55 protein-coding genes and 1 tRNA gene (1 of these 56 only partly in view) are annotated in these 56627 nt (G+C 60.6%); 12 read left to right on the top strand and 44 right to left on the bottom strand.

The window, feature by feature from the left end:
• Positions 1–265: 265 nt before the first annotated feature.
• Positions 266–985, top strand: a complete 720-nt coding sequence (locus tag ACTNDJ_RS03080) for a GntR family transcriptional regulator (protein ID WP_154515044.1) — start codon at positions 266–268, stop codon at positions 983–985.
• A 72-nt stretch (positions 986–1057) separates the two neighbouring features.
• The gene (gene manA, locus ACTNDJ_RS03085) at positions 1058–1990 is read left to right on the top strand and encodes a mannose-6-phosphate isomerase, class I (protein WP_441083291.1); all 933 of its coding nucleotides are present in this window, start codon (positions 1058–1060) and stop codon (positions 1988–1990) included.
• Between the two features lie 206 nt (positions 1991–2196).
• On the opposite strand, the gene ACTNDJ_RS03090 is transcribed toward manA, so the two are convergent.
• The 4 genes from ACTNDJ_RS03090 to ACTNDJ_RS03105 form a co-directional block, all read right to left on the bottom strand.
• The gene (locus ACTNDJ_RS03090; RefSeq protein ID WP_441083292.1) at positions 2197–2964 is read right to left on the bottom strand and encodes a hypothetical protein; all 768 of its coding nucleotides are present in this window, start codon (positions 2962–2964) and stop codon (positions 2197–2199) included.
• Complete coding sequence (locus ACTNDJ_RS03095) at positions 2952–3974, bottom strand: hypothetical protein (protein ID WP_441083293.1); 1023 nt, start codon at positions 3972–3974, stop codon at positions 2952–2954. The genes ACTNDJ_RS03090 and ACTNDJ_RS03095 overlap by 13 nt, the downstream gene beginning before the upstream one ends.
• Before the next feature lie 372 nt (positions 3975–4346).
• Positions 4347–7223 carry an ATP-dependent helicase gene (locus ACTNDJ_RS03100; protein ID WP_441083294.1) on the bottom strand — a complete coding sequence of 959 codons (2877 nt, stop codon included), beginning with the start codon at positions 7221–7223 and terminating at the stop codon, positions 4347–4349.
• A 146-nt stretch (positions 7224–7369) separates the two neighbouring features.
• Positions 7370–8350: an undecaprenyl-diphosphate phosphatase gene (locus ACTNDJ_RS03105; protein WP_441016070.1), complete on the bottom strand. Its 981-nt coding sequence runs from the start codon at positions 8348–8350 to the stop codon at positions 7370–7372.
• Between the two features lie 243 nt (positions 8351–8593).
• Here ACTNDJ_RS03105 and ACTNDJ_RS03110 point away from each other — a divergent pair, with 243 nt between their 5' ends.
• Positions 8594–9031, top strand: coding sequence for a universal stress protein (locus ACTNDJ_RS03110; protein ID WP_154515052.1), 438 nt, complete (start codon positions 8594–8596; stop codon positions 9029–9031).
• 253 nt (positions 9032–9284) lie between these two features.
• Here the strand turns inward: ACTNDJ_RS03110 and ACTNDJ_RS03115 are convergent, their stop codons facing one another.
• The 4 genes from ACTNDJ_RS03115 to purH all read right to left on the bottom strand — a co-directional run bounded on the left by ACTNDJ_RS03115 (position 9285) and on the right by purH (position 13780).
• Entirely contained in the window at positions 9285–10328 is a 1044-nt protein-coding gene (locus ACTNDJ_RS03115; RefSeq protein WP_441016067.1) for a sensor histidine kinase, read from the bottom strand.
• A 9-nt stretch (positions 10329–10337) separates the two neighbouring features.
• Positions 10338–11009 carry a response regulator transcription factor gene (locus ACTNDJ_RS03120; protein WP_154515056.1) on the bottom strand — a complete coding sequence of 224 codons (672 nt, stop codon included), beginning with the start codon at positions 11007–11009 and terminating at the stop codon, positions 10338–10340.
• 177 nt (positions 11010–11186) lie between these two features.
• Positions 11187–11894: a hypothetical protein gene (locus tag ACTNDJ_RS03125; protein ID WP_427718908.1), complete on the bottom strand. Its 708-nt coding sequence runs from the start codon at positions 11892–11894 to the stop codon at positions 11187–11189.
• A gap of 278 nt (positions 11895–12172) precedes the next feature.
• The gene (gene purH / locus ACTNDJ_RS03130) at positions 12173–13780 is read right to left on the bottom strand and encodes a bifunctional phosphoribosylaminoimidazolecarboxamide formyltransferase/IMP cyclohydrolase (protein WP_427794233.1); all 1608 of its coding nucleotides are present in this window, start codon (positions 13778–13780) and stop codon (positions 12173–12175) included.
• A gap of 277 nt (positions 13781–14057) precedes the next feature.
• Between purH and ACTNDJ_RS03135 the strand changes: the two genes are divergently transcribed.
• The gene (locus tag ACTNDJ_RS03135) at positions 14058–14699 is read left to right on the top strand and encodes a GNAT family N-acetyltransferase (protein ID WP_427728515.1); all 642 of its coding nucleotides are present in this window, start codon (positions 14058–14060) and stop codon (positions 14697–14699) included.
• A 273-nt stretch (positions 14700–14972) separates the two neighbouring features.
• On the opposite strand, the gene ACTNDJ_RS03140 is transcribed toward ACTNDJ_RS03135, so the two are convergent.
• Positions 14973–16913 (bottom strand): DUF2207 family protein, encoded by a 1941-nt coding sequence (locus ACTNDJ_RS03140; RefSeq protein ID WP_441083295.1) that lies wholly within the window; start codon positions 16911–16913, stop codon positions 14973–14975.
• A gap of 525 nt (positions 16914–17438) precedes the next feature.
• Here ACTNDJ_RS03140 and gluQRS point away from each other — a divergent pair.
• Positions 17439–18449, top strand: a complete 1011-nt coding sequence (gene gluQRS / locus ACTNDJ_RS03145) for a tRNA glutamyl-Q(34) synthetase GluQRS (protein ID WP_441083296.1) — start codon at positions 17439–17441, stop codon at positions 18447–18449.
• A 15-nt stretch (positions 18450–18464) separates the two neighbouring features.
• Here gluQRS and ACTNDJ_RS03150 read toward each other — a convergent pair whose 3' ends face one another.
• Positions 18465–19190 carry a metallophosphoesterase gene (locus tag ACTNDJ_RS03150; protein WP_441083297.1) on the bottom strand — a complete coding sequence of 242 codons (726 nt, stop codon included), beginning with the start codon at positions 19188–19190 and terminating at the stop codon, positions 18465–18467.
• An 85-nt stretch (positions 19191–19275) separates the two neighbouring features.
• On the bottom strand, positions 19276–19515 hold the full coding sequence (locus tag ACTNDJ_RS03155) for a hypothetical protein (RefSeq protein WP_441083298.1): 240 nt from the start codon (positions 19513–19515) through the stop codon (positions 19276–19278).
• Positions 19516–19727: 212 nt separating this feature from the next.
• On the opposite strand from ACTNDJ_RS03155, the gene ACTNDJ_RS03160 reads away from it, so the two are divergent.
• Positions 19728–22604 carry a DUF3427 domain-containing protein gene (locus ACTNDJ_RS03160; RefSeq protein WP_441083299.1) on the top strand — a complete coding sequence of 959 codons (2877 nt, stop codon included), beginning with the start codon at positions 19728–19730 and terminating at the stop codon, positions 22602–22604.
• Positions 22605–22640: 36 nt separating this feature from the next.
• On the opposite strand, the gene ACTNDJ_RS03165 is transcribed toward ACTNDJ_RS03160, so the two are convergent.
• Positions 22641–23036: a (deoxy)nucleoside triphosphate pyrophosphohydrolase gene (locus tag ACTNDJ_RS03165; RefSeq protein ID WP_441048718.1), complete on the bottom strand. Its 396-nt coding sequence runs from the start codon at positions 23034–23036 to the stop codon at positions 22641–22643.
• Between the two features lie 529 nt (positions 23037–23565).
• Between ACTNDJ_RS03165 and ACTNDJ_RS03170 the strand changes: the two genes are divergently transcribed.
• Genes ACTNDJ_RS03170 through ACTNDJ_RS03180 form a run of 3 tightly spaced genes read left to right on the top strand, consistent with a single transcriptional unit; the run spans position 23566 to position 26188 of the window.
• Positions 23566–24108 carry a DUF4342 domain-containing protein gene (locus tag ACTNDJ_RS03170; RefSeq protein WP_441083300.1) on the top strand — a complete coding sequence of 181 codons (543 nt, stop codon included), beginning with the start codon at positions 23566–23568 and terminating at the stop codon, positions 24106–24108.
• Positions 24109–24126: 18 nt separating this feature from the next.
• Positions 24127–24912 carry a response regulator transcription factor gene (locus ACTNDJ_RS03175; RefSeq protein ID WP_441083301.1) on the top strand — a complete coding sequence of 262 codons (786 nt, stop codon included), beginning with the start codon at positions 24127–24129 and terminating at the stop codon, positions 24910–24912.
• Positions 24896–26188 carry a sensor histidine kinase gene (locus ACTNDJ_RS03180; protein ID WP_441083302.1) on the top strand — a complete coding sequence of 431 codons (1293 nt, stop codon included), beginning with the start codon at positions 24896–24898 and terminating at the stop codon, positions 26186–26188. Before ACTNDJ_RS03175 ends, ACTNDJ_RS03180 begins: the two co-directional genes overlap by 17 nt.
• A 295-nt stretch (positions 26189–26483) precedes the next feature.
• Here the strand turns inward: ACTNDJ_RS03180 and ACTNDJ_RS03185 are convergent, their stop codons facing one another.
• Together ACTNDJ_RS03185 and ACTNDJ_RS03190 are read right to left on the bottom strand one after the other, a co-directional pair.
• Complete coding sequence (locus ACTNDJ_RS03185; protein ID WP_427718886.1) at positions 26484–26858, bottom strand: VOC family protein; 375 nt, start codon at positions 26856–26858, stop codon at positions 26484–26486.
• Positions 26859–26869: 11 nt separating this feature from the next.
• Positions 26870–27157: a PTS sugar transporter subunit IIB gene (locus tag ACTNDJ_RS03190; RefSeq protein ID WP_441083303.1), complete on the bottom strand. Its 288-nt coding sequence runs from the start codon at positions 27155–27157 to the stop codon at positions 26870–26872.
• A 163-nt stretch (positions 27158–27320) separates the two neighbouring features.
• Here ACTNDJ_RS03190 and ACTNDJ_RS03195 point away from each other — a divergent pair, with 163 nt between their 5' ends.
• Positions 27321–27944, top strand: coding sequence for a hypothetical protein (locus ACTNDJ_RS03195; protein ID WP_154515083.1), 624 nt, complete (start codon positions 27321–27323; stop codon positions 27942–27944).
• 31 nt (positions 27945–27975) lie between these two features.
• A tRNA-Leu gene (locus ACTNDJ_RS03200) sits at positions 27976–28060 on the top strand.
• 279 nt (positions 28061–28339) lie between these two features.
• On the opposite strand, the gene ACTNDJ_RS03205 is transcribed toward ACTNDJ_RS03200, so the two are convergent.
• The 13 genes from ACTNDJ_RS03205 to larC all read right to left on the bottom strand — a co-directional run bounded on the left by ACTNDJ_RS03205 (position 28340) and on the right by larC (position 39619).
• Positions 28340–28624: a hypothetical protein gene (locus tag ACTNDJ_RS03205; protein WP_441015998.1), complete on the bottom strand. Its 285-nt coding sequence runs from the start codon at positions 28622–28624 to the stop codon at positions 28340–28342.
• A 159-nt stretch (positions 28625–28783) separates the two neighbouring features.
• Positions 28784–30469, bottom strand: a complete 1686-nt coding sequence (locus tag ACTNDJ_RS03210) for an ABC transporter ATP-binding protein (RefSeq protein WP_441083304.1) — start codon at positions 30467–30469, stop codon at positions 28784–28786.
• A 162-nt stretch (positions 30470–30631) separates the two neighbouring features.
• Complete coding sequence (locus tag ACTNDJ_RS03215) at positions 30632–30898, bottom strand: PqqD family protein (RefSeq protein ID WP_349117025.1); 267 nt, start codon at positions 30896–30898, stop codon at positions 30632–30634.
• Between the two features lie 25 nt (positions 30899–30923).
• Entirely contained in the window at positions 30924–31694 is a 771-nt protein-coding gene (locus ACTNDJ_RS03220; RefSeq protein ID WP_441083305.1) for a hypothetical protein, read from the bottom strand.
• On the bottom strand, positions 31691–32212 hold the full coding sequence (locus tag ACTNDJ_RS03225; protein ID WP_441083306.1) for a S24/S26 family peptidase: 522 nt from the start codon (positions 32210–32212) through the stop codon (positions 31691–31693). Before ACTNDJ_RS03225 ends, ACTNDJ_RS03220 begins: the two co-directional genes overlap by 4 nt.
• Positions 32202–33383: a nucleotidyltransferase family protein gene (locus tag ACTNDJ_RS03230; protein WP_441083307.1), complete on the bottom strand. Its 1182-nt coding sequence runs from the start codon at positions 33381–33383 to the stop codon at positions 32202–32204. Before ACTNDJ_RS03230 ends, ACTNDJ_RS03225 begins: the two co-directional genes overlap by 11 nt.
• A 536-nt stretch (positions 33384–33919) precedes the next feature.
• Entirely contained in the window at positions 33920–34075 is a 156-nt protein-coding gene (locus ACTNDJ_RS03235) for an IS3 family transposase (protein WP_441083308.1), read from the bottom strand.
• Between the two features lie 114 nt (positions 34076–34189).
• On the bottom strand, positions 34190–35197 hold the full coding sequence (locus ACTNDJ_RS03240; protein ID WP_441083309.1) for a Ppx/GppA phosphatase family protein: 1008 nt from the start codon (positions 35195–35197) through the stop codon (positions 34190–34192).
• A 20-nt stretch (positions 35198–35217) separates the two neighbouring features.
• Positions 35218–35988, bottom strand: a complete 771-nt coding sequence (locus ACTNDJ_RS03245) for a hypothetical protein (RefSeq protein ID WP_441083310.1) — start codon at positions 35986–35988, stop codon at positions 35218–35220.
• Between the two features lie 195 nt (positions 35989–36183).
• The gene (eno, locus tag ACTNDJ_RS03250; protein WP_441083311.1) at positions 36184–37473 is read right to left on the bottom strand and encodes a phosphopyruvate hydratase; all 1290 of its coding nucleotides are present in this window, start codon (positions 37471–37473) and stop codon (positions 36184–36186) included.
• A gap of 189 nt (positions 37474–37662) precedes the next feature.
• The gene (mazG, locus tag ACTNDJ_RS03255; RefSeq protein ID WP_441083312.1) at positions 37663–38523 is read right to left on the bottom strand and encodes a nucleoside triphosphate pyrophosphohydrolase; all 861 of its coding nucleotides are present in this window, start codon (positions 38521–38523) and stop codon (positions 37663–37665) included.
• A gap of 2 nt (positions 38524–38525) precedes the next feature.
• Positions 38526–39074: a phosphodiesterase gene (yfcE, locus tag ACTNDJ_RS03260; RefSeq protein ID WP_427748071.1), complete on the bottom strand. Its 549-nt coding sequence runs from the start codon at positions 39072–39074 to the stop codon at positions 38526–38528.
• Between the two features lie 59 nt (positions 39075–39133).
• Positions 39134–39619, bottom strand: a complete 486-nt coding sequence (gene larC, locus ACTNDJ_RS03265; protein WP_427718872.1) for a nickel insertion protein — start codon at positions 39617–39619, stop codon at positions 39134–39136.
• Between the two features lie 338 nt (positions 39620–39957).
• On the opposite strand from larC, the gene ACTNDJ_RS03270 reads away from it, so the two are divergent.
• The gene (locus ACTNDJ_RS03270; RefSeq protein WP_441083313.1) at positions 39958–40869 is read left to right on the top strand and encodes a PHP domain-containing protein; all 912 of its coding nucleotides are present in this window, start codon (positions 39958–39960) and stop codon (positions 40867–40869) included.
• 110 nt (positions 40870–40979) lie between these two features.
• Here ACTNDJ_RS03270 and hisE read toward each other — a convergent pair whose 3' ends face one another.
• From hisE to ACTNDJ_RS03355, 17 genes are all read right to left on the bottom strand, one after another.
• Positions 40980–41297, bottom strand: coding sequence for a phosphoribosyl-ATP diphosphatase (gene hisE, locus ACTNDJ_RS03275; RefSeq protein ID WP_006235893.1), 318 nt, complete (start codon positions 41295–41297; stop codon positions 40980–40982).
• Positions 41298–41343: 46 nt separating this feature from the next.
• The gene (hisI, locus tag ACTNDJ_RS03280; protein ID WP_154515095.1) at positions 41344–41673 is read right to left on the bottom strand and encodes a phosphoribosyl-AMP cyclohydrolase; all 330 of its coding nucleotides are present in this window, start codon (positions 41671–41673) and stop codon (positions 41344–41346) included.
• A 142-nt stretch (positions 41674–41815) separates the two neighbouring features.
• Positions 41816–42598, bottom strand: a complete 783-nt coding sequence (gene hisF, locus ACTNDJ_RS03285) for an imidazole glycerol phosphate synthase subunit HisF (RefSeq protein WP_441083314.1) — start codon at positions 42596–42598, stop codon at positions 41816–41818.
• A 3-nt stretch (positions 42599–42601) separates the two neighbouring features.
• Positions 42602–43345, bottom strand: coding sequence for a HisA/HisF-related TIM barrel protein (locus ACTNDJ_RS03290; protein WP_441083315.1), 744 nt, complete (start codon positions 43343–43345; stop codon positions 42602–42604).
• Positions 43342–44043 carry an imidazole glycerol phosphate synthase subunit HisH gene (locus ACTNDJ_RS03295; protein WP_441062950.1) on the bottom strand — a complete coding sequence of 234 codons (702 nt, stop codon included), beginning with the start codon at positions 44041–44043 and terminating at the stop codon, positions 43342–43344. Before ACTNDJ_RS03295 ends, ACTNDJ_RS03290 begins: the two co-directional genes overlap by 4 nt.
• Before the next feature lie 137 nt (positions 44044–44180).
• A complete protein-coding gene (gene hisB / locus ACTNDJ_RS03300) occupies positions 44181–44768 on the bottom strand; it encodes an imidazoleglycerol-phosphate dehydratase HisB (RefSeq protein WP_427795451.1) in 588 nt (195 codons plus the stop codon).
• Positions 44769–45884 (bottom strand): histidinol-phosphate transaminase, encoded by a 1116-nt coding sequence (gene hisC / locus ACTNDJ_RS03305; RefSeq protein ID WP_441083316.1) that lies wholly within the window; start codon positions 45882–45884, stop codon positions 44769–44771.
• Position 45885: 1 nt separating this feature from the next.
• Positions 45886–47322, bottom strand: a complete 1437-nt coding sequence (gene hisD, locus ACTNDJ_RS03310) for a histidinol dehydrogenase (RefSeq protein WP_441083317.1) — start codon at positions 47320–47322, stop codon at positions 45886–45888.
• A gap of 105 nt (positions 47323–47427) precedes the next feature.
• On the bottom strand, positions 47428–49143 hold the full coding sequence (gene hisG / locus ACTNDJ_RS03315; protein ID WP_441083318.1) for an ATP phosphoribosyltransferase: 1716 nt from the start codon (positions 49141–49143) through the stop codon (positions 47428–47430).
• Positions 49144–49545: 402 nt separating this feature from the next.
• Positions 49546–50382 carry a sugar phosphate isomerase/epimerase family protein gene (locus tag ACTNDJ_RS03320; protein WP_441062947.1) on the bottom strand — a complete coding sequence of 279 codons (837 nt, stop codon included), beginning with the start codon at positions 50380–50382 and terminating at the stop codon, positions 49546–49548.
• Positions 50383–50455: 73 nt separating this feature from the next.
• On the bottom strand, positions 50456–51517 hold the full coding sequence (locus ACTNDJ_RS03325; RefSeq protein WP_441062946.1) for an SIS domain-containing protein: 1062 nt from the start codon (positions 51515–51517) through the stop codon (positions 50456–50458).
• 170 nt (positions 51518–51687) lie between these two features.
• Positions 51688–52902: an MFS transporter gene (locus ACTNDJ_RS03330; protein ID WP_441055343.1), complete on the bottom strand. Its 1215-nt coding sequence runs from the start codon at positions 52900–52902 to the stop codon at positions 51688–51690.
• Between the two features lie 91 nt (positions 52903–52993).
• On the bottom strand, positions 52994–53827 hold the full coding sequence (locus ACTNDJ_RS03335) for a PTS system mannose/fructose/sorbose family transporter subunit IID (protein ID WP_427794524.1): 834 nt from the start codon (positions 53825–53827) through the stop codon (positions 52994–52996).
• Positions 53808–54581, bottom strand: coding sequence for a PTS mannose/fructose/sorbose/N-acetylgalactosamine transporter subunit IIC (locus ACTNDJ_RS03340; RefSeq protein WP_035137735.1), 774 nt, complete (start codon positions 54579–54581; stop codon positions 53808–53810). Before ACTNDJ_RS03340 ends, ACTNDJ_RS03335 begins: the two co-directional genes overlap by 20 nt.
• Before the next feature lie 225 nt (positions 54582–54806).
• Positions 54807–55697 (bottom strand): DMT family transporter, encoded by an 891-nt coding sequence (locus ACTNDJ_RS03345; RefSeq protein WP_441083319.1) that lies wholly within the window; start codon positions 55695–55697, stop codon positions 54807–54809.
• 88 nt (positions 55698–55785) lie between these two features.
• A complete protein-coding gene (locus tag ACTNDJ_RS03350; protein WP_427794524.1) occupies positions 55786–56619 on the bottom strand; it encodes a PTS system mannose/fructose/sorbose family transporter subunit IID in 834 nt (277 codons plus the stop codon).
• Positions 56600–56627: the 3' portion of a PTS mannose/fructose/sorbose/N-acetylgalactosamine transporter subunit IIC gene (locus ACTNDJ_RS03355; RefSeq protein ID WP_441062944.1), read on the bottom strand. The gene runs 746 nt beyond the window's last position; the window shows 28 of its 774 coding nt (coding positions 747–774); its start codon lies off the right edge, out of view — the gene reads right to left on this strand; the stop codon is at positions 56600–56602. The genes ACTNDJ_RS03350 and ACTNDJ_RS03355 overlap by 20 nt, the downstream gene beginning before the upstream one ends.

Genomic DNA, 56627 nt, shown 5'->3' on the forward strand with positions numbered 1-56627 from the left:
GGTTTGTTTTGGTAGGTTTTATCTTGGGAAATGCAGAATACAGGATTCGGTTCGCTGGGCGCTAAATCGGTTCGGCCCCGTCCTCGGACCGATTAGATTTCTCAACACGACATTATTCGAATGTATATTTATTTAGAGCGCTTTTATTTTTAGCGCAAAGCGACTTTTAGTAATATATCTATCGAACTTTTCAATGACTCAATAGGGATACTTAGGTGTTGAGTATACTTTCTTTTATACTCGATCAAGTTGGAAAGGAGGTTCCATGATTCCCAAATACGAGGCGATAGCTGCAGATATTCGTCGAAGTATTGAGGATGGCGCTCTTAAACCAGGCGACAAGCTTCCCACCGTCGTTGAGTTCTGCGAACTCTATAGCGTTTCCAAAATCACCGTCAAACGAGCTATCGAGCAAATCACCGAGGAAGGTCTTGTTACCAGCCGTCGTGGATCGGGTACCTACGTTAAGGACACGGCGGGGCTTCCCGGCCAAGCGTTTTTCCAGGGCAAAAACGACCGTGCCCAGGGCTTTTCGTATGAGCACCGCGGGGAGAAGGTGACCTCGGTGGTCTACGATTTCTCGATTGTTAATCCACCAGCGGACATCGCAGCCCAGCTGGGAATTGCCGAGGATGACTTTGCCTATCACATCGTGCGCGTGCGTCAGGCCGATGAGAAGCCCATCGTTATCGAGTACACCTACATGCCCCTCGAGCTGATTCCGGGCCTTAAAAAGAAGGACCTGTACGGATCGGTCTACCGCTTTGTCCGCGAGCAATGTGGGCTGAAGATCTCGAGCTTCCACCGTACCATTCGCGCCGTGGCAGCAACCGAGGAAGAAGCCGAGCGCCTGGACACCAAACCTGGCTCTCCCCTGCTCGAGCTCAACCAGATTGGCTTTTTGGACAGCGGCGCGGCCTTTGAGTATTCGGTCTCGCGCAACGTTGGCGACCGCTTTGAGTTGCACAACGTAACGTTGGCATAGGTTTTTGTAGTCATGCGGGCGCTCGTTTTGAGTTGTTTGTGCAACGCCCGCGCAACACAATGGGGTATGAATATGTCCGATTTGATTAAACTGACGCCGATCTTCCACGAGAAGATCTGGGGCGGCCGCCAGCTCGAAACCGTATTTGGCTACGACATTCCCGATGGACCCATCGGTGAGTGTTGGGCCATCTCGGCCCACCCCAACGGCGACTGCCAGATTGCGGAGGGCCCGTATGCCGGCCACACGCTGTCGTGGCTGTGGGCCGAGCACCGCGAGCTCTTTGGCAGGTGCGAGGGCAAGGAGTTCCCGCTGCTCGTTAAGATTCTGGACGCCAAGGACGACCTTTCGATCCAGATTCATCCCAACGACGAGTACGCCGCCAAGCACGAGAACGGCAGCCTGGGCAAAACCGAGTGCTGGTATGTGCTGGACTGCGAGCCCGGCGCCACGATCATCGTCGGCCAGCGCGCGCATGACCGCGCCGAGGCCGCGCAGATGATCGAGGACGGCCGTTGGGACGACATGCTCAACGTGCTGCCGATCCACAAGGGCGACTTTTTCCAGATTGATTCCGGTACCGTACACGCCATCAAGACCGGCACGCTCATTTTGGAGACGCAGCAGTCAAGCGACGTGACATATCGCCTGTACGACTACGACCGTCCCGGCACCGACGGCAAGCTGCGTCCGCTGCACATTGAGCAGAGCCTCGACTGCATCGACTTTGATGCTCAGGCTCCGACCGACGGCACGGTGGCCGCACCCGAGGTGAACGGCGTAACCGAGCTCGAGTCTAACTCCTGCTACACCGTCGATCGCGTACGCGTCGACGGCAGCAAGACCTTGGAGCAGCGCTGGCCCTTCATGTGCCTGTCGGTCATCGACGGCGAAGGCACCATCTGCGGCGACCCCGTCCACAAGGGAAGCCATCTGCTGGCACCCAGCACCGTCAGCTCCATCGACCTCGAAGGCCAGATGGAACTGATCGTCTCGCACCTGTAAGTTACCGGTCCCCGAGCGCTCGCCGGGATGGGGCGCGGGGTTTGGTCGCCTGCTCGGACAGTCCTGCTCGCACGGAACTCGCGATCGACCAAACCCCGCGCCCCATCCCGGCGAGCCTCTGGCTAGTAACGACAATCAAAAAGCAACAAGGGGCTCCCCCGTTCATCAACGGAGGAGCCCCTGCTATACATAACGGCTCAAGGTGCCTATAGGTAGACCTTTTCGAGAAACGATAGCGTGTCCTGAAGCCGCACTCTTTCCTTACGGTTGGTCTGCCGATTTACATACGAAGCAAAGTCCGTAAGAAAATCCTCCGCATCAACCCTCATTTGCCCCGTTAGCTCCAAACGCGCCGAAGGCGACAACAAGTCAGCAAGTCGAGCAACATCCGAACGGTGCTTCCGCCGATCAATGTTGTTGCAACGACGTCCCTCTTCATAACTTCTGTTGATATCAATGTGCGCACGCATCTTGAGGGGAATGATATGGAGTGCATCGAGCAACGTAATGCCCTCTACGTTCGTTGCGTTGTCGCGAATAAATTCGTAGTAGCCATCGTCGAGGATAATTGCCGAGAGACTTGATACGGCCCCGTCAAAGGAAAGAGGTGCCACTTCGCTCGTTTCGTCTTCGAGCACAAAATCAGGATGTCGGGCAAATAGCTCAATTTGACCGGGATAGTCTAGGGCCCGCTTTGATCCTTTGGGCAAGCAGAGCCGATAGTAAGTGCACTTTCCATCGCCGACCTTTCCAATCTCGTATCCAGCTGCTTTGATAAACGCCCACAACGCAGTGGCAAATTCAACGCCTTCCCCATCAACAATTACGACGACATCCAAATCTTCGGTAGCCCTGAATGAATCACCTTCGCTGTCAAATAGAACGCTGCAGGCCCCTCCACCAATAAGGACGTAACCACCTTTGCAGCTGCTCATGGCGTCGGCAAATCGCTCTATCCCCCTCACTTTTGGCATATCGTCCTCCTGAGCTGTTCGACCGCATCGAGCAGACGGTCATCTTTGTAATCCTCTTTTGCGAAGGCAACGTATAAGGAGAACGGGTCGACACATTGCAAACCTGTCGTGTCAAAACTAACATCGGACGGCTCGTCCACGGGATACGACCAGACCTCAATCTCGACAGCAGCCGGTTCGTACCACTGGGCCTCCAGCCATCTGTCACCCATGTGCTCTTTTAGGTCCTCTAGCTGATTCTTTTCGAGAGCAATGGTTGGAGCAGAGCCTTCATGAGCAAGGTCAGACATATAGCTAAGGGCAGACATACCGGAAAGCAGCGCGTCAACGGCACGTAGCTCTGTTCTCTCGATAACCTTCTTGAGCCGGATTCGCTCTAAAACTGGCGTGCGAAGATAGTCCTCAAACCCATCCAGCAGCGTCTCGGTCGACAACCCGGCATCGCACAATATACGCTTTTTGCCGTCCCGCATAATCAACCCAGGAGCAATAGCGGCGATTTCCGAAAGATAGCCGCTGACGCTTGCCGCGCTTTTGCCACACAGACGCGCTAGGTCGCCGGCGGAGCAGTCAACCCATCGTCCCGCGATGAGATTTAGGACGATTCGTTGAGATTGGGGCGAAAGCGGAGCAGCGGGAGAAGCACCCAGCACCTCACCGGAAATAACGGCTCCGATAAACGGCAAAAACGCATTTCGCTCATCTCGGATATATGCGATCCCCTCCGAAGAAAGCGCGTGCATAAAGCCTAAATCCATAGCATCCCAGCAAATTGCCACCGGGCGAGCATCTATCTTGCGCACTGCATTGACGAGATTTCGCGCCGAAATGACACTGGGCGGTTCTTTTGGTTCCGCAACAATAAAACGGCCCTGCTCAGACATGCCAAGCCGTGCCAAGCGAAGCGAATACCGCTCAAGATACATGCGAGGAATCTGCATCTCAACTGGCTCCGGGTCGATGGCGAGCTCTAAAGAGAAGAGCCTTTTTGGGAGACAATTTAGCAGCATGTCCACTCACCATTTTCATTTCAGTTACATTTTAGTATCTATCTAAAATTATACTGAATCGTATAAAACGCTCAATCCCCAAAGTCATAAGAAACAATCCGAAACGTAATAAGGGGCTCTCCCGACCATGTACGGAAGAGCCCCTACTCGTATCTATCTATCAGCCCACCCGGTTCTCCAGATCAAAAAACGAACGAGCAGAGCAACGTTCGCAAGCTACAAGCTAAAACGCCACAAGGAAGAGGGCGCGCCGGGGGCTTTGGTCGATCGCGAGTTCCGCACGAGCCGGAGAGCACTTAATGTGCTCTCCGTGCGAGCAGGACTGTCCGAGCAGGCGACCAAAGCCCCCGGCGCGCCCGGTCAACCTCGCAGTTAGGCATTTAGCTTGACGATTGGAGCAAAGCCCTTCATAAGCTTTTTGGTCTGGCCGGTCTTTTCGAATTGGACCTCGATCATGTCTCCAGCGACCGAGATCACGGTACCCGTGCCAAAGGTCTTATGACTCACGGTATCGCCCGCGGCAAAGTCCTGCGACGCGCTGGCGCGATCGACCTTGCGCTCCACTGTCGGGGACACCTTAGACGACGGCTTTTTGGCTCGCGGTGCGCCCGAGCCAAAGGTCGAGGCAACGCGACCGGCGTCGGGCGAGACCCCACGATGGCGCTCGGTCCCGTAGCTGCTGCCGCCAAAGAAATCGTCGAAGCTCGATCCGCCGCGCGAACCGGAACCGCCGGTCGAGCGCGTATGCGAACCGAACACCTTGCCGCCATACATATCCGAACCCATGCCCGAGCCAAAGGTGCCGCGACGGTCGCCGCGTTTCTCCCAGCCCGTGCCCTCAAAACCGGCAGAACCGATACCGCTAAACTCGATATCCTCAAACGGAATCTCGTTGAGAAAGCGCGAACGCGGGTTGGCGGAGGTCGAACCGTAAGTGCGACGCGTGGCCGCATAGGTCAAGAACAGGCGCTTACGGGCACGCGTGATGGCGACGTAGGCCAGGCGACGCTCCTCCTCGAGCTTGCCCGGATCATCGCTGCCGCCAAAGTCGTGCACGTGCGGAAAGATACCCTCCTCCATGCCGGCCACGAACACCGCCGGAAACTCCAGGCCCTTGGCGGAGTGGATGGTCATCATGGTAATGGCATGCGTCTCGCCGGCCAGGGAATCCAAGTCGGAGCGCAAGGCCAGCCACTCCATGAGTGCCGGCAGCGCCTTACAGGTGAGCGGACCGTAGGTACGCTCGATCTCGCCGGCATGCACGGCACCCGCCGACAGCTCCGTCGGCGCGGCATACGCGTTGCCTGCGATGGCGGCGGCCAGGGCATCCTGCGGAGACAGCGCCGGAGCGGCCAAGCCATCGAGCGGATTGGAACCTGCGGCATCGCGTGCGCCGACGAGTGCCTCAAACGAGGATGCCGGGACAGATGGCCCCGGTTCGGGCGCAGACACGCTCACCACGACGGGCTCGGCGCCGGCAGGCACGTCGGCAACACCGGCTGCGCGCAGCTCTTCTAGGCTCTCGAGCGTACCCTCGATATCCTCGTGCGTCTCCTCAAATTCCGCCGCAACGCCCAGAAATTCCTGGATGTTCTCGGCGCGGCTCTCAGATTCCATGGTGCCCTCGGCGCGAAACGCCTGCAGCAGGCCCGTCTTATCGACGATCATCTCGACAACGTCCTTGAGCTCGCCGTCCATGCGGCGGCCCTCGCGCACCAGTGAGACAAAGCTCGACAGGCCGTTGCGCACCTTGGCGCTAAACATGCCGGTTTCGGCGCACGCAATCTCGCAAGCCTGGAAGAACGAGCAACGGTTGTCGCGTGCCAGCTGCTCGATCTTTTGGATTGAGGTGGAGCCAATGCCGCGGCGCGGTGTGTTGATGACGCGCTTGACGCTCATCTCGTCGGCCGGGTTCACGATCATCTTGAGGTAGGCCATGACGTCGCGAATCTCGGCACGGTCGAAGAATCGAGTGCCGCCCACGATCTTGTAGGGCACGCCCGCGCGCAGAAACATATCTTCGAGAATACGCGACTGGGCGTTGGTGCGATAAAACACGGCGATGTCGTCGTAGCTCGTGCCTTTGGCATGCAGTTTCTCGATCTCACCGGCAATCCAGCGACCCTCGTCGCGCTCGTCGCTCGCCTGGAAGGCCTGAATCTTCTCGCCATCGCCCTCAGCCGTAAACAGGCGCTTGTCCTTGCGCTGCGAGTTGTGGCGCACCACGGCGTTGGCGGCATTTAGGATATGGCCCGTAGAGCGGTAGTTCTGCTCGAGCTTAACGGTCTTGCAGTTTTTAAAGTCCTGCTCAAAGTCCAAGATGTTGGTGATGTCGGCGCCACGCCAGCTGTAAATGGACTGGTCATCGTCGCCCACAACCATGAGGTTTTGGTACTTGGCGGCCAGAAGGTTGGCGATTTCGTACTGGACGTGGTTGGTGTCCTGATACTCGTCGACGCTAATGTAGCGGAAGCGCTCCTGGTACTTGTCGAGCACCTCGGGGCGGGTGCGCAGCAGTTCGAGTGTGCGCACGAGCAAATCGTCGAAGTCCATCGCGTTGGCGGCGCGCAGGCGGCGCTCCAGCTCCAGGTAGACCTGCGCGGCCTTTTTGTCGTTGGGGCTATCGGCGGATTTGAGCATGTCCTCGGGGCCGATTATGGCGTTTTTGGCCGAACTGATCTTGCTGCGAATCATGTTGATGGGGAACTGCTTTTGCTCGATGCCGAGCGCCTGCATAATGTCACGCACCATGCGCTTTGAGTCATCGTCATCGTAGATGGTAAACTGACCGGTGTAACCCAGCAGGTCGGCGTCCTCGCGCAGCATGCGCACGCACATGGCGTGGAAGGTGCACACCCACATGCCGCGGGTACCGCTGGGAATGAGCGCCGTCAGACGCTCGCGCATCTCGGCCGCGGCTTTGTTGGTAAACGTGATGGCAAGAACCTGCCAAGGCTTAACACCCAGGTCGCCGAGCATATGCGCGATGCGGAAGGTCAGGACGCGAGTCTTGCCCGAGCCTGCGCCGGCGAGGACCAGCAACGGGCCCTCGGTGGTCAGGACGGCCTCGCGCTGGGCGGGATTAAGGCTGTCGATGTCGACGAGCGGCTTGACGGGCTTGGGTGCCGACGCGGGAGCGTCGTAGATGTCGAGCGGAACGAGCTCGGGCTCCGGCGCAGCGGGGGCGGTGTATGCATCGAGCGGCACGGGTACTGCGGCGTTCTTTTCCCAGGGCAAGGGCTGGGTCATGGGCGACTCCTCATCTGACGGACGGCGCGCCTGCGGGCGGCGCCATAGTTTGAGCCGTACCAGTATACCGAGCCGCGCGGACACCGATGCAAATCACACCACGACTCCGTGCGCCGCGCTCTGGCCGCCGCGCAGCGTCAACCAAGTTACAGGCCGAGCATAGGCTCCAGAACAAAGAAGTACGCGAGCACCACGATGCCCAGAATAATGCGGTAGACGCCAAAGCACTTAAAGTCGTGACGGCGAACGAAGCCCATGAGCCACTTGATGGCAATAAGCGAAACCACAAAGGCCACGACGCAGCCCACGCCCAGAATGGCAATCTCGTTGGTGCCAAACGTACCACCCTTAACGAAGTACTTGACCAGCTTGAGCGCGCTCGCGCCAAACATAACGGGAATGGCCAGGAAAAACGTGAACTTGGACGCCACCGAGCGCGTGCAGCCCAGCAGCAGGCCGCCGATGATGGTGGAGCCGGAACGTGATGTGCCCGGAATCAACGAAAGCACCTGGAAGCAACCGATACCCAATGCGGTCTTCCAGCTCAGGTCCTCGAGCGTGGCGATGGATCCAAAATCCAAATCCTCGTCATTGTCATTGTCTTCGGCAATATCCGCCGCAGGCGCCGCGAAGTGTGCACCGGCGGGACGCCCGCCCGCCACCACAGCACGCGAACCAAACGAATCGGCAAGAGCGGCGTTCTCGCGCTTACTCGCACGCCAGTTCTCAATCACGATAAACAACACGCCGTACACGATGAGCGCCAGCGCCACGACGGGAGCGTTATAGAAATGCTCCTCCATCCAGTCGTTGAGCGGCAGACCGATCGCCGCGGCGGGAATACAGCCAAGCACAATCTTGCCCCACAGCACCCAGGTGTCGCGACGACCCTCCTTGCCCTTGCTGGGCGAGAACGGATTTAAGTCGTAGAAGAACAGAACGCAAACGGCCAAAATGGCGCCAAGCTGAATCACGACCAGGAACATATTCCAGAATGTCTCGCTCACATTCATCTTGACGAACTCGTCCACCAAGATCATGTGGCCCGTCGACGAAACGGGCAGCCATTCGGTGATGCCCTCGACCAGGCCCATGAAGGCAGATTTTAGAAGCTCGATGATATCCAAAGGGACCCCCCTCGTTTGTCACCCGCCGATAGTTGTTCTGCGGACGGTTGCGGGCGATGTCCCATTATCAACCGTTCGGCCGCGGCCGCGCCCACCCTTACCAAAAATCTCGCCCGTTCACAGAATTGCGAGCGGTCAAACCGAAATCCTTGGGTATAACTGCAACAAGCTAAAGTGTCCGGCGGCCAACACGTCGTCCGATGCACGAGCCCCGCGCCCGTGCGATAGACCAAGGAGGAAACCATGAACGAGGGCTATACCAAGGTATTTGTTTCACTCGACGGTACTGAGCAGCAGGATTTTGTGCTCACACGCGCTATCAAGGTCGCCGCAAACAATGGCGCCAAGCTGATCATCGGTCACGTCATCGATTCCACGGCGCTCGAGAGCGCCGGTTCCTATCCGGTCGATCTGGTCAACGGCCTGGAGGAGGCCTTTAAGAACTCCATCGCCAAGCAGCTCGAAGAGGCCAAGGCTAATCCCAACATTCCCGAGGTCGAAGTCATGATTCGCGCCGGCCGTATTCGCGAGACGCTCAAGGACGAGATGCTCGACGTGGTCAAGCCCGATCTGGTGCTCTGCGGCGCTCGTGGCCTTTCCTCGATCAAGTATGCGCTCCTGGGTTCGATTTCGACATTCCTGCTGCGCAACACCGACTGCGACATCTTGGTCGTGAAGTAGCGTTGCTCCCACCGGCCGCGGGGCCTGCGGGGTTTCCACGGGCACGTCCTCGCCGCGTTGCGGCTGCGGGATGTGCCCTTAGGAAACCCCTCCCGGCCCCGCGGCCTTCGCAGCCTTACTTCAACGAGTTGGCTGATAAAAAATGGCGTGCCGCCCCAAACGGGGCGGCACATTTTTTTGGGTGATTTTTTTAGAGCCTCATAGCTATGTTCACGTTCGGGAACATAGCCATCCGCACCACAAGACGGCCCGACTACTCGAAGTATTGGAACTTGTTGGTCGAGAAAGCGAATGTTACGACAAAGCCTTCGCCGGAGTCGGATGCCGCGGTGACGTCGATGCCCATCTTGGAGCACAGGCGCGCCACCAGGTAGAGGCCGATGCCCGTTGCGCGCTTGGTGGTGCGGCCGTTATCGCCGGTAAAGCCCTTCTCGAACACGCGTGGCAGGTCAGCCGCGCTCACGCCGCAGCCGTTGTCCGCGACGGTAAGCTCGATGCGCTCGTTTGCCAGGCCCTCGTCCAGCAACGCACCCGAAAACACAATCTTCGCGCCGTCCTCACGCGCATATTTAATGCTGTTCTGAATGAGCTGGCCCAGAATAAACTCGAGCCATTTCTCGTCGGTGAACACCTCAAAGTCGAGGTTCTCGCACACCGGAGCCACGTGCGCCGCAATGAGCTCGCGCGCGTTGGCTTTAATCGCGCCCGTCACCAAGCTCTTGAGACCCCAGCGGCGAATTAGGTAGTCGCGCTCTACGACTTCCGAGCGCGCATAGTACAGCGCCTGATCGATATAGCGCTCCACGCGAGCCAGCTCGCGACCCAGGTCATCCACGCGCGACAGGTCGTCTTCGCTGCCGTCCAGGTTTTCTAAAATCAGATGAGCCGCCGCCAGGGGCAGCTTGGCCTCGTGGACCCAGCTCTCGATATAGTCGCGGTAGTCATCGGTCTGGCGCCGGCCTTCCGCCACCTCGTCGCAAGCGGCTTTGCCCACCCGGCGCAAGACCTCATATTCGAGCTCGCCCTCGGCATAGGTCGGGCATTGCACCATCTCCTGCACCCAAGCGGGGCTCCCCAGCTCCTCTGCCGCGCGCTCCAGCTGGCACAGAAAACGACGACGGCGCACGTACTCGATCACGATGCCCAGCATGCCAAAGATAAAGGACACACCGACCGCCACGACCACGATGGATGCCGGGGCGCCGGCGACCGTCAGTACAAAACAGCTCAGCAGCACGCCGCAGGTCCACACGGCAATGGGAAGCAGTGCATCTTTAAAGAACTTGGCAAACGACATAACCGGCTCCTAGACCGAATAGCCTTGGCCGCGATGCGTCGTCAAATACCCCTTGATGCCGATTTTTTCGAGCGTGGTGCGCAGGCGGTTGATATTGACGGTGAGCGTATTGTCGTCCACGAAGGCGTCGGAGTCCCACAGGTCCTGCATGATAGCCGAGCGCGAGACAATCTTGCCCGCGCGGCCCAAGAGCAGCGAGAGGATACGCAGCTCGTTTTTGGTGAGCTCGGTACTGTCGCCGGTTGCCGTATTGGTGACCATGGAGCGGGCGAGGTCGAGCTCCAGCCCCTTGTGGACGAGCGTGCTGCGATCGCCCGCCGCCGCGGTGCGGCGCAGCAACGCATTGATGTGCGCCACGAGCACACGGGCGCTGTAAGGCTTGGGAACAAAGTCGTCCGCGCCAAGCGTCATGGCCATGACCTCGTCGATCTCGGTCGTGCGCGACGTGAGGACGATGATAGGAACCTCGGATTCGTGGCGAACCTCGTGGCAGATATGTTGGCCGTCCTTGACGGGAAGCGTGAGGTCGAGCAACACCAGGTCGGGCGCGGCGGCAAGGATATCGCGCGAGACATGCTCAAACGATTCGCAGGCCTCGATTTCAAACCCGGCGCGGGCAAGGATGTCGACAAGCTCACGACGAATGCGCTCGTCGTCCTCAACGACATAGATCAGCGCCATGGATTCCGCTCCCCTCTTGGTTGTCTTGCCCCATTATGACCGCGGAGCCGCAGGTGCGTGCCTCGCGAGGCACCAAGGTGACAGAACTGTTCGCGAACGAAAGCGTTTGGCTCGCCCCTCGCTCGCAACGGGAGCGAGGATCAAATGATTATTAAATCCCCGTCCCAGGAAAATCATTTAGCGGCGGGCACGGAGCTTTTCGTAGCCTTCGGCAAAGAAGGCAACCGTAGCGGCGTCGGACTCGACGGCGTCCGTCTCGGCGGCAGGGACCACGCCGTGCTCGTCACTCACCAGGAACAGCGCGCCCTTGAGCTGCGCGGGAATGTCCACGCGCGTGACCGGGATGCCCTTGGTCTGGGCCAGCTGCTCGATAAGCGTTGCCGTGCCACACAGGCACTCGTCCGCCGGTGCCACAAAGACCAGCTCGCCGTTGTTGACGGCGGCGAGCAGCTCGGGCGCCACGCCGGTTTCGTCGGCCTCGGAGCGGGCCTCGGCGGAGCGGGCACGCAGCGCCTTGGCCGATGTATCGGCCAGCGGCTCGTACTCCCCCACCGTCATGGCGGCATTGCCGTTAACGTCGATCACCAGCATGAGCACGCCGTCGCGCGCGGTGTAATCGCCCTCGGCAAGCGACCACTCAACGTGCTGCTTGGCCCAGCTGAGCATGTTATGGGTAAGCGGCTCGCCCTGCACCAGGCGCTCGGACAGCGCACGAATGTGACGGTTGAGCATGGGCACCTTTTTGTTGGACATGCGCCAACGGCAGACAAGCGCGGGCTTGTCGAGCGTAAACTTCTCGACCGCCTCCTGATTGGCGCAAAAGTCCTCGTACGCACGCTGGTCCTCGGCATTGCCAAACAGCTCGGCATCATCCACAACGGCCATATCCAACCTTTCTCAAAAACATACACCGCACCGTTATACCCAAAAAAGCCGCCTGCACCAACCGGCACAGGCGGCAATAGATAGCTTTAGTTCGGGGCGAGCCAATACCGCTGGTGGAGCATAAGCCAGCGAGCCGGACCCAAGTGCCTCAGGTCGCCGCGAAAGAGGAGCGACGCGTACTTCTGTACGCGAGCGACGGTTTGAGCGGCGAGATGAGGTGCTTGGGGCCGGCACAGCGTCGAGCAGTTACGCGGTTTGGTAAAACCGCGTAACGATCATTAGTGGCGGAAGTGGCGGGCGCCCGTGAAGACCATTGCGATGCCATGCTCGTTGCAGGCCTGGATGCTCTCATCGTCGCGCTTGGAGCCGCCGGGCTGGATGATGCAGGTCACGCCGTGCTCAGCAAGCACGTCGACGTTGTCGCGGAACGGGAAGAACGCGTCGCTTGCGCAGGCAAAGCCGCCCTTCTCCACGCCCTCGCGCTCGCAGAAGTCCTCGGCGCGCTCGCAGGCAAGCAGTGCGGAGTCAACGCGGTTGGGCTGGCCCGGGCCCATGCCAATGCCGGCCTTACCCTTGGAGACCAGGATGGCGTTGGACTTGACGCCCTTGCAGACCTTCCAGGCAAACTCAAGCTCGGCCATCTCGGCATCGGTGGGCTTGCGGTCGGTGGGGAACGTAAAGGTCGCGGGATCCTCGATCACGTGGTCGACCTCCTGCACCAGCATGCCGCCGTCGATGGAGCGCAGCTCCACCTTGGCGCCGTGGTCCACGCCGCCGGTAGCCAGCACGCGCAGGTTGGGGCGCTTGGCCATGCGCTCGAGCGCCTCGGCGGTGTAGCTCGGGGCGATGATGACCTCGACGAACTGCTTGTTCTGATCGGCAAAGTGCTCAACCAGCTCAAAGGGAACCTCGCGGTTGCAGGCGATGATGCCGCCGAAAGCGCTCTTGGGATCGCAGGCAAAGGCGCGGTCGTAGGCAGCCGTGATGTCCTCGGCAACGGCGGAGCCGCAGGGGTTCTGATGCTTGAGGATCACGCAGGCAGGCTCGTCGAACTCGCGAACCAGGTTCCAAGCGGCATCGGCGTCCAAATAGTTGTTGTAGCTGAGCGGCTTGCCCTGAATCTGCTCGGAGCCCACGAGCGGGAACTGCGAGCTCGCGGAGTTCTCGCAGCCATCGGCAAAGCGGTAGACCGTAGCCTTCTGCTGAGGATTCTCGCCATAGCGCAGGTCGTCAACCTTCTCCAGCGAGACCTCGAGTTTGGCAGAGGTGTCCGCCACGTCGCTTGCCTGGGCAGCAAGCCAACGGGAGATAGCCGTGTCGTAGGCGGCGGTGGTCTGGTAGACCTTCACCTGCAGGCGACGACGGGTGGAAAGCGTGGTGCAGCCACCGGTCTCGCGCATCTCGGCCAGGACGGCATCATAGTCGGCCGGGTCGGAGATGACGGTAACGCTCGCGGCGTTCTTGGCGGCAGAGCGAAGCATGGAGGGGCCACCGATATCGATGTGCTCGATGGCATCCGCGAAGGTGACCTCGGGGTTGGCGACGGTCTTCTCGAACTCGTACAGGTTGACGACGACCAGGTCGATCAGCTTAATGCCGTGCTGAGCTGCCTCCTGCATGTGCTGCTCGGAATCGCGGCGAGCCAGCAGCGCGCCGTGAACCTTGGGGTGCAGCGTCTTGACGCGGCCGTCCATCATCTCGGGATAGCCCGTGAACTCCTCGATGGGGGTTACGGGAACGCCCGCGTCCTCGATGGCACGAGCCGTGCCGCCCGTAGAGATGATCTCGACGCCAAAGTCGTCAACCAGCGTCCGTGCGAAATCGACGACGCCCGTCTTATCGGTAACCGAGATCAACGCGCGTGCGATCTTCACATCAGATCCCATGCAGTCCTCCTGTCTGGTACGCCGCCGTGCTCTGTGAGTCGGTGATACGTCGATCTGCAGCGCTCGCGCAGCGGCATTGAAAATACTGATTCAATGTAGCGCATCGAGCGCATCGATGCACCCCGTAACGGGCGCATGTGCAGAAAAAGCTTGCGAGCGGGGGTTGCAGGAGCGCCACTAGGCACGGTGAGTTGATGGAACACAGGGGCACCATAATTAGATGCCAATGGCATGGTAGAACTGTGCTCGATATGCATCCGCAATAGAAAGAGGCACTATGGTCTCGCGGGTTCTCTACCGACCGTTTGATACCGAAGACTTCGACGCCATCGCGCTGATCTTGCAGCAGCTTTGGCATAACAATTCGGATAACGAAGAGTACAACCGCCTTGAGGCCGCGTGCGATCTTGCCTATTGCCTTTCTTCCTCGACGTTTTCGCAGGTCGCCGTAATCGACGGCCAGGCGCGCGGCATTGCACTCGCACGTGCGGGGCAAAGCAGCGGCGCCACCGTTAAGGAGCATTGGATGGATACCGAACGCGCATTGCTGTCGCAGATGCGTGAGCTGGAGCCCGATGCCTGTGCCGAGTATCTCTCGTTTGTGCGCGCCACCATCCGGACCAACAACCGCCTGCTCGAGAGCAGCCCGCTGCCGCATGACAACGAGGTCACGCTGCTTGCCGTGGATCGCGATGTCCACGGCCTGGGCGTTGGCTCGGTTCTGCTCGATGCCGCGGTCTCGCACCTGTCCTCGCGCGGAGCGTCGAGAGCGCACCTGTATACCGACTCCAACTGCTCGTGGAAGTTCTACGAGCTGCACGGCTTTAAGCGCACGGCCACGCACCGCGCCAACCGCGAAGAGCGCCGCCACGACATGCCGCGCGAAAGCTTCCTCTACGAACTCGACCTGACAGCCTAAAACCGGCAGTTAGGGACGTCCCCTTTGTGCCGGCGCCCCGGGACACTCCTTGGCAGCAACCACACCTAGTCGTTGGGGACGTTCTTAAATGACTAGTCGCCGGGGACAGTCTTGAACAAAAGAGTCACCAAAACCCTCGCTGGCATCACCCTATAGAGGATTCTGCAAATAGCGGTGGGCAAAAGTAAAAGATCGGCGCATTTTGGCGCATAAAAAGGGGACGGGCTTTCCCCGACGGCTGCCGAGAAAAGCCCATCCCATATTTTAGGACCGTTAGAACGTTCCGCCGCCGCCTCCGCCGACGCCGCCGCCCCCGCCGCCCGAGAAGCCACCACCGCCGCCGCTCGAGCTATCGGAACTCGAAGCCAGCTCACGGATGCTCTCGTGATACACGCCATCGAACGAATCGAGCGGAGACTGGTTTCCGTAGTGATGGTAGTACCACCAGTAGCAGGGGTAATTGTCGTAGAAGCCGTCGGCCTCGCGCACCTCGGGCGGCACGGCCTCGGCAAGCTGACGCAGAACTTCCTTGGAAACGCCCAGCGCCGCACCCATCACCAGAAGTTTATTCCACAGCACCAGATCGCCGGGGACGGCTTCCTTTAGACGCGTGAAGTCCTCGAGCCAATGCTTGAGCGCCTTGCAGCGAGCCGCCACCTCGGCGCCCTCCGGCGTAAGGCGGCGGAACGTAAGGCCCACGCCAATACCCACCAGCACAATCGGCACCGAGATAACCGCGGCGACAATGTTCACCTGTGCGCCGTCGGTAAAGAAGATGGATCCCACGGGAACAAAGGCGATCAGAGTACCAAGAACCAGGCAAAACACCATTGCGACAATGCCGTCCGAGGCAACGTACTCGCTATCGGCCAGTTTGCCCTTAACGGTGCTCTGATAGTCCTTGAGCTTGTCGCCCACGGGCGTAGCGTGCTGCTTAACATAGTGTTGCAGCTCGTCAAACGTGCGCGAGCGATCGCCGTTCTCGTCGGGCTTAGCACCGGCAAAGAAGACCTTGAGCACCATGCGGTCAATGCCCTTGGCCGACTTCCAGCCCGCATCGCTCACCGTCACACGATACGTCTGCTCCTCTTTTTCGCGATGGAGCAGGCCCTTCTTGCCCTTGGTCGCGATTGCCTCCTCTAACTTGATCACGCGATCGTCGGTGAGCTTCATGAGCGTGGCGATATATGCCTGATCGGGCACCTCGTTCCAGCTCATGAGGGCCGAAAGCACGGCGGGATGGTCGGCCGAGGGCACGTCGCGGAAGTATTCGTCCTGGAACAGCGGTTTGGGCTTGCGCTTGCGCAACTTGAGCACGACGATTGTGCCGGTAAAGGCCACCGCCGCGACAACGCTAACCACGGCAAGTGCATTGGCGATCATGCGGGCGTGAGCGCGGCGGGCGTTGGCCTCCTCGGCCCACGCCTTCTCCTCGCTCAGAATTGTCGACATGCGTTCCTTGCCCGAGGCGGCGAGCTGCGGCACCCAATCGCTGGGGAAGGCGATGCGCGCCTCGGCGAATTCGCCCTGATGCACGCAGGGTATGGTATAGGTAACCATGGGCTCGTCCGCGTCGAGCGACACGTCGCCCGTGAGCGGACCGTGGCCCCACGCACGGAAGTTATCGCCCTTGACGGCCGCCGTTCCGGCAGCGGCATTTGCGAAGTAAACTTCCATCTCGACGTCATCGGAGTCCGCAGACCAGCCGTCGCCCACAAACTTCCAGTAGAGCTCGGCGGTATCGGACCAGTTCATAACCGCACCGGTCATGGTGTAGCTCACGTAATAGATCGCGCTGTCGCCGCTCTCGTGGGGGCTGAACACCTTGATCTTTACGCCGCCGTCGGACTGCTCAACCGTATAGACGCCGTTGTCGCCTTTGTTTGCATAGTCAACCCTGCTAAACGCGGCATCATCTTCCTCGACGCTCAGCACATCGACACCCGCCGTACCACCCTGCTGGTTGGTGCCCGTATTGATATCCCAATACACGCCGTTGATGTCGTCGTCGAAGTCAAACTGGCGCCCCTCGACAACGGTCAGCGATCCATCGGCCTCAACCGTGGCACCGATATAGGTTTGGGTCATGGAATACCCGTCGGCACGTGCAACGGCGGGCAACAGCAGCAGCACGCACGCGACGAGTGCGCAAATGGAAGCAAATCGCGCAAACGGGCAGCGCTGCCGACAAGCATTGGCAACGGGGGCGTTCATAGGCACATCCTTTGTCTGTAAAACCAACAGCGCCATTGTCCCACGTTTGCGGGTACACATGACGAACATCTAGGCGACCGGAGCGCCAAACGGGATGAAAGTCATGCCTGCCGCCAGCAGCTAATCATTGGGTAGTCATTGGGGACGTTCTTAAATGACTAGTCATGAGGGACACCCTTGGCATGGCCCGCGCCAGCAATAGATACCACTTCACAGCTCCGTCACAGGTGTAGCAGCTTTGTGTGGGCGCGGCACGCGCTGATTGAGCCGCCAGCCGAGGGGCATAAAGCAGTTGAGCGAAACCGGTTTGCCCCTTTGCCGTTCGCTCGAGGATCATGTCCCCCTTTTCCGCGGAAACCCCGGCAGTTGCGAAGAGCTGCCGGGGTTTCTGTTGTCTAAGGTACTGAGTTGATCGACAGGAATCAAAGCACCGAGCCTGCGGCCCACCATACGCAATGCGGGGCCTCGACAACTTGCGGACCACAGTGACGCCTCCCCATCGCGCCCCGCGCTATACTCGTCCGCATGGATATCAACGCACGCAACATAGCAACGCCCGCCGCGAACGCGCCAACAACGCCGCCCGCCTCCGTTCCCGTACCTGTCGTAGGCCGTTTTGCCCCGTCGCCCTCGGGCCGCATGCACCTGGGCAACGTGTTCAGCTGCCTGTGCTCGTGGCTTTCGGCCCGCAGCCAAGGCGGCAGCATCGTGTTGCGCATCGAGGACCTGGACGATCGCTGCAAGCGCCCGGAACTTGCCGCTCAATTGATTGACGACCTGGCCTGGCTAGGGCTTGAATGGGACGAAGGCCCCTACTACCAGCACGATCGTCTGGACCTGTACGAGAGCGCCTTGCGCCGGCTGAATGACGCCGACCTCACCTATCCCTGCTTTTGTACGCGTGCCGAGCTCCACGCCGCGAGCGCGCCGCATGCCAGCGACGGCACGCCCATCTACCGCGGCGCCTGTCGAAACCTTTCTGTCGAAGAGATCGCCCGCCGCAGCGTTCTGCGCGCCCCGGCCACGCGTCTGCGCGTGCCCGCCGTCGACGACCTCGCCGGCGACGTGATCGAATTCGTTGACCGCACGTACGGCGCCCAATGCGAGGCACTCGCCACCGAGTGCGGCGACTTTTTGGTGCGCCGCAGCGACGGCGTTTTTGCCTACCAGCTAGCCGTGGTGGTCGACGACGCTGCCATGGGCGTCACCGAGGTCGTGCGCGGATGCGACCTGCTGGGCTCTACGCCCCGCCAAATCTATCTGCAGCATCTGCTGGGGCTTCCCACGCCGCACTACGCGCACATTCCGCTGCTCATGTCGCCGGACGGCCGCCGCCTTTCCAAGCGCGACCGCGATCTGGACCTGGGCGAGCTACGCGCACGCTTTGGCACGCCCGAGGCACTGCTGGGATGGCTCGCCGGGCAAACGGGCATCGCGCCGGACACCACGTCGCGCTCTGCCGAGCAGCTGGTCGAGCACTTTAGCTGGAATGTCATCCGCGCGCACCGCGAGAACATCGCTGTAACGGCCGAGTAGCCAAATACCTCGCCCCTACGCAACGTCCCAGGGCTGGAGTTCGTCGCCCAAGCGAACGATGCAGTCGTAGAGCACGGTATGGCGCTCGGCAGGGTTGGCATCCCGATGAAAATGCCCGTAGTACCAACGCTTGTAGTCCAAGCGGTCTTCCAGCTCATCGAAAAATGCCGTAAGCCGATCAACGGCGGGGTAATTCCAGCCAGGCCCCGGATAGAGCGTGGGCGAAAGCATGCGCGTAGAGCAGGTGTGGGTAACCACGTAGTCAACCTTCCAGCCCACGCTGTCGAGCTTTGTCCGCGCCTCCTCAAAGCTGCGCTCGTCCGGCAGCTCCTGTGGCCACCAGCTGGAATAGGGAATGCGGTATTCCTTATCCACGCTCGTGGCGCCGCCCATGGTAAAGATCGTTGAGCCGTCGAGCTCAAAAACCTCGCCGCGCGTCAGGCGCCGTATGGGAGAGGTAGCCGACAGGCATTGCGTTAGCCCACCGTGCCACAGCTCCATGGGACGCTCCGCCCAGTGATCGAAACGCTCGTGATTGCCGTCGACGAACAGCACAGTATAGGGACGCGATTCCAGCCAGGCGATATCGATACATTCCTCGGCAGAGAAATCCCACGGAAAGCCAAAGTCGCCCGCGACAAGCAGATGGTCGTCGCTCGTCAGACTATCCCCAAGATCCCAGTCGCGCAGCTTTTGCATGTCGAGGCCGCCGTGAATATCGCCCGTCACATAGACCGTCATCGGATCACCGCTTCCCTGCAAGTCGCTAGCCCACATTCTGCACGATCACTAAGCCAACCGTTCCACCCCTTCCATCCCTTAGGGCTTACCCCTCGTTCTTCCATCCAAACGGATCAAGCACCCAAAAAATCAGATCGAGCACGCCGCCGGTCATCATAGCGCCGGCAAGGGCCATGCAAACGTGCAGAGAACCGGCACTTCGGAGCACGTCGAATGGTCCCAGAACAGCCAACAGCGCGACCGCTGCGCCGACCACGCACAGCGCGAGGCACGGCCCCACGTCCTTAACGCACTTCTTTGCGAGATGCTTGGTGTTATCACTCATCAATATCGGACTCCTTAGAGGGCCGTTGTTTGGGTACATGCCGCCGCGGCAGAGCAGGGCGGCAGGGTAAGTGTCACATGTCGTGCGGACATCAATGGAGAAACCGCGCCCCTCAGACCAAAGCCGGCAATCAATACCGTCATATGCCCAAAACACGAACGATCGATCTGTTATCCTGGCGCCAACATAGTCTTTCGAAAGGTTTGGCCGGGATGACTACGCAGCAGCAGATTGATATTGAATTCGACTCGCTTGCACGCGAGAACGATTCACCCAAGCTCATCGCCAACTCGAAGGCGACAGGCGGAACACTACTATCCGTTATCAAAGAGCAGCTCTCAACCTGCAGCTCCTTTGACTTTTGCGTAGCGTTTGTTGCAGACGGCGGTCTTCAAATCCTGGTCGAGGCGTTCCAGGAGCTCAAACAGCGTGGCATTAAGGGCAGGCTGCTCACGTCCACCTATCTCAACTTCAACTCACCCGATGCATTTCGCAAACTCCTGGAATACGACAACATGGAAGTTCGCGTATTCCAGGGTAATTTGCATGCCAAGGGATACATTTTTGATAAGGGCGAGACCAGCACGGTCATCATCGGCAGCTCCAACATGACGCAGGCTGCCCTCACCTGCAATAAAGAGTGGAACGTGCTGTACCAGACTCTCGAGAACAGTCGCCTGCTCGGCGAACTGAGGGGCGAGTTCAATTCGTTGTGGAACGACACCTCAACCGTTTTGCTTTCCCAAGACTGGATTGAGAACTATGCCGCATATCGCTCGGCACGTCCGCCAAAGCCCAAGTCGAAACCGACATTCAGATCTGCGGAAACGCCGGCGCAGAATGACCTCGAAGAAATCAAGCCCAATAAAATGCAGCAGCGCGCCCTTGAGGCGCTCGGCGTAATCCACCGCAAGGACGAGACCCGCGCCCTGCTGGTCTCGGCAACCGGCACCGGCAAGACCTTCCTTTCGGCGTTCGACGTGCTCGCAACTAAACCCCGGCGCATCCTCTTTCTTGCGCACCGCCGGCGCATTATCGACGCCTCCCGCGCAAGCTACGAACGCCTCTTAGGTAGTACCTATACGTTCGACACCTATCAAACTGGCAAGAATATAAGCAATGCTACCTGCGTGTTTGCCATGTGTTCTTCGGTCGCCAAACATCTGAGCGATTTCCGTCCCGATGAGTTCGACTACATCGTCATCGACGAGGCCCACCGCACGGGATCCCAGGGTTACCAATCCATCATGTCGCACTTTACGCCTCGGTTTTATCTGGGCATGACCGCTACACCCAATCGCACCGACGGCTATGACGTCTTCGCTCTTTTCAATCACGTCATCGCGTTCCAGATCACGCTGCAGGACGCTTTGGCCGAGGAGATGCTTGCCCCCTTCCATTATTTTGGCATTCACGATCTGGAGATTGACGACGAAACGGTCGAAGATATCGCCCTGTTCGGGCGCTTGACGTCCGACGAGCGCGTGCGTCATATCACCGAGAAGATCGAAGAATATAGCGTCACCAAAAGCAATCGCAGGGGCTTAATTTTTTGCAATCGAAACGCCGAGGCCAAGGAACTGTCACGCAAATTCAACGCTCTCGGATATCGAACGGTTGCGATTAGCGGTCAAGATCCCGATGAGGTCCGCGATGCCGCGATCAGCCGACTTGAAGCCGGCGAGCTCGAGTACATTTTCTCGGTCGATATCATGAACGAAGGCGTCGACATCCCCTCGCTCAATCAAATCATCATGCTTCGACGCACCGACTCCGCAATCATCTTTATTCAGCAGCTCGGACGAGGTTTGCGCTTGAATGATGGTAAGGAATACGCACTGGTGCTCGATTTTATTGGCAACTACCAGAGCAACTTCCTGGTGCCCATCGCGCTTTCGGGTGACAAGACATATAACAAAGACCGCCTGCGCCGTCTTGTTCAAGAGGGCGATTCGGCGATCCCCGGATGCTCGACCGTGAGCTTCGATCGTATTTCCGAGGCACGCATTTACAAGGCCATCGACGGCGGCGATTTCACCTCCGTCAGGTTTTTGAAAAACGAATATCTCGACTTGCGCCAAAAACTCGGCAAGATTCCCTCGCTGCTCGAATTTGATCGTAACGGCTCCATCGATCCGCTGCTTATCTTCAAGAATAGCGGCCTGGGCTCCTACCACGTATTTCTTTCCAAATACGAGCCGGACTACACGGTTCAATTTTCCTCTGATCAAACCAAGATTCTCAAATTTATTTCTCAAAAACTTGCCGCGGGCAAGCGATTCGAAGACCTCTATTTGCTTCAAACGCTCGTCGAAGCCGGACACGAGGGCTACCGGCATATGCGCGAGGCTGCGCTTAGGAACTACCGCGCACAGCTTAAGGACAGCGCCGTTAGGTCGGCAATCGCAGTCCTTAAGGGCGACTTTGCCACTCCTAAGGATTTCGTTTCCCTGCTCATTGACGATGGAACCGGACCTCGTCTGACCGAAGTGTTTGCGACCGCCCTGCGCAACGCAGAGTTCAAACGTCAGATTCTTGAGGTGCTGGATTTTGGTATCGCGCGCAACCGACTCGACTATGCCGAGACGTACGAAAACACAAATTTCGTTCTCAACGCCAAGTACACGTACGAAGAGGTTTGCCGCTTGATGAACTGGGAAAAGAACATCAACGGCCAAAATCTTGGCGGCTATTTTTACGACGAAAAGACCAATACATTCCCTGTGTTTATTAACTATGACAAGGCGCCCGACATTAGTGAGTCAATTCAGTATGAAGATCGCTTTGTTTCGCCGAGCAAGCTTATCGCAATCTCCAAGGGCAACCGTACGCTCAACTCTCCCGAGATTCTGCGACTGCAGGTATGGCCGGAAAACGGCCTGAAGACGTATTTGTTTATGCGAAAGAATAAGGACGATAAGGGTGGCAAGGAGTTCTATTTCTTAGGCGAAATGCATCCGACCGGTGAGTTCGAAGCTATTAAAACTAAGAGCGGCGACAACGCCGTTGAAATCGAATATGAGCTCAATGTGCCTGTACGACAGGACATCTACGAGTTTATGCTCAGCGATTTGAGCGAGGCCGAGTAAAAAAGAGCGGGCCGCCATGTGGCGCCCGCCCCTTTCTTACATAAGCCCGAGTTTCTTTTCGAGCTCCTTAACGACTTTAACGTCTGCCGGAAGCCAATCGACATCCCACAGGTTATTGGTATCAAGCCATTTCATATCCTCGTGAGCATGCTCTTTGAACTCCCCCGAAAGAATGGTAGCTAGGTAGCACTGCATCGACAGGTGGAACGTCTCGTAATCGTGTTCGACCGTGCAAAGATAGTCGAGGTTACCGATCGTGACCTCGAGCTCTTCTTGAATCTCGCGCACAATTGCCTGCTCGCCGGTCTCGCCCGGCTCGAGCTTGCCGCCCGGAAATTCCCAGCCGTCTTTAAACTCGCCATAGCCGCGCTGGCAGCTCAGTATTTTTCCGTCCTTCTGAATAACCGCTGCTGCAACATTGATTGATTTCATAACTAGTTATCACCTCTCCAGTTGAGCCCAACCAGTATAGGTGATCAACCGCCCGCCATGTCCCAGTCGCCTGAAAACCGCCTGCTCGACCAACCCTTAACGCCGTTTTGCACCGGCACCCCATCCCCCGCTATCGAGGTCTAATACTTTTCCGCGAAGTGAACGGCTGTTTTTAGACCCCTGAAACATCCGCATCTTTCGGCGGAAAAATCGCAGGATTTCAGCATCGAAACCGCAGGAAACGGCACCTCTAAAGTGTCGATGCTTCGGGGGTCCGATTTAGCTCGTTCACTTCTCGGAAAAGTATTAGACCTCGCTGCTAGCTACCCAGAAGGGCACCTCTTCCTTCCTCACACCACCCAAAAACTCATCCAACATTAATCTTGGCTCAAGAATCGCTTAATCTATAACCTGCACTATAAAGTTCGACCAAGGGCGGGGCGGCGTCGCGCAACGCAGACCGCCGAACGCAACGCTCGCGCCCGGGCAGATCGCCTGGCGTCGCGCCCATCGAACGAAAGGACAGGTCATGGACGACCTCGAAAAAGTTGAAACCATCCGCACCAAGTGCAACGTGAGCTACACCGATGCCAAGGCCGCGCTCGACGCCGCCGACGGCAACGTTTTGGACGCCATCATTTGGCTCGAGTCGCAAGGCAAGACCCAGACCACATCGGCGCACGCCGCCACCGAATCCGAGCCGGTCGATGAACCCTCGGCCGAGATGGTCGCCGCGCAGGCAGCCTACGAGAAGTCGAGCGAAAAGACTGACTTTTCCAAGAAGATGGACAGCGTGTGGGAGTACCTCAAAAAGCTCTTCCGCCTGAGCCTGGACACCAAGTTTATCGCCACGCGCCGCGACGCCATCATCCTCAACATTCCCATTCTGATCCCCATCGTCGCCCTGTTTGCCTGGGGCGCCACGATATGGCTCATGCTGATTGGCCTATTCTTTGGCATGCGCTACCGCATCGATAGCGACGGCGACGTGCCCGGCAGCATCAACAACCTTATGAATCACGCCGCCGACGCCGCGGACGACATCAAGCAAAACCTGAACAACGACAAGTAATCGCAGACGGGGACACGCATGACACAGATCCTGATCGTAGAGGACGAGGAGAAAATCGCCCGCTTTGTGACGCTCGAGCTGGAGCACGAGGGCTACCAGGTGGAGCACGCCGCCGACGGCCGCACCGCCGTGGACTTGGCGCTGGAGCGCGACTACGATCTGATTCTGCTCGATGTGCTGTTGCCGCAGCTCAACGGCATGGAGGTCCTGCGGCGTGTCCGCAAGCACAAGGATGTGCCGGTGATTATGGTTACCGCGCGCGATGCCGTGATGGACAAGGTGGCCGGGCTCGATGCCGGCGCCGACGACTACTTGACCAAGCCGTTTGCGATTGAGGAGCTGTTCGCACGGATTCGCGTGGCGCTGAAGCGCGCGGAGGCCGTGCGGGCGGCTTCGGGCGTTGGCGGCGCCGGCGCTGGGGCGGGCATGGCGGGCGGCGCGGGCGGCGACGCCGCTGCGGTGTCCCCGGTCAGCAGGTCGACCAAGGCTTCCGTCGCGCCCTCCCCCGCCGCGCTCACCGTGGGCTCGGTCGTGCTCGACCCCGACCGCCGCGAAGTCACGGTCGGCGGCTCGCCCATCGCGCTCACGGCCCGCGAGTTCGACGTTCTCGCCCTGCTTATGACACATGCCGAAACCGTGCTCACACGCGAGCGCATCGCGCACGAGGCGCTGGGCTACGAATACGTGGGCGACACCAACAACGTCGACGTGCACATCGCGCACCTGCGTGCCAAGATCGAGGACGCCGGCGGCGCCCGCATCATCCAGACCGTGCGCGGGGTGGGCTATGTCTGCCGTGCGTAACGCCGAGGCCAAGCGTGTCACCTCCATCGCCCGCACCATCAACTGGAGCTATATATGGCGCCGCCTGATGAGCTACGTCTGGCTCGATCTGCTGCTGATGGTGATTGCGGCGGCGATCCTCGTCTATGGATACAACCAGACGCTGCCCGACGGTGCGTTTACCGCAGGATGGATCCCCAGCGCCGCCGTTCACGGCATGTCGCTGAAGCCCGCGCGCGACTGGGACCTGACAACGCTCACCTATACCGTCGAACTTGCTACCACCAAGACTTTCCCTCTCGCGCAGGACCTCGTCGCGCTATGGCCTCTCTACCTTGTCGTTGTGGGTTGGCAGGTCATCAGCGTGCTCAACATGCTCGGCGGCGCGAGGCACGTGCGTCGCACCATGGCACCGCTCAACGACTTGGCCCTGCGCGTGGACGAACTCGGCCGCATGCAACTCTCCGGCGGCAAAATGGAAACGCTGGAACAGGCCATCGAGCGTGCAAGCGTCGACTCGCCGAGCGTCACCACCGGCGACGCCGACCTGGCAAGCATCGAGGTCGCGCTCAACCGGCTGCTGCGCCAGATGCAAGAGGCCAAGCTGCAGCAGATGCGCTTTGTCAACGATGCAAGCCACGAGCTGCGCACGCCCATCGCGGTGATTCAGGGCTACGTAAACATGCTCGACCGCTGGGGCAAAGACGACCCGGACGTGCTGGCGGAATCCATCGCGTCCCTCAAGGCCGAAAGCGAGCATATGCAGGAGCTCGTGGAGCAGCTGCTGTTTTTGGCACGCGGCGATGCCGGGCGCACGGTCCTGCGGCGTGCGCATACCAACCTGGCCGCACTGGTCGGCGAGGTGTGCGAGGAATCGCAGATGATCGACGCCGCGCACACGTATCGGCTGGCTTTTGACGCTGCATTTGCCAACGATCCGCGCTGCGACGCACCTGTCGACGTGGCGCTTGTGAAGCAGGCTCTGCGCGTGATCGTGCAGAACGCCGCCAAGTATTCGAACGCGGGAACGACCGTCACGTTTGCCATAACTCCCGATACAGGCACGGGCGCGATCGACATAAGTGTTGAGGACGAGGGTATCGGCATGAACCAGGAGTCCGCAGCTCACGCGTTTGAACGGTTCTACCGCGCCGACAACGCACGCGATGCCGGCGCGCAGGGCTCGGGCCTGGGGCTTGCCATTGCTAAGTGGATTGTCGATAGCCATGGCGGCGCCATTGGCGTGACCTCGGTCGAGGGCGTCGGCAGCCGCTTTACGATTCGCCTGCCACGGTAGGAAGCCCCCTCGTGAATCGAGGTCTAATACTTTTCCAGAGAAGTGAACGAGCGTATTTGGACCCCTGAAGCATCCACATTTTTCGACGGGATAATCGCAGGATTCCAGCATCAAAACCGCAGGAAACGGTACCCTCAAAGTGTCGATGCTTCGGGGGTCCAATTCTGCTCGTTCACTTCTCGGGAAAAGTATTAGACCCCGATTTCATGTCCCCTCAAAAGGTCGACCCCTCGGCATAAAAAAGGGATAGGGCCATGCGGCCCTATCCCTTTTTTTCGTTATAGCAGCTTGCGCTCTACTCGCGACACAGGTGCACGGCGAAGCCGGCGAACTCGCGCTTAAAGTACACAAGCTTGGTGCCGCCGTCGGGCAGCAGCACGCGCGACTCCTCGTTGACCTCGAGCCCGTGCTCGGCAAACCACTTCTCGGCAGCATCGATGTCGTTGACGGCAAAGCCTATGTGGCCCTTGGCGCCACGACCGTTCTGCTTCATGATCTCGACCAGCGAGTCGTTAAAGTACGAAATCGGGGTCTCGCTGACGGGCAGGCCCATCATCGTCGAGAACAGCTCCGCGATCTCCAGGGCGTCTGCCGGGTCGGTGGCGTTAATGCCCACATGGGCAACGCGCATGCCAAAGAGCTCGACCGGGTTGGCGTTCTGCTCGTTCATACAGGCAGCGTCTACTGAGCCATGACGTCGAGAACGGCCTTCTCGGCAGCGACGCGGTTCATGCCGGTCATAAAGGGCACGCCGCTCACGTACGGGCAGGTGAGGCCCTCGGGGGCAACGGTGGTAGCGATCAGCAGGTCGGCGCCCTCGTCGCAAACGTCCTTGGCCTCGGAAATGGCGCACTGCACGATCTCATACTTGCCGGCGTAACCGTTGGCGTCGAGCATGGTGGCGACCTTCTGGGCAACGAGCGTGGAAGTAGCAGCGCCAGCACCGCAAGCCAAAACGATCTTCTTCATAGGTAATGTCTCCCTTCATGGTTTACTTTAGGTAAGTGTACCGCAGCGAGCGATGGCGCTCGGCCTCGATGCACTTTTGTGCCAGTTTGCTTGCACGCTGCGTATAATACATCTAGTACGTTTTGTCATACCGCTTGTTTTACGAGCGACCGAGGAGCTCAATATGCCCGATTCCCGCACACTCTGGACCGTCGTCGTTGTCATCTGTATCGTCGTGTCGCTGCTCTTTAGCATCAAAAAACGCACCACGTTTAAACGCCTGCAGCGGCTCATGGCCGCCAAACAGTGGGACGAGTTCGATCGTTTGCTCGACGGCAAACTCACCAGCATGCTGTACCCGCGCTACAACCGCGACTACCTGCGCCTGAACTCCTATCTGCTGCGCGAGGACCACGAGCGCGCCGACGAGATGTTTGACCTGCTGCTGGGGCTCAACCTGCCCAAGATGCAGCGCGTCGATCTGGTGATCAAGGCCTTTAACTACTACGTTGGCCAGGAGGACCGCAAAAAGTCCAAGGAGCTGCTGCACGAGATCAAGGGCTTTGAGGGTGGCCAAGCCGAGGCAGTCGCGCACGAATGCCAGCTGATGTACGACACGATGATCCTCAAGCGCCACAACGACATTCCCGAGCTGGAGCGCATGCTCGAGGATGTCGGCAACGACCCGGTCAAGCGCTGCCGACTGGAGTACCTGCTGGCCCTGCAGTACCAAAACAAGGGCGACGAGGCAAAGTTCCAAGAGTTCCTCGAGAAGTCGGGCCAACACTCGATGGCCGTCAACGCGTAACGGACGGCTTGTGCTAGACTTCTAGTCTTACGGGGGCGTGGCGGAATTGGCATACGCAGGAGACTTAAAATCTCTCGCCGCAAGGATTGTGGGTTCGAGTCCCACCGCCCCTACCATATGGAGCTTTCGAGCCCGTATCCCCAAGGGATGCGGGCTCGTTTCTTTTGAACGCCGATGGGGCTCGAACCCGCGAGGGGGCGAGCGTCAAGCGGACGCGCAGCGTCCGCAGCGAGCCGGCGAGGGCGCTGGCTGCCCCGCACTTCTGAAAAGTAGCTCATTTGGGACGGGGCTTTTTTAGCTACTTTTGCCACTCCACCCACCCAATGAGTTTTCTGGGACGGGGATTAAAAAATCATTGTGTACCTAATGATTTTTTAATCCCCGTCCCAGAAAACTCATTCGCAAAAAGGCTCGAGCGGGCGATACTCCCACATTTTTCGATGGGAAAACGTGGTTGTCTCGCACATTTTTCGATGGAAAAACGTAGTTGTTTCCCACATTTTCCAAGGGAAATGCGCATATGGCCTTATATCATCCTTCGCCTTGGCGAGCGCGCTCTGCGTTCGGCGCAGCCCCTCCATAAGCGGTCGTTCGTGTTCTGCGGGGTCTGTGGCGTCGGCGAAGTCGAAATGAAACGCAATGCTTTCCTGCGTCGATGCCGCTTTCGGATTGTCGTTCATGTTCGCCCCCCTCGCCATCAGCCGACTTGTCTGGTTAGGGGCGGTTTTGCACCATGCGACAGCCCCATACATCTGCCTTATCCGAGAGTCCAGCAGTCAGAAGGGGAGCCTTTTGCGGCGCGGGATCAACGCAGGTCATCGCAACGCCAAAGCCCGATGTCATTCTGAAAACTCGATGCGCTTGTCGCACACTTCAAGCGCTGCAGGACGATGGGTTACCGCGATAACGGTCTTGTCCGTCAAAGCGCTCAGGTTCTGCAGAACGCGCCGTTCCGTATCGGGGTCTAGCGAACAGGTCGCCTCGTCCAATAGGAGCACGGGCCTATTGCTGAAAACCGCACGGGCTATGGCCAGGCGCTGAACCTGCCCCTCCGATAAGCCGCCACCGCTTTCGCCCAACTGCGAATCAAGCCCCTCGGGCATCTCCCGCACAAAATCGGCGCATGCGATACGCAACGCATCCCACATGCGCAAATCGCAGGAGGCTCCTTCCGTATCGCCGAAGGCGACCGCTTCGCGCACCGTACCGCCCATAAGGTGGTTACCCTGGGGCACATAAGAGAAAAGGGAACGCCAGCGCGCCGTCAGAGGCTGGCGGGACCCGTCCGCAAGCAGCACGCAGCACTCACCCGTTTCGCAAGGGCAAAACGCCATCATCGCCTTCAGCGTGGTTGACTTTCCGCAGCCGCTCGGACCGGTGAACGCAACGAACTCGCCTCGCCCGATGTTCATGTCGGGGCAACGAATCGCCCGCGGGCCGCAGGCGTCGGCGACATTGGACGTCTCGGAGCCGTATCGGCATGACACCCCACGCAGCTCCAGGCCGGCAAAACCCGTCGCGTCCGCTGCGGGTCCCTCCTCCGAATCGGCAACGCCATCATAAGGCAGCGCTTCGGCATCCATCAGACGCTCGGCACTGGCCGTCATAGCGAAATACCGCGGAATGCAACCCGAGATGTTAGCCAACGGGCCCTGTACCTGACCGACAAGCTGCAACGCCGCCACGAACGTACCGTAGCTCACCGAGCCTCCGAGGATCCCGTATGCACAATAGGCGGCAGCCACCAGATACGCGCCGCTCATGGCCAATCCAAATCCGATGTTGCACAAATTGGAGAATCGAATACGCCGCATGCATGCAGCCCGATAGTCTTCCAACAGCGCAGCAGCGCCGCGCTCGGCGAAATCTTCCCTCTGGAAGCTTTTCACGACAAGCAGGCTGTTAAGGCACTCGATAAGATGGGAACGTGCGCATCCATCGGTTTCGCGGATGCACTTGTGAAGGCGTTTGAGCACGCGACGAAAGCCCAACGTGAACCCAGCGAGCACGATTCCCGCGGGAATGAGCATCCAAGCGATTTGAGGGACCATGACAACAAGCAGCGCAAGCGCTCCGACAAGCCGGGCAAGCATACCCGCCGCAGAAGGCACAACCGTAGTGGCGTTGGATGCCACGATACGCGCATCATCGGTCAGGCGGCTCATCAATTCGCCGGTGTGGACAGCCTGCACGCTGGAAAGCTCGGCATGCAACACTTTGTCGAGGAATCTTAGCCTAAGGATATTCTGGAACATCGTGCGCGCACGTTCCTGCAGAAAGCGATACAGAGCCTGCAGCGCGATCAACGCAGCCGAAACGGCCGCGAACACGACAACGCTGAGGCGAAGCGCATCAGAAGCGCCGCCAACCGCAGCATTGACCAGGTCGCGCATCACCCATGCGGTGTAGACGCCGCCACCGGCGATGACCACTTCAAGTCCGACAAGGGCGGCAACCATCCAGAGTCGGCTCCCTAAAACGCGAATCATCCAGGGAACGGCATGCAGCTTGGAACCGGAATCCACGAGACTGGCCTCCTTGCGGGAAACACGATGAGAAGGGGCCCCGATCCCGCAGTCGAAGCGCCCTTCGCGATTAAGGACACAGGGTCGGGCGCCGCGCAGCAAGGGGCACTTTGCCGTTTGCCCCTCCGAATCGGCGCATCTCTACCGCCCGAGAGGCGTAGCCTACTCCGAGGCGATCCCCGCCTTCACAAGCGCCTGCAGGAAGGTGTCGACATCGGCGGCCGCGCGCGGCTCGTCCACATCGTACGATTCGACCACGCGCGCAACGATCTGGTCGCGTGACAAGCCCTCCTCGATACCGCGCCATACGATCGCGGCGGTGTCGTTAAGCTTCACGATGCCGCTGAACTCCGCAGCCGCCGCCCCCGTTGCGACGGCAACCCATTGACCGCCTACTTCCTGGATAACGAAGCCTTTCTTGATGTTCATGGCTAACTCCCTTCATGCCGTTTCCCTATTGCTTGCGAACAACCTTTGCATATGGCTGCCCGGTCATGGCCTCGAACGAGGTTTTGACAGCGGTTTCCGATATATCGCACCCCATTGCCCACACGGGCACTTCGGCGAGCACCCGATCGATGCATCTCAAGGCCGTCAATGCGCCAACAGGGCTTTTGCGCGGTATATGGCATTGCCTCACGATGGTTTCCGAGGCATCGGCTGGGGCCAAGCGCTCGATGGAGCAAGTTGGTGCCTGGCGAAGCACGCAGATGCCCGCAAGCGGGGCGTGCCCGTTATAGCCCCAACCCTCCTTGCCCGTCCACGGGCATCCGTAGACCATGGGTTCCCCACGCTCGGGGACGTATAGGAACGGCTTGTCCCCGCAGAGGATCTTCGCCCCCTGGTCGCCAAGGTATCGCATCCATAGCCGCGCGTGCGTTGACTTGCCGGTGCCGCTGCGTGCGGTGAAGGCGAATGCGCGTCCCTCATACTCGACCACGCAAGAATGGAACACCACGCGGCGCAGCGGAGCAACCTTCTCGGCGATCAGCCGGTGCACGGTGCAAAGCTCAACGCAGGGGTCGGAGTATTCTGGGGCCATCGCCCTATCGAATGCCAGATCGTCATCGTTGGCCCTTATGGTAAACAAGGGCTCATCGTCCGCGTGCTCCTCTAGATACGGCTCGCCAACCCGTTCGAGCAAGCCGAAACGAGAAGCCACCTGCACCGGAACGCCCGCGAGCCTAAACCTCAAAAGACGCTCGCTATCTTCGCTTTGCGTCATGACCTACCCCTTCCTCGCTTCCGCTGATTCCAACGCCTTGATAGTCTGGGAAACGCGCGCTTGAGCGTCCGTTTTGCCCGCATGGCCAGCCGACGCCTTGCGATACGGCAGCGTTCGCCCCGGCGCAGCTTGCTTACATAAGCAAGGTAATCGGGATCGTCGACCGAGCACATCTTGCCATCGCGCACGAACGAGACCAGGATGCCGAGCACGTCTTCGAACGGGACATCGCGTTCATAGGTGACGCAATTGTCGCCAAGGATAACGTAGCCCGCGGGGCCCACCCCCACGATGCGATGCAGCACGTACCTACCAGCCGCCTGGTAATACAGCACCACATCGTTCTCGTGGAAACGCTCGCCGGGCTTCGCCGCCCTGATGGTCACAAGGTCGCGACCCTGCCGCAGCATGGGCTCCATGGACACGCCGCGCGTGCGGTACACGAGCACGCCGTCGCGGGCGAGCACTTCCCTGAATGTGCTTTTGGTTACGGGAACCGTTTCGTTATCAGCGATCATACAGCCCCATCTCCGAACCGAGGTTGCGGCGCCGGGCGGTTTCCTCCATATCGAAACGCACGCTACCCGCGATGTCCTTGCGCGTCAAAATCACGCGAACGCACCGCCCCGCTTGGTACACCCAGGCGAAAGGACGCAGCAGCGCATGCTTGCGCGCGGCTTTCCAGTTGCATACGCCGCCTCTTTGGAGATACATGAAAAAGCCGACGGGGCCTCGGATTCCCGATAGCGCTGTGGCACCGGTCTTGCCCTTGATCTTCTTACCGAAATTACCCAGCAGCATCACATGCTCGAGCAGGTCGGCACAAACGGCAGGCTCCACCTCGGCGCACCATTCGAAGCCCTCCTCGGGAAGGCCTAGGTATATCTGGCAGAAACGCGTGAGGCACGTTGCCGTGCGCTTGACGCGCTCATCGCCCAAAAGCTCGGAAAACTCCGTCCAGCCATCATGGGCGAGATATGCCTTCGCAAACAGCATCCAGTCAATCACCTGGCGGAAGCCCAAACCCCCGAGCGCCAGGTGCTTGCGCGCATGAAGCAGCAAAACGACGCCGTTGACCATGGGGGGAAACACGGGAAAGCTGTGCCCCTGCACGCAAGCTGCTTCCATGTGTCCGAGCGCCTCCTGGAACAGGACCTTCAAGCCGGGCGTGTCCTGGGGAATGCCGTTTGGCTCCCAATGAAGCTCCAGGCGCACGCCGTCCTTGTCCAACCCTACGTGGTGATCGCAAACGCCGTCGTCGTCCTTGTCCTCAAAACCTGCGGCCGCCAACGCAGCGCGGGCGCGCTTAAAATCGGCAGGAGACACCATGAAGTCGATGTCACCATAGGAGCGCAAGCCCGGATCAGGATACAGCATGCCCGCCGCCGCGCCTTTTAGGATGACGGTCGGGATACCCTTTGCCTCCAAAACGGAGAGCACCTCATCCTGCACGTCAAGCAAATGCCCAAACAAGGCACGGCGACATAGATCGTGGTTGAGCCAGGCGGCGGCAAGCGCGTTGTCGGCACAGGCGTCAAGCAGCCCGCCCGGCAACAACGCAAACCCGGGGATAGCCTGGGCCTGCAGCTCGGCATACACAACCGAAGGCTCAAGGCCCTCCGGCAACTTCAGCGACCCGTCTTCGGAGAACGCCGAACGGATGATTTGGCAAACGGTACTTTCAAGCAATGTCGTCGTCTTTCCGATCTGTTCAGATAGCCCGCAATGGCAGCGAGGATTCCCATGGTAACCGCCCCGTCAGCATATCGGAACAACCCATAGTAGGCATATTACTCCTATCTGGTGGGGATGGTACTGGCAAGCGCAACGGAATATGCCACATGACCCCAGGTGGAAAGCCATTATTCACGAATCCGATAAAAAGTTACCATAGGTACAGCATATGTGGGGATTTCCAAAATATCAGTCCCCTCTTGTTGACCGTCAGTCGTCAACGAATAAGATAATAAATCGCATTGCAAAATTACAGGAGGAAAGGAGGCCTGCAAATGTCTGAGAATCAGTACGATGCGCCTGCTATGGAGGTCGTGGAATTCGGTAAGGACGATGCCATCTGCACCGTATTAACCCCTAGCGAGGGCTTTGAGACCGGCACGTTTGAGTAAAATTGTCTGTGTAAGTCTCGCGACCCGGGATTCCGATCCCGAGAAACGGAGGCACGCATGGTGAACTGCATCCCAAAACTTGGACGGCTTAAATAAAGACTACGCCGCGAAGGACTGGCTCCGGAACTCCTCCGGGGTCAGTCCTTTCAGTTTAACCCGCCTTCGCCTCGTGTCCCAATGGTCGACGTACGCGGCCTGGCGGGCGGCGGGATCAGCCGAAGGGGAAGCGGGACGTCGGGCGTCCGGATGCGTCATGCCGAAATGACGCGAAGCACGCGGTTGACAAAACTATAGAGACAGGTCCCAGAAAACTCAATCGCGGAAGGTCTCGAGTGGGCGATGCAGCTAAAAAGCACCGTCCCAAAAAGACTACTCTTGGAAGGCGCTGAGGCCGGGGGTCCAGGCGATGGTGGGGGTCGCGCCGTCGAGAACCTCGTTGATGGTGGCGGCCATGCCGGCAAGCAGGCTGTTCTCGCTTACGGTGAGCGTGTCGTAACCGCCGGCTCGCATGAGCTCGCGAATCACAGCGGCACCAGCCAAAATCACGCCCGCGCGCTTGGGTTGCACGCCCGGTAACGCGGCGATGCCCGCAACATCCAGCGCGGACATGCGCTCGATAGCGGCCGAAACCTGCTCCAGCGAAAGCTCGCGCAGGTGCACAAAGCTCGAATCATACGGCTCCAGTTCGTGGACGAGTGCCACGAGCGTAGTGACGGTACCACCCACCGCCACCAGGCGCTCGGCGCGCTCAAAGTCGACAGGCAGGCTCTCAAAATAGCCCGCAAACTGCTCGTTTGCCCAGCCGGCAGCAGCCGCAAGCTCGTCCGTTGACGGCGGCAGCGCCGAGAAAAACCGCTCGGTCACGCGGCGGCAACCGATATCCAGCGAGCGCGTTCCCTCCAGAGCGAAGATGCCGCGCTCCGGTGCATAAACGCCCGTCGCGAGCTCCGTGGATCCGCCGCCCGAATCGGCAACGATGATGCGTTCGCCCGCAAAGTCGTGTGCCACGCCAAAAAACGTCAGACGCGCCTCGACCTCGCCCGGAATCACCTGCGGCTCGAGCCCCAGCTCGCGCAGGCCGTCCAGCAGTAGCGCGGCATTGGACGCATCACGCGCGGCACTCGTGCACGTGGTGCAGATGCACGCGGCCCCAAAGGCACGGGCCTCGTCCACAAACATTCGGCACGCAGCGAGCACGCGCTCAACGGCCGCCTCGCAAAAGCGCCCCGTCGCATCCACGCCCTCGCCCAAGTCGGTAATCTCGGTATGCTTGGACGATTCCACGATCGCCCCGCCCTCGACCTGGGCCAACACTAGGCGCGACGACACCGTTCCCAGGTCGATCGCCGCCACCTTATATCGTTTGCAATCTGCCATTGCGGGCTCCCCTCCGGGCGCTATTTGCCGTTGGACACGACCGTCTGGCCCTCGACACCGTTAAACCCAAACAGTATGTCGAGCGCCTGGATGTACCACGGCGCGTCCTTGCCGACCTCTTCGATCTCTTTGACGACTTCGCTGGCCTTCTTGGCGTTCGAAGACTTTTTGCTCGACGACGCGTCCGAATCGTCGTCCAGGCCTAGCACGTCAATCTTGGTCTCGCCGGGCATCACCAGGCCCAGGTCCTCGGTCGCCGCGTCTTTAATGCCCTCCTCCGAGAGCAGTTTGTCGACGCTTTTCTGCAGCTCATCGTTGTACTGCTGGCGGATCTCTACTTGCTTGGCCAAAATATCGTTCGAGCGTTTGGCGACGTAGAGGTCGCGCACGGGAAAGTACAGGCTCACGAGTACCAGAACGACGACAATGCCAATAAACAGCCCGCGCTGGGGTCCATGGGTAAAGTCGTAGATCGCCTTGACCACCGCGTTGTCGTTGGCGTAGTGCATGAAGTCCGAGCCCGAAAGACGGTTCGAGGGCCTGGTCGACTTTTCGTGTGTTTGAGCCGAGGGGCGCTGCGTACGCGAAGCATGCGTCGGGCGCGCCGAACGTGACGGGCAGTCCGTCGGCATATTCATTTGAGCACGGGGGTGTGAGGCACTTGTCGGACGCTGTGCGCGTCGATCGGCGCCGGCGTAGTCGGACCCGCCGAGCTGCACGGTAGGTGCGAGGCGAGGCGACGGCTCGCGCGAACCGGCGGAATAATACCTGTTGTCGTAAATCTGATCCATGTGCGCCTTGTGCGGTTGAGGTTTGTTTGCGCTAAGTCTTTTAGTTATAGCACGAGCGCCCGCACCGCCTTCGCCAGCCTTTGCTCGACATAAAAAAGGCGCTGAGCCGTATGGCCCAGTGCCCAATGGTGCTCAGCAGCGCCCGGCGGAAGCGAGACGAATCCGAGTCAGCCCCGCCCCCACACACGCCGCTGTCTAGCGAATGTTGTAGAACGCGGCCTTGCCGGCGTAGCGCGCGCTGCCCTCGAGCTCGTCCTCGATGCGGATGAGCTGGTTGTACTTGGCGATACGGTCGCTGCGGCACGGGGCGCCCGACTTGATCTGGCCGGCGTTAACACCCACGACCAGGTCAGCGATGGTGGAGTCCTCGGTCTCGCCGGAACGGTGGCTCACGATGCAAGCATAGCCGGCCTCCTTGGCAGTTTCGATGGCCTCGAGTGACTCGGTGAGCGTGCCGATCTGGTTGACCTTGACCAGAATCGCGTTGGCGGCGCCCAGCTCGATGCCCTTTTTGAGGCGCTCGGTGTTGGTGACGAACAGGTCGTCGCCTACAAGCTGCACCTTGTTGCCAATGCGGCGGGTGAGCTCAACCCAGCCGTCCCAGTCCTCCTCTGCCATGCCGTCCTCGATGGAGATGATGGGATAGGTGTCGACGAGCTTCTCCCAGTAATCGACCATCTGGGCGCTCGTATACTCAACGCCCTCGCCCTTGAGCTCGTACATGCCGGTCTCGGCGTTGTAGAACTCGGTGGAAGCCGGATCCATGGCGTACATGAAGTCAACGCCGGGCTTAAAGCCGGCCTTCTCGACGGCCTTGGTGATGTACTCGAACGGCTCGGCATTGGTCTTAAGGTTGGGGGCAAAGCCGCCCTCGTCGCCCACGCCGCCGCCCAGGCCGGCCTCGTGCAGCACGCCCTTGAGGGTGTGGTAGACCTCGGCGCACCAGCGCAGGCCCTCGGCAAAGCTCGGGGCGCCCACCGGCATGATCATGAACTCCTGGAAGTCAACGTTGTTGTCGGCATGCACGCCACCGTTGAGGATGTTCATCATGGGCGTTGGCAGCAGATGGGCGTTAACGCCGCCCAGGTACTGGTACAGTGACAGGCCCGCCGACTCTGCCGCAGCGCGGGCAACGGCCAGCGATACGCCCAGAATGGCGTTGGCACCGAGCTTGGTTTTGTTGGGTGTACCGTCGGCGGCAATCAGTGCGGCGTCAATGGCACGCTGATCGAAGGCATCGAGGCCCACGACGGCGTTGTCGCACTCGTTGTTGACGTGCTCGACGGCCTGCGAAACGCCCTTGCCCAGGTAGCGACCCTTGTCGCCGTCGCGCAGTTCACATGCCTCAAAGGCGCCGGTCGAAGCGCCCGAAGGCACCATCGCGCGACCGAAGCTGCCATCCTCGAGCACGACCTCGACCTCGACGGTGGGGTTGCCGCGGCTGTCGAGCACCTCACGACCGTAGACGTCCAAAATGTCACTCATGTTGTCTCCCTCTCACTTGGAAACGTAGTGGATGCAAGCGACCGGCTGACCGTGCACCGTCGGTGCGCCTCCGTAAGTTAGCCATGTCGCACTTTTTGCATTATGCCCTAAGTTAGCCGAGGGATACACTTGATTTTCGAAAAATTTAGCGGGAACGATGAGGCGTGTCAGCCCGTCGTTCCCGCAGTCCTACTCCTCTGCCTTTGCGGCATCCCACAGGTCGTTGAGCCCGTGGGTCGAAAGCTCGGCAAGATCAACATGGGCATCGGCCGCCATCTGCTCCATCGCGGCCCAACGGCGGCGGAACTTTGCCGTGCTGGCACGAAGGGCGCTCTCGGCGTCGATGCCCTCTTTGCGCGCAACGTTGACCAGGGCAAAGAGCAGGTCGCCAAACTCCATCTCGCGCTCGGGCGAGCCGGGCTCCTCGGCCTCAAACTCGGCACGTTCCTCGGCGACCTCGTCCCACACGTCCTGGACCGTATCCCACTCAAAGCCCACGGCAGCCGCCTTGCGCGACACCTTCTGAGCCTGCATCAGCGCCGGCAGATGCGTGGGCACGCCGTCGAGCAGGCCCTCGGGCGCAGCATCGCCCGCCGCCACGGCCTGGTCCTTGGCAGCCTTCTCGGCAAGTTTGACCTCGTCCCAAATCTTGAGCACCTCGTCGGAGTTGTCGGCATCCACATCGCCAAACACGTGCGGATGGCGGCGAATGAGCTTGGCGTCGATATCGCGCGCCACGTCGGCCAGCGTAAACTCGCCGGCGTCCGCCGCAACCTGTGCATGCAGCACGACTTGCATGAGCACATCGCCCAGCTCCTCGCGAAGATGGGCCGCGTCATCCGCCTCGATGCAGTCGAGCGCCTCGTAGGCCTCCTCGATCATGTTCTTGCCAATGCTCTGGTGCGTCTGCTCACGGTCCCACGGGCAGCCGTCGGGCTGACGCAGGCGCCAGATAGTCTGTACCAGATGTTGTAACTCGGCCGATGCATCGACCAGCGTGGACAGGTCGCGCGAACCTTCGGCATTTTGCTGAGCCATGTGCTCGGCCATGGTTAGTCCTCCTCCATGATCACATGGCGGAACGCGCCGCCCTCGTAGATACCATAGCTGTGCGTGCCGTCCTTGGGGATGCTCACGCTGCCGGGATTGAAGAGCCACAGACCCGGGTGCGCGGTGCTTTCCTCGTTGACCTTGACGTGCGTGTGACCGTAGACGAGCGCGGAGCCCTCGGGCAGCGCGGGCGCGTGATCGACGCTGTTGTGCATGCCGGCGCCAAAGACGTGGCCGTGCGTCAGGAACAGCTCGCGGCCGACCTCGTCGAACAGTGTGGCGTAGTCGGCCATGACGGGAAAGTCGAGAACCATCTGGTCAACCTCGGCGTCGCAGTTGCCTCGCACCGCGATAATGCGGTCGGCCAGGGCGTTGAGCAGCGGGATCACGCGCTTGGGAGCGTAGTCGCGCGGCAGGTCGTTGCGCGGACCGTGATAAAGCAGGTCGCCCAGCAGGACGATGCGGTCGGGCTGCTCGGCTTCGATGGCGGCGCAGAGGCGCTCGGTCCAATATGCCGAGCCGTGGATGTCAGAAGCGATGAGGTATTTCATGGAGGTCCTTTCGGGGTGGGGTTGACGTGGCCGGGCGCGGAATGTCGCCACCAGCCGCGTTATTCAAATCGCAGTGCCGCGCTCTGGGCCGCCTGCATCACGCGTTGGAGCGGCACATTGTGCTCACGGGCAAGGCGGGCGCAGTCTTCGTACTCGGGCGCCGCACGCTCACTGCCGTCGGGCAAGGTGGCCACCTTGACGGACACCTCGCCCCACGGCGTCGTTACGCGCTCAAAGTAGCGCGGCAGGCAAACGCGCTCCATAACCTGGCGGCGGATGCCATTGGTCGTGGTTTCCAAAAAGATGATCGTCTGCAGGCGCTCGATATCCTCGTGGGTGCAGATTACCTGCAACTGCCAGCCAGGACGGCCTTTCTTGCAATAGAGGGGCAGCCAGTGCACCTCGCGCGCGCCGGCCTCGCGCAGGCGGTCGGAGGCGTAGGCGAGCACCTCGGGCGACGCGTCGTCGATGTCGCACTCCAGCTTGACGATGGTTTCGGGCGCATCGGTCTCGCGGGACAGCGGAGATGTAGTTCCACGTTGCATACGGTCCGGCTCCTTTCCGCACGGGCTCGTTTTATTCACCCAAACGCTAGCACATCGCGAGCGGCGCAAGTGTGGCGGCGCGCGATGAGCGCGATTTTCCTTGTCTGCAAGAACCGACACTCCACCGCCTCGGCCAAACATGTACATCAGCCTCCAAACATGTCATTTTTTGTCGGTTTTGGAGGCTGAGGTACATGATTCGAAGCAAGGCCGATGTCGCGAGCCCGCCCTTATGCGCCGCCCGTCCTTTCCAGTCGATTTCGACCCCCGGCGCGCACATCGCACTGGGGGCCGCGCCGTTACAATGGAGCAGATTCGCTTGACGTAAAGGAGCCACCATGCCTGCTTGCCCGCTGGTCGATTGCCATACTCACACCTCGTTTTCGGACGGACACGCCTCGTTTGAAGACAACGTCCGCGCCGCTGCTGCGGCCGGTTGCCGCACCATGGTCTCGACCGATCACCTTACCCTGCCTGCCAGCATGGATGCCACCTGCGAGGTGCAGGTTGTCGAGGGCGACCTGCCGGCGCATCGTCTGGCTTTTGAGGATGCCCGCAAGCTTGCCGCGCAGATTGCGCCGGAGCTTGAGCTTGTCTATGGCTTTGAGTGCGATTGGTACGAAGGCTGCGAGCCTTTGGTTGAGCGCTGGTCCCGGGGCGCCGTCGTACGCCTGGGCAGCGTGCATTGGATTGGTAACCCGGGCAATATCATGGCAGGCGCTGCGGGCACGACGGGGACAGAGGGCGTCGCACGCCCCGATACGCCCGACTCACGCTGCGGCTGGATCGACGACGACACCAACCTGCACGTTTGGGAAAACTTAGGTGTGCGCGGCGTGTGGGAGCGCTACGTCGATGAATGGTGCCGCGCCTGCGAAAGCTCGCTCAACTTTGATGTGATGGCTCACCCCGACCTGGTCATGCGCTTTTCGAAGGAAGGCTTTGCGCCCGATTTTGACCCCGCACCGTTTTGGCAGCAGATGGCCGAGTGTGCGCACGATACGGGCCGCCGCGTTGAGGTCTCGACGGCCGCACCGCGCAAGGGGCTCGACGACTACTATCCCGCGACCGGCCTTTTGCGCTGCTTTGCCCATGCCGAGGTGCCGATTACCTTTGGCTCGGATGCGCACCGCGCCTGTGATATTTGCTGGAATATCCGCGAGGCCCAAGCCCATGCCTACGACTGCGGCTACCGAACCTTCGACATCCCCCACCCCACCGGCGAATGGGAGTCCACACCCCTCGCCTAGCCATCCCTTCATAAGTTGCGGTGAAATAGCTCCTATTTATAGCCCTAAGACCGTCAAACAAGTACTATTCCACCGCAACTTCTATGGTCATCGGGGACGTTCTTTAACGACTAGTGGCGGCGGGCGTTGAGTTCGCCGGCCAGCTCGTCGAGGGTAATGCCGTAGCGCTCAAGCGTCACGAGCAGGTGGTAGACCAGGTCGCCAGCCTCGTAGCGAATGTGATCATGGTCGTTATCCTTGCAGGCCATGATCACCTCGCTCGCCTCCTCGGCAAGCTTCTTGAGCAGCTCATCCTCCACATCGGTCAGCAGTCGAGCGGTATAGCTTTCCTGCGGCGACGCATCGCGACGACCGTGAATCACCTCGGCCAGCCCCGTTAGCGTCTCGCCGATATTTCCATCCTGAACATTTGCGGTACGCACACCCATGGTTCAATCCTTTCTGGTTGGCCAAGCGCCTGGTCGAGCGCCCGCCCTACGCGAGTTTCTTAAAGAAGCAGGTACGGTTGCCGGTATGGCAGGCCGGACCCGGCGAGTCGACCTTGACCAGCAGCGTATCGCTATCGCAGTCGGCCCAGAGTTCGCGAACCTCCTGCATGTTGCCGCTCGTCGCGCCCTTGTTCCAGAGCTCCTGGCGACTGCGGCTCCAAAACCACGTGGTGCCGGTCTTGAGCGTCAGCCCCACCGACTCCTCGTTCATCCAGGCAACCATGAGCACCTCGCCGGTGTCATACTGCTGAACCACACAAGGAATCAGCCCGCGGGCGTCGTACGCAAGCTTTGAAGGATCGGTTATCTCTTCCATTTCTCTCCCCAAATTCAAACTTCGCAGGTCGGCGAGGGTTGTCCAGGTGCCCGAGATTCCGAGCGACAAGCCCGACGACGCGTACTTAAGTACGCGAGGAGGGTTGGAGCCGGAAGGTCGGGTGCCTGGGCAAGCCGCAGCGCTAGAAGTCCAACCTGACAGGGATGCCTTGAGAGGCCATATACTCCTTCACCTGGCGAATGCTGAAGGTTCCAAAGTGAAAGACGCTCGCCGCCAGCACGGCGTCGGCCTCGCCCTCGATCACGCCCTCGGCAAAATGCTCGAGCGTGCCCACGCCGCCGCTCGCGATGACGGGGATTGGCACCGCGCGGGCTACGGCGCGGGTGAGCGCCAAATCAAAGCCGGCCTTGGTGCCGTCGCGGTCCATGCTGGTAAGCAAGATCTCGCCGGCGCCGCGACGAGCCGCCTCCTCGGCCCACGCCACCGCGTCGATGCCCGTGGCGTTGCGACCTCCTGCGGTAAAGACCTCCCACTTGTCGGCACCGGATGCGCCGGGCAGGCCGACGCGCTTGGCATCGATCGCCACGACCACGGCCTGGCTGCCAAACGCCGCGGCAGCTTGGCTAATCAGCGACGGATCGCGCACGGCCGCCGAGTTGAGCGACACCTTGTCGGCACCGGCGGCAACCATGGTGCGCATGCCCGCCAGGTCGCGAAAGCCGCCGCCCACGGTATAGGAAATGGCGAGCTCCTCGGCCGCATGTGCCGCCATCTCGATGGTCGTCGCGCGGTTGTCGCTCGTCGCGGTAATGTCCAGGAAGACGACCTCGTCTGCACCCTCGCGGTCGTAGGCGCGGGCCAGTTCTACCGGATCGCCCGCATCGCGCAAGCTCACAAAGTTAACTCCCTTGACCACGCGGCCGTCCTTGACGTCCAGACAGGGAATTACGCGCTTGGTAAGCATGGGCTACTCCTCCCCTCGGGCGGCGGCCAGCGCCTTGGCCAGCGTAAAGTTGCCCTCGTAGAGCGCACGGCCGGTAATGGCGCCTTCAATCGCGCCCTCACCCACCGCGGCCAGTGCGCGGATGTCGTCGAGCGTCGAGATGCCGCCCGAAGCCACGACGGGAAATCCCGCGACCTCGGCCACATGGCGATACGCCGCCACATCGATACCCGTCTGCATGCCATCGCGCGCGATGTCGGTATACACCAGATGCTTAAAGCCCAGATCGGAAAGCTGCGCCACGGCATCGTCGAGCGCCACACCTGCGCCGTCGCGCCAGCCGTTCACCTTGACCTGACCGTCGCGCGCGGCGATGTCTGCCACCAGCAACTCGCCAAAGCCTTGGGCTGCCACTTCGGCAAAACCCGGCTCGGTCACCAGCACGGTGCCCAGCGCGATACGGCATGCGCCGTAGCCTGCCAACTCGTCGATGCGCGCAAGCGAGCGGACGCCGCCGCCCACGTCCACGGACAGACCGTCGACGCCGCAGATGGCCTTAATCGCCGCCGAGTTGGCAGCGCGTGCGCCCTCGTCCTCGCCAAAGGCAGCGGACAGGTCGACGACGTGCACCCAGCTCGCGCCCTGTTCGGCAAACGAGCGGGCAACGGCCACGGGGTCGTCGGAATATACCTTGCAGCGGCTGCGGTCACCGCGCTCCAGGCGCACGACCTTGCCGCCGATCAGATCGATTGCGGGAAACAGGATCATCGGCCAACCTCCTCGACGATGCTCACAAAGTTCTTAAGGATGCGCTGACCCAGCGCGGAGGATTTCTCGGGATGGAACTGGCAGCCCCACACGTTGCCATGGCGCACGATGCACGGGAAGCTCCGCGTATAGTGTGTGCGCGCCAGCACATCGGCGGCATCGGCGTCGTCAGCCACCGCGTAGCTGTGGGTGAAGTACATGTTGGCACCCTCGGCAAAACCGGCAAGCAGCGGATCGGCCGCACCAGCGGGCGTCATGTGCACCTGGTCCCAGCCCACGTGCGGCACCTTCAGGCGGCTCGACTCCAAGCGCGTGCACGAACCGCGCATAATGCCCAGGCCATCGACCCAGGGACCGCCAGCCTGCTCGGGGGCGCTGCCGTCGGCGAGGGCGCCCTCGTCCGCAGGCACGCCCTCGTTGCCGCGCTCAAAAAATAGCTGAAGGCCCAGGCAGATGCCGAACAGCGGGGTTCCGGCGGCAACGGCGTCGAGCACCGCGTCCGCCTCGCCGCTCTGGCGCATAAAGGCGATCGCGTCATAGAACGCACCCACGCCCGGGATGACCAGGCCGTCGGCGCGGCGGATCTGCTCCGGATCGTCCGACGTGCAGGCGGCGGCACCGGCGCGCACAAGCCCGCGCACGACGCTCGACAAGTTGCCCTTGTGGTAGTCGACCACCACGATCTTCGGTTCGCCCACGCGACCCTCCTTTTTCCCATTCAAAACCTGCCAAAAAGGGACAGGTTTATTTTGGTCGGTTAAACGTTCACCCACCGTATGAGACAGCATTTCCGCAGATAAAACCTGCCAAAATAAACCTGTCCCTTTTTGGCAGGCTACAGCGAGCCCTTGGTGCTGGGGATGCCCTGCACGCGGGGATCGAGCTCGCAGGCGTGGCGCATCGTGCGGCCCACGGCCTTAAAGGCGGCCTCGATAATGTGATGCGAGTTGCCGCCTGCGAGCTCGCGCACGTGCAGCGTGAGCTTGGCATCGCGCGCAAAGGCATAGAAGAACTCGACGGCCAGCTCGGTATCGAAGCTGCCCACACGTTCGGTCGGCACGGGCAGCTCGCAGTAGGCCTGGCCGCGACCCGAAATGTCCACGGCGGCCATCACGAGCGTCTCGTCCATGGCAATCGCCGCGTCTGCAAAGCGCGTAATACCCGCCTTGTCGCCCAGCGCTTGGCAAAACGCCTCACCCAGCACAATGCCCGTGTCCTCGACGGTATGGTGCGCGTCGACCTCCACGTCGCCTACTGCATGCACCGTTAAATCAAACAGGCCATGGCGGCCAAAGGCGTTGAGCATGTGGTCGAAAAACGGCACGCCGGTCGAGATATCGCACACGCCGCATCCGTCCAGGTCGAGTTTGACAACAATGTCGGTCTCCCCCGTCTTGCGGGTCACCTCGGCATAACGGCTCATCTACATCTCCTCCTTCACCAGCGCGGCAAACGCAGCCAGCACCTCATCGTTTTCCTGCGGGGTGCCCACGGTAATGCGCAGACAGTCCGCAAGCCCCGGCGCGTAGCTAAAGTCGCGCACTAAAATCGAATACTCGTCGCGCAGGCGCTCACGCACGCGCGTAGCATGCGGCGTGCGCACGAGCACAAAGTTCGCCGCACTCGGCCATGCCTCCACGGGCAGACCCCCGGCAGCCATTGCGCGCAGGGCACACAGTTCGCGCTCGCGCTCGGATGCGACCTGTGCCACCACGGGCGCATACGCATCGCGGGCGCGCACGCAGGCAAGCGCCGCCGCCTGGCTCAGCACGTTGACCGAATAGATCTGGCGAATCGCCGCGAACACGTCGATGACCTCGGGCGCCGCAATCACATAGCCCAGACGCGTGCCGGCGGCGCCAAACGCCTTGGACAGCGTATGCAGGATCACCAGGTTGGGATGCTCGGCGATAAGTCCCTGCGCTGTGGTGGCCGCGCCAAACGAATCATCGGCAAACTCCACGTAGGCCTCGTCGACCATCACCACGCCGGGGCACGCATCGCACAGGGCCGCGACAAAGTCGAGCGGTGCCACGTCACCCGTGGGGTTATTGGGCGAGGTCACTATGGCCAGGTTGCACTCGGGCGCCACCGCGAGCACGGCAGTCTGGTTGAGCTCAAAGGTCGCCGGGTCGCGCCACACGTCGCGCACCTCGGTCTGACAGAGCGACGCAAAGAACGCATACTCGCTAAAACACGGCGGACAGTTGAGCAGGGTCCGCCCCGCGCCGCCAAACGCCAGCAGGTAGTTATAGAGCAGCTCGTCGCCGCCGTTGCCCACGCAGATATTCTCGCGCGCCACGCCATGCCAAGCGGCAAGCTCGTCGCGCAGGTCACAGGACATGGGATCGGGGTAGCGGTTGAGCGGCGTGGCAGCCAGGGCGGCGTCGACCGCCTCGCGCACGCCAGCCGGCACGGGATAGGTGTTCTCGTTGGCCGAAAGGTTGATGCGCGCGGGCGTAAAGTTGGGATCGTAGGGCTCAATGCCAGCCAAGTAGGGCTGGACGAGCTCCTTCATGCGGGGCGTGAGTTCGGCCATTTTAGGCCTCCTCGCCGGTCGCGCCAGCGCCATCCGCACTTGCAGCCGCTAGGTCCACACCCTCGGCGACCGTGGCCACGGCGTCGCCCGGCCAGGCGACCTTGGTCAGGTCGGCCGCGGCCAGAGACTCAGCACTCACGGCACCCTCGCCCTGCTCCAGCACACGGCGACGCAGCGCGGCGGAAAGCGCGTGCGCCCACAGGCCCTCGGCCTCGGCTAGACGTTGTGTGGCGGGAGCGTCGGAGAGCAGGCCCTCGGGCGTATAGCAAATGACACTCGAGCGCTTGACGAATTCTTCGACCGAAAGCGGGTTGGAGAACATGGCCGTGCCGCCGGTCGGCAGCGTGTGGTTGGGGCCGGCAACATAATCGCCAAGCGGCTCGGAGCTCCAAGCGCCCACAAAGATGGCGCCGGCGTTGCGAATGCCGCCGAGCAGGCCCATCGCATCCTTGCAGTGCAGCTCCAGGTGCTCGGGCGCCACGGTGTTCACCGCCTCGACGGCTGCAGCCATATCGGCGGCCACCACGATGGTGCCCTCGTTGTCGAGCGAGGCGCGCGTGATCTCGGCACGCGGGGACTGTCCCACCAAAATGTCGATACCTGCCTCGACCTCGCGCGCAAACTGCTCGTCGCAGGTCACCAGATAGCAGGCTGCTAGCGGATCGTGCTCGGCCTGGGCCATCAGGTCGGCCGCGACCACCATGGGCTTGGCCGTGGCATCGGCCAGCACGCAGACCTCGGAGGGGCCGGCGACCATGTCGATGCCCACGTCGCCCGAGACAATCTGCTTGGCCGCGGCAACAAAGGCGTTGCCCGGACCGGTGATTTTGTCGACGCGCGGAATGGTCTCGGTACCGTATGCCAGCGCGGCCACGGCCTGAGCGCCGCCCACCATATAGATTTCGTCCACGCCGCCGAGCTTTGCCGCCGCGAGCGTGTAGGGACTGATCAGGCCATCTTTTTGCGGCGGGGTCACCATGACCACGCGCTCGACGCCGGCGACCTTGGCGGGAATGGCATTCATGAGCACCGTGGAGGGATACTGCGCGCGACCGCCCGGCACGTAGATGCCGGCCGCCGCAAGCGGGGTCACCTTAACGCCGAGCATGGTGCCATCTGCACGCGTGGTAAACCAGCTCTGCTCGACCTCGCGCTGGTGGAACTCGCGAATCTGGCGCGCAGCCTTCTCGAGCGCCGCGACAAAGGCCGGGTCGAGGCCTTCGAGCGCGGCATCGATCTGCTCTTGCGGCAGACGGAAGCTCTGCAGCTCAACACCGTCAAAGCGCATGCAATAGTCGCGCACCGCGGCATCGCCGTTGGCGCGCACGTTGGCCACGATATCGCGGGCGGCGTCGACGATGTTTTGCGGCAGCACGTCCTTACGGTTGAGCTGGTTGGTAACGAGACGCTCACCGGGAGCAAGCTTGATAGTCTTCATATCGGTATCCCCTATCGGTCGAGGTTGTGTTCGAAAAACGAGAGGCCGGGCGGCGGCGCCCATCGGCCCGCAGCCCAGACGTTGGGGCGCCCGTGCGTGCTCGCGCTATTGTGCCGAGCCCGCAACGGGCTCAAAATGTTTGTCCTTAACGGCCGCCGCCAAGCGATCTGCCAGATTGCGTACGCGCGGATCTAAGCGAGCGGCACCCGGGTTGACAAAAAAGCGCGCCGTGCAGTCCATAATGAGACCAGTAATAACCAGGTCGTTATCGCGCAGCGTGGCACCCGTAGCGGTAATATCCACGATGCGATCGGTCATGCCGACGATGGGTCCCAGCTCGATGTTGCCGTGCAGCGAAACGATATCGGCGTTCACACCGCGCTCGGCATACCAGGCACTCGCGATGCGCGGGTACTTGGTTGCCACGCGAAGCGAACCGCGTCGGGCATAGTTGCGCTCGGCCTGGCCGGCGCGCCACGCGGGCTCCGCCTCGATAAAGGTGCACAGGCCATAGCCCAGGTCGACCAGCTGCAGCAGGTTGAGGTCGGCCTCGATGAGCGAATCCCAGCCGCAGATGCCGCAATCGGCGCCGCCGCAGCCCACAAAGGCGGGCGCATCGCTGGGTCGCACGATAACAAACTCGATATCGCCGACCGTGCCCTCACCGACGTGTGTGTCACGGCCGCGCACGATGAGGTGACGGCCGGGGTCACGCAACTCAGAGACGTCCAGGCCCGCGGCCTCGAGCACGTCGAGCGTGTCTGCCTTAAGCGAACCCTTGGGCACGGCAATGCGCAGCGGACCCTCGGCGCCACGGCCCGCGGCGTGATCGCCGTCGGAAGCAGCGTCCTCTGCCGAGGTGCGCGCGGCCTCCAGGCGCTCGAGCGAAAAGGCGAAACCCGCCGCCGGCACCTCGATGCCGTTGCCGAACGCTCCGGTAAAGATGGAGTCGTAGCGACCGCCCGAGCCCACCGGATCGGGCAAGCCGCCGGCATAGGCCTTAAAGACCAGACCCGTGTAGTAATCGAAAGAGTTCATAATGGAGAAATCGAACGACAGCACCTGGGCGTCCTCGGGAGCCAGGCCCTCAACCAGGGCTCGCAGCTCGCGTGTGAGCGGCGCGACGATACCGGCCGCCGCCAGCAACGCATCCACGCGGTCGAGCACCTCGGCGCCGCCATGCAGGCGCGGCAGCTCGCTAATGGCGGCCTTGACGGCATCGGACTCGGCGCTTGCCGCCACGCGGGCATCGAGGCCCACAAAGTCGTTGGCGTGCACGCAGCGCAGGGCCTCGGCGGCCAGCTCGCGATCCTCGCACGCCGCGAGCAGCTCCTTAAACGGACGCACGCTACCTGCGATAATGCGCGCATCGGGCAGTGCGAGCTTACGCACGGCCTCGGCGACCAACGAGACAATCTCGACATCGCCCGCGGTATCGCCCGCGCCGATGAGCTCAAAGCCCAGCTGGGTAAACTGACGCGAGCCGCCGGCATTGCGCTGGCACTCGCGGACCACCGGCGCCTCGTAGCGCAGGCGAAGCGGCAGGTCGGCCGCGCGCATACGGGTCGAGACCAGGCGCACGATGGGCAGCGTGTTGTCGGGGCGAACCACCAGCAGGCGGCCATCGTCGTCAAAAAGCTTGAACGGCGTGTCCGCGATACGGCCGCCCTCCTCGAGCGAACCCTTATCCGCGAGCAGCGGCGTCTCGACCGGAAAATAATGATGCTCCCTAAAGCAGCCCTTCACCGTCAGCGCAATCTCCTCGCGCGCCTGAGCCTCCTCGGGCAATATGTCCCGGAATCCCCACGGTGTGGCCGTCATCTGGTGAGCCTCCTCATGTTGTACTTCATATAGAACAGAAGACCGGCATAGCTCCGCCGGTCTTCTGGGTACTTTAGCATACTAGAGTGTTTGCGGGGAGAACCGTCCCCCTCGGCTCACAGCGTATTCATTTGGAAACAATGGAGGAGGCACATCCCGCCCGCCAGCCAAAAACTGGGATGCGGTTTCCGGTTGAGGTCTTCAGCGGAAAGTGCGTCCCGGAATTTGGGCTTGGAATGGGATGTACTTTCCGGATAGGACCGCATACGGAAAGTACATCCCATTCTGGAGGCTCATTCCGGGACAGGCTTTCCGGTTGGGCTTCAAGCGGAAAGTCTGTCCCATTTCTCAGAGAGCGCCAAACTAAAATTCGCCAAACGCCAGCTCGGCGCCCTGTCCCACTTAGGCGCCAATCGCACGACGATACTCTGCCATTACCTGCGCATCGGCAGCTGCGGGGTCGGCAAAATAGCGCCAGTCATAGGTCTCGGCCGAAACAACTCCGCGATAGCCGCGCGCCACCAGCCTATCCAGGTCGGCGCGCATATCGCGGTCGCCGTCACCCCAGGCAAGATGCGTCGTGCCGTCTGCCGCAACATCGACAAAATGCACGTGGGCGACATCATCGCCAAGCAGATCGAAATAATCGTCGATGGTATCCCCTGCCACCGCCATAGCGCCCAAATCCAGACACGCCTTAAGTGCCGGATGATCAACTGCCTCGATCATGCGCTTCGTGTCGGCCGCCGAGTTCACGATCATCGACTCAACCGGCTGTAGGGCCTCGAGCACCAGTCGCACGCCGCGCTCTCCCGCATGCTCGCCAATCGCACGCAGCATCGAGGCGCTGCGACCCCACGCGTCCTCGATCGGCTCGTTCAAAAATGCCCAGCCGCTCGAGACCATGACCTGCTCGGCTCCAAGTTCCGTCGCGATATCCACAACGTTCTTAAAGTACGCGAGCGTGCGGGCGCGCGCCTCATTCCCGCGCGCCGCGATATTCCACGGCTTGGGGTTGTTCTGTTCGGGACAAAGCCCCACAATCCGAACCCCATACCGCTGTGATAGCTCCCGCACCTGCTCGAGCGAATCGTATCCATGGCAATCGACATACAGATGCATCGCCCCGGTCCAAAGCTCGCAACACGTGTAGCCCGAGGCCGCTGCCGAAGAAAAGAACTCCTCAAGGTCAAAATAACGATGGCTGATATTCATGGCGGCAAGCTGGGGATAGCTCATAATTACTCTCCAACCCAAGCGAGGCCCCGTTCCATATAGGAGCGAGGCCCAATTACACAAACGTTATTTGCTCTTAGTAGTCGAACTGGTGATAGTAGCGACGGTAGTTGAGGTTGTGCTTGGTGACCGTCTCGTAGTAAGCGGCAAGGCGATCGGTGATCAGCGAGGAGAGGATCCACGGGGACACGATGACGCGGAACTCGTCGTCAAGGCCGGGGATCGCGAACTCGGCGGTGTCGATGACGTTGATGTCGGTGTCGCCGGTCACGCCGCGGGTCAGGAAGGCGCGGACGCGCTCGTCGAGCTTGCGGTTCTCGTCCTCGCCCATGAACAGGAAGACCGGGACGCCGGGCTCCACGAGCTCGAGGGTGCCGTGGAAGAAGTCGGCCGAGGTGATGTAGCGGGTGCGCTTCCACTGCATCTCCTCGAGGATGCACATCGAGAAGAGGATGGTCTCGCCCCACAGGGCGCCGGAGCCGATGAACATGGTGTAGGGGGCCAGGGCGTACTTCTTGGCGAGCTCCTCGGCGCGCGGCTCGAAGCGCTTGCGGATATCGAGCATGTCCTTCCAGATGTCCTTGGTCTGCTCGATAAACAGGTCGAACTTGGGGAAGCAGCCGCGGCGGTTGAGCAGGCGCAGGCCGAAGCAGTCGGCGAGGTAGTAGCCCATCTCGCAGCCGCCGTTACCATGATCGGAAGCCATCTTGACGCAGTTCTCGGCACCCACAGCCTGGCCGATGGGGCCCTCGGGCTTGGTCATGGCGTAGACGCGCACGCCCATGCCCTTCATCTTCTTGACGGCCTCGAGGACCTCGGGGGTGGTTCCGGACTCGGAGGCGGTGAGCACGACGGACTTCTCGGTCATGCGCTTGTGGCCGGAGACGTTCCACTCGGCGGCGTGGATCAGGTAGACCTCGAGGTCGCGGTCGCCGAACTTGTTCATGAGGTACTCGAGCTGCATGAGCTCGTCCCAGGTGCCGCCGACGCCCATCAGGAACACGGCGTCGTAGCCCTCGTCGGCGACCTTGTCGGCGAGCGCGGTCATCTTCTTGCCGGTCTCGTAGAGCGCCTTGCCGTCCTCGAGGTAGCCCTCCTGGTCGAAATGCATGATCTCGATCTTCTCGGTTTCCTTCATGGCTTTTCCTTTCTGTCCTGCACGCAACTCTATACATCGCGTTTATTTTCGATACCAATTATAGACATACACCTAACGTGTTTTTAATACCACTTATCAATCTGTTCCAATCATCGGTGAACGGTCGAAATTCTCTGGTGAGTGGTATTAAATTAGAATTGAATGTATAGCTAACGCCTCTGGCGCCTCCCTTGTGTGACAAAGAACAGCGTTCCTACCAGCGCAATAATGGTCGATGCCCCAAACAGTACCGTCTGGACACCCAAAGCCTCCGCCAAAAACGGAGCCGCCAGCAGCGGCAGCACGCCGGCGCTCATCAGGCCAAAACGCACAAAGCCGGTAATGCGCCCCAGGTATTTGATGTCAGCGCGCTCCTGAATCAAGATCATCTGCAGCGGTTCCAGGAATCCCCAGGCCAGACCGTTAATCGCCTGACCGATAATCGCGACCCCCAGCATATCGGTGCCCACGTACACCATGGACCCAATGCCCACGGCCATGAGCGCGCCGAGCAGCAATCGCAGGTTGACATGGCGGGCAGAAAGCTTGGTCAGGATGAACGCGCCCACCGAGGAAGTGAGGCCCACGACCGAGGACAGCCAGCCCAGCCAGACGATATCCACGTTGAGCACATCGCGATAGAACAACGACTCCAGCGAATCGAACGCGCCAAACGCAAAGAAGCCCAGAAAGCCCGAGATAAAGATAAGGCGCAGGTCGTGGTCGCGAAACGTAAGTCGCGCGCCCTCGGCCATGCCGCCCAGAATGCCGCCCTTCGGCTTCTCCCCTTTTGCGGGAGCAACACACTCGTGACAGCCCAAGGAGAGCACGGCCGCCACACCCATCATGCCCGCCATGAGCAGATAGACCGATTGCGTGGCAAAACAGCTCACGATGGCACCACCGAGCAGCGGGCCAGCGGTATAGGCGATATTGCTGTAGAACACCATGAGACCGTTCACGCGGGTACGGCCCTCGGTGGTCGACTCCAGGTATCCCGGAAACGCATGCGTACAGGTGTTGATAAAGCCGCCCGCAAGCCCCAAGACGCACGCGGCAAACACAAGCCCGTGGACAGACAACGGCGCCAACCCCACGCCAAGCGATAGCACCGCCGTAATCATGCACGTCACAAACGACGTCCGGCGCGGTCCAAAGCGGTCGATGACCGAGCCCGACACCATATTGCCCGCCGACGTCATAAGATTGCGTACGAGCGTAATGGCAGCAACCAAAAAGGCCGTGCCAGCCAAATCATACGTCGCCGCGCCGATAAGCCCTAAAAAGTACACCGCGTTGTTGGCGCACCATTGCAGGGACTCAATAAGAATCAGCCTGACCTCTGCCGGCGTCAGGCGCATTGCTTCGCGATCCCTCGCGAACATACGAACTCCTTCTATACAAAAAGGGGATGGAGGGCATAGGCCCGCTCCATCCCCTTACCAGTTTGCAATGACAGTCTATGCAGCCGGGCCCTTACGCCAGCACGCCGAAGAACGCGCCGACGATGCCCACGGCCATGGTGGCCACGATCAGCACCATGGGGTTGATCTTCTTGGACAGCAGCCAGTAGTACAGCCAGAAGGCGATCATGCCGAGCATGCCGGGCATGATGCCGTCCAAGATGTCCTGGAGGGTCTGGGCGTCGTCGCCCGAGCCGATGGCCACCGGGATGCTGGCCCAGAACATGTCCTTGCACATGGCGCCAACGACCATGACGCCCACGATTCCCACGCAGGTCATGATCTTCTGCATGAGGCCGGTCCTCTGGGCCTCGTCCAGGAAGCCCACGCCCAGCTCGTAGCCCTTGACGGCGCCCCAGATGCGCAGCGCGAAGCCGGGGACGTTGTAGATGAGCAGGAAGGCGATGGGGCCGAAGGGGTTGCCGGCCTGGCACAGGCTGATGCCCACCGCGGCGGCGACCACGCGCAGCGTCGACAGGAAGATGGAGTCGCCGATGCCGGACAGCGGACCCATGAGGGCGGCCTTGACGTCGTTGACGCTCTCGGGCTCGATCTCGCCGCGGGCGACCTTCTCCTCCATGGCCATCGCGATGCCGCCGACGAACGGGGCGAACTGGACGGTGATGTTGAAGAACGCGCAGTGGCGGTGCAGGGCCTCGGCGTAGTCGTCGGGGCGGCCGGCGTAGATCTTCTTGAGCATGTTGGCGACCATCAGGCAGAAGGCGATGTTCATCTGCTTGTAGTAGGTCCAGGAGAACTCCATGCCCAGGGCGCCGGTGTTGACGGCGCTCTTGATGAGGTCGGAGCGCGTGATCTTGTTCTCGGGACTAGAAGTCATCGTCCTCATCCCCTTCCGCGGAGAGCTGGGGCTGGGCTCCGCCCAGGCCGAGCAGGTCGAACTTGTCGATGCCGATGATGATGGCGATCAGGGCGACGCCCAGGACGGGCACGTTGGCGTAGGAGCACAGCAGGAAGCCCAGGAAGTAGAAGGGCACGAGCTGCTTGGTGAGCACCAGGCGGCCGAGCATGGCGAAGCCCATGGCAGGCAGGATGTTGGCGGCAACGCCGCAACCGTCGATGATGAAGGGCGGGATGAAGTCGAGCAGGCCCTGGATGGCGTCGGAACCCAAATAGAAGGCGCCGCCGCACAGCAGGAAGTACTCGACGCAGCCCCAGATTCCAATTCCCCAATGAACAGCGTAGATGCCTTTGAGGTTTCCCTTGAGGGCGAACTTGTCTGCCATATCGACAAACACAGGGAACAAGGCATTGGTAATGTTGCCGATCGTCAGTGCAAGGACGGCGATGGGCATGGCGAGCGCGATGGCCGTCTCGGTACCCTGACCGAGCTGAATGGCAAACGCGCAGGCGAGCACGCCGCCGACGGTTTCGTTAGGCGGCACGTAGGCGCCGATGGAGATGGAGCCCATGAACAGCAACTCCAGGCTGGCGCCAACGGCAAGGCCAGTCTGCAGGTCCCCCAGCACCAGGCCCACGAGCGGGCACAGGACGATGGGGCGGAACGCGTAGAGGGTACCGAGCTGGTAGTCGAGGCATCCAAACGCTCCGACTAAGCCGACGAGTATTGCTTGGACAAGCATAATTCCTCCCAATAAGGAATCTCGAACCGTCGTCACTCCCGTCGCGCGCGTTGTTGATATCAATTCCGGGAGTTCGATTCCACGGCTCGAAGCGTACCTGGTGTGCTGCTAACACCCATGCCAGGCACAAATGATTTGATACCAATTATAGGTATGCAGGTTCTTACTATTTAATACCACTCGCTCAACGGAGAGTTTTTTACCGTAAACGGCAGACGTATCCCGTCAGGCGCGCTCTTTGTTTCGATGGAGGACAAGCGTCACCAGAAAGCCATCGCCAAAGGCATCGGATGCCAAGTTGGCCACAATCACCAAAACGATAATCGCTGCGCCCAAAAGCTCGTTCCAGCGAAAGACCTCGCCAAAGAGGAGCGCCGACCAGCAGGGAGCGAGCACGACCTCACTCATGCAAACCAAGTTGGCCGCAAACGCGTTGGTGCGCGCAATCCCCTTGGCATACAGCACACTCGCAAGGCCGCTGCAAAAAAGGCCATGCACCAGCATAAGCCCCCACTCAAAGGGTTTCACGGAGCCTAGGTCGTCGGCAAAATAGACGATCGGAAGTATCGAGATGCCGCAGGAGATGAGCGAGGACACCATGGGCAACGCATCGGGGCGAGAGTTTAAAAAGAAACACAGCCCAAAGGTGGCGCCCGAAATGACGGCAAGCAGGTTGCCGAGCATGCCCTCGGCACTCAAATCACCTAAAAAGAAAAGTCCCATACCCGTAAAAGCAACCACCACGGAGGCAATCTTCGCAGGCGAGGGCAACGTGCGAGTTGCGAGCGATTGATACACGATAACGAAAATCATCGAGGTGTACTGCAGAACGATCGCGTTGCCGACCGTCGTGAGCTGGTTGGCAAAGTTAAACGTAGTGCCCGTCACGAAGTTGCAGACGGCCACAAGGACAATAAGACGGCTGACGCGGAGGACAGGCCTGCCGACGAGCAGGATAAAGAGCGCCATAAATATTGCCGTAACGGCACCGATCAAAAGAGCTGACTGCGAATTGGCGCGAACGAGGATGCCGATAAAACTCCACAAGAGCGCCGTGCCAAATAGATACATCGCCCCGCTCACGCCATTATCGGGTGGATTGTCAGATCGAATCACGAAGCACCTCCAGCTAGCTTTCGGTAATAAAAAACGGCGACCGCAATGGGTCGCCGTTTCCCTTGGGGGCAGAATAGAACGTAGGAACCTACGCCAGCACGCCGAAGAACGCGCCGACGATGCCCACGGCCATGGTGGCCACGATCAGCACCATGGGGTTGATCTTCTTGGACAGCAGCCAGTAGTACAGCCAGAAGGCGATCATGCCGAGCATGCCGGGCATGATGCCGTCCAAGATGTCCTGGAGGGTCTGGGCGTCGTCGCCCGAGCCGATGGCCACCGGGATGCTGGCCCAGAACATGTCCTTGCACATGGCGCCAACGACCATGACGCCCACGATTCCCACGCAGGTCATGATCTTCTGCATGAGGCCGGTCCTCTGGGCCTCGTCCAGGAAGCCCACGCCCAGCTCGTAGCCCTTGACGGCGCCCCAGATGCGCAGCGCGAAGCCGGGGACGTTGTAGATGAGCAGGAAGGCGATGGGGCCGAAGGGGTTGCCGGCCTGGCACAGGCTGATGCCCACCGCGGCGGCGACCACGCGCAGCGTCGACAGGAAGATGGAGTCGCCGATGCCGGACAGCGGACCCATGAGGGCGGCCTTGACGTCGTTGACGCTCTCGGGCTCGATCTCGCCGCGGGCGACCTTCTCCTCCATGGCCATCGCGATGCCGCCGACGAACGGGGCGAACTGGACGGTGATGTTGAAGAACGCGCAGTGGCGGTGCAGGGCCTCGGCGTAGTCGTCGGGGCGGCCGGCGTAGATCTTCTTGAGCATGTTGGCGACCATCAGGCAGAAGGCGATGTTCATCTGCTTGTAGTAGGTCCAGGAGAACTCCATGCCCAGGGCGCCGGTGTTGACGGCGCTCTTGATGAGGTCGGAGCGCGTGATCTTGTTCTCGGGACTAGAAGTCATCGTCCTCATCCCCTTCC

This window comes from Collinsella sp. HCP3S3_D1, from assembly GCF_052064015.1.
In the GTDB taxonomy this organism is placed as follows: Bacteria; Actinomycetota; Coriobacteriia; order Coriobacteriales; family Coriobacteriaceae; genus Collinsella.

Coding starts and splice junctions, on each gene's coding strand:
- yfcE (WP_427748071.1), bottom strand. CDS start 39,074: ATGAAATACCTCATCGCTTCTGACATCCACGGCTCGGCATATTGGACC.
- hisD (WP_441083317.1), bottom strand. CDS start 47,322: ATGAAGACTATCAAGCTTGCTCCCGGTGAGCGTCTCGTTACCAACCAG.
- manA (WP_441083291.1), top strand. CDS start 1,058: ATGTCCGATTTGATTAAACTGACGCCGATCTTCCACGAGAAGATCTGG.
- ACTNDJ_RS03080 (WP_154515044.1), top strand. CDS start 266: ATGATTCCCAAATACGAGGCGATAGCTGCAGATATTCGTCGAAGTATT.
- ACTNDJ_RS03120 (WP_154515056.1), bottom strand. CDS start 11,009: ATGGCGCTGATCTATGTCGTTGAGGACGACGAGCGCATTCGTCGTGAG.
- ACTNDJ_RS03320 (WP_441062947.1), bottom strand. CDS start 50,382: ATGAGCTATCCCCAGCTTGCCGCCATGAATATCAGCCATCGTTATTTT.
- ACTNDJ_RS03125 (WP_427718908.1), bottom strand. CDS start 11,894: ATGGCCGTTGTGGATGATGCCGAGCTGTTTGGCAATGCCGAGGACCAG.
- ACTNDJ_RS03135 (WP_427728515.1), top strand. CDS start 14,058: ATGGTCTCGCGGGTTCTCTACCGACCGTTTGATACCGAAGACTTCGAC.
- mazG (WP_441083312.1), bottom strand. CDS start 38,523: ATGGCCGAGCACATGGCTCAGCAAAATGCCGAAGGTTCGCGCGACCTG.
- ACTNDJ_RS03270 (WP_441083313.1), top strand. CDS start 39,958: ATGCCTGCTTGCCCGCTGGTCGATTGCCATACTCACACCTCGTTTTCG.
- ACTNDJ_RS03175 (WP_441083301.1), top strand. CDS start 24,127: ATGACACAGATCCTGATCGTAGAGGACGAGGAGAAAATCGCCCGCTTT.
- purH (WP_427794233.1), bottom strand. CDS start 13,780: ATGGGATCTGATGTGAAGATCGCACGCGCGTTGATCTCGGTTACCGAT.
- hisE (WP_006235893.1), bottom strand. CDS start 41,297: ATGGGTGTGCGTACCGCAAATGTTCAGGATGGAAATATCGGCGAGACG.
- ACTNDJ_RS03340 (WP_035137735.1), bottom strand. CDS start 54,581: ATGCTTGTCCAAGCAATACTCGTCGGCTTAGTCGGAGCGTTTGGATGC.
- ACTNDJ_RS03195 (WP_154515083.1), top strand. CDS start 27,321: ATGCCCGATTCCCGCACACTCTGGACCGTCGTCGTTGTCATCTGTATC.
- ACTNDJ_RS03220 (WP_441083305.1), bottom strand. CDS start 31,694: ATGACGCAAAGCGAAGATAGCGAGCGTCTTTTGAGGTTTAGGCTCGCG.
- ACTNDJ_RS03215 (WP_349117025.1), bottom strand. CDS start 30,898: ATGAACATCAAGAAAGGCTTCGTTATCCAGGAAGTAGGCGGTCAATGG.
- ACTNDJ_RS03190 (WP_441083303.1), bottom strand. CDS start 27,157: ATGAAGAAGATCGTTTTGGCTTGCGGTGCTGGCGCTGCTACTTCCACG.
- ACTNDJ_RS03330 (WP_441055343.1), bottom strand. CDS start 52,902: ATGTTCGCGAGGGATCGCGAAGCAATGCGCCTGACGCCGGCAGAGGTC.
- ACTNDJ_RS03205 (WP_441015998.1), bottom strand. CDS start 28,624: ATGAACGACAATCCGAAAGCGGCATCGACGCAGGAAAGCATTGCGTTT.
- ACTNDJ_RS03095 (WP_441083293.1), bottom strand. CDS start 3,974: ATGCTGCTAAATTGTCTCCCAAAAAGGCTCTTCTCTTTAGAGCTCGCC.
- ACTNDJ_RS03165 (WP_441048718.1), bottom strand. CDS start 23,036: ATGAAATCAATCAATGTTGCAGCAGCGGTTATTCAGAAGGACGGAAAA.
- ACTNDJ_RS03100 (WP_441083294.1), bottom strand. CDS start 7,223: ATGACCCAGCCCTTGCCCTGGGAAAAGAACGCCGCAGTACCCGTGCCG.
- hisB (WP_427795451.1), bottom strand. CDS start 44,768: ATGAGCCGTTATGCCGAGGTGACCCGCAAGACGGGGGAGACCGACATT.
- ACTNDJ_RS03115 (WP_441016067.1), bottom strand. CDS start 10,328: ATGTCGTTTGCCAAGTTCTTTAAAGATGCACTGCTTCCCATTGCCGTG.
- eno (WP_441083311.1), bottom strand. CDS start 37,473: ATGAGTGACATTTTGGACGTCTACGGTCGTGAGGTGCTCGACAGCCGC.
- ACTNDJ_RS03235 (WP_441083308.1), bottom strand. CDS start 34,075: ATGACGCATCCGGACGCCCGACGTCCCGCTTCCCCTTCGGCTGATCCC.
- ACTNDJ_RS03185 (WP_427718886.1), bottom strand. CDS start 26,858: ATGAACGAGCAGAACGCCAACCCGGTCGAGCTCTTTGGCATGCGCGTT.
- larC (WP_427718872.1), bottom strand. CDS start 39,619: ATGCAACGTGGAACTACATCTCCGCTGTCCCGCGAGACCGATGCGCCC.
- hisF (WP_441083314.1), bottom strand. CDS start 42,598: ATGCTTACCAAGCGCGTAATTCCCTGTCTGGACGTCAAGGACGGCCGC.
- ACTNDJ_RS03180 (WP_441083302.1), top strand. CDS start 24,896: ATGTCTGCCGTGCGTAACGCCGAGGCCAAGCGTGTCACCTCCATCGCC.
- hisC (WP_441083316.1), bottom strand. CDS start 45,884: ATGGCCGAACTCACGCCCCGCATGAAGGAGCTCGTCCAGCCCTACTTG.
- hisG (WP_441083318.1), bottom strand. CDS start 49,143: ATGACGGCCACACCGTGGGGATTCCGGGACATATTGCCCGAGGAGGCT.
- ACTNDJ_RS03155 (WP_441083298.1), bottom strand. CDS start 19,515: ATGAGTGATAACACCAAGCATCTCGCAAAGAAGTGCGTTAAGGACGTG.
- ACTNDJ_RS03140 (WP_441083295.1), bottom strand. CDS start 16,913: ATGAACGCCCCCGTTGCCAATGCTTGTCGGCAGCGCTGCCCGTTTGCG.
- ACTNDJ_RS03110 (WP_154515052.1), top strand. CDS start 8,594: ATGAACGAGGGCTATACCAAGGTATTTGTTTCACTCGACGGTACTGAG.
- ACTNDJ_RS03150 (WP_441083297.1), bottom strand. CDS start 19,190: ATGACGGTCTATGTGACGGGCGATATTCACGGCGGCCTCGACATGCAA.
- ACTNDJ_RS03335 (WP_427794524.1), bottom strand. CDS start 53,827: ATGAGGACGATGACTTCTAGTCCCGAGAACAAGATCACGCGCTCCGAC.
- ACTNDJ_RS03245 (WP_441083310.1), bottom strand. CDS start 35,988: ATGGATCAGATTTACGACAACAGGTATTATTCCGCCGGTTCGCGCGAG.
- hisI (WP_154515095.1), bottom strand. CDS start 41,673: ATGGAAGAGATAACCGATCCTTCAAAGCTTGCGTACGACGCCCGCGGG.
- ACTNDJ_RS03225 (WP_441083306.1), bottom strand. CDS start 32,212: ATGATCGCTGATAACGAAACGGTTCCCGTAACCAAAAGCACATTCAGG.
- ACTNDJ_RS03170 (WP_441083300.1), top strand. CDS start 23,566: ATGGACGACCTCGAAAAAGTTGAAACCATCCGCACCAAGTGCAACGTG.
- gluQRS (WP_441083296.1), top strand. CDS start 17,439: ATGGATATCAACGCACGCAACATAGCAACGCCCGCCGCGAACGCGCCA.
- ACTNDJ_RS03240 (WP_441083309.1), bottom strand. CDS start 35,197: ATGGCAGATTGCAAACGATATAAGGTGGCGGCGATCGACCTGGGAACG.
- ACTNDJ_RS03325 (WP_441062946.1), bottom strand. CDS start 51,517: ATGAAGGAAACCGAGAAGATCGAGATCATGCATTTCGACCAGGAGGGC.
- ACTNDJ_RS03350 (WP_427794524.1), bottom strand. CDS start 56,619: ATGAGGACGATGACTTCTAGTCCCGAGAACAAGATCACGCGCTCCGAC.
- ACTNDJ_RS03090 (WP_441083292.1), bottom strand. CDS start 2,964: ATGCCAAAAGTGAGGGGGATAGAGCGATTTGCCGACGCCATGAGCAGC.
- ACTNDJ_RS03160 (WP_441083299.1), top strand. CDS start 19,728: ATGACTACGCAGCAGCAGATTGATATTGAATTCGACTCGCTTGCACGC.
- ACTNDJ_RS03290 (WP_441083315.1), bottom strand. CDS start 43,345: ATGATCCTGTTTCCCGCAATCGATCTGATCGGCGGCAAGGTCGTGCGC.